Here is a 57,671-nt window from a genome sequence, read left to right as displayed (position 1 = left end):
GGCAATAAACCTGCTTGTCGTTGCTGGTTATAATCTTTAACTAATTTTAAGGCGACACCAGAAAGTAAAATGATTGCGATTAAATTAGTCATTGCCATTAATCCCATTGAGAGATCGGCCATTTTCCAAACAAGAGGCATATCCGCTAAAGCGCCAAACATCACCATGGCTAACGCTGCTGAACGTAACAGAAATAGCCCTGTTGTGTGATTACGTCCAAGGAAAATCATATTACTCTCAGCATAAGCATAATTAGCAATAATGGAGGTAAAAGCGAAGAAGAAAATTGCAATCGCGATAAAGGTACTCCCCCAACCCCCTACACTAGATGACAAAGCCAATTGCGTTAATTGAATACCGTTAATACCTTCTGGATAACTATCTAATACCCCCGATGATAAAATGATCACCGCAGTGGCACTACAAATAACCAAGGTATCCATAAAAACACCTAACATTTGAATATAACCTTGGGATGCAGGATGTGGTGGATAAGGTGTTGCTGAAGCCGCAGCATTAGGTGCTGATCCCATACCTGCTTCATTAGAAAAGAGGCCACGCTGAATACCTTGTGTCATCGCTTGACTAATACCATAAGCAATTGCACCTGCAGCCGCTTCTTGTAATCCAAACGCACTTTTAAAAATTAAAATAAAAACTTCGGGTAAGCGCTCAATATGATCTGCAACAACCCAAAATGCTAATAATAAATAAGCTGTTGCCATAATAGGAACAACTAACTCAGCAACACGAGCAACCCAACGCAGGCCACCAAAAATAATAAATCCGCTCGTTAATACTAAAAAGAGCCCCACATAAAATGGATCAAAATTAAAAGCAGAAGCTGTAGCTTGAGCAATCGAATTCGCTTGGACAGCATTAAAAACCAAGCCAAAAGCGATAATCAAGAAAATGGCGAAAAGAACCCCCATCCAGCGCATTTTCAGTCCTTTCGTCATATAATAAGCAGGACCACCTCGGTAATTACCATCATCATCTTTGGTTTTATAAAGTTGTGCTAATGTACTTTCTATTAATGATGTTGCCATACCAATTAAAGCAACTACCCACATCCAAAAAATAGCGCCAGGCCCCCCCGCTGTTAAAGCAATCGCAACTCCTGTCAAGTTACCAGTACCTACACGCGCAGCTAAACTGGTGCATAATGCCTGGAAGGAAGAGATCCCTGATTTATCTGACTTATGGCTATTTTTCAAAATAGAGAACATATGACTAAAATGTCGGATTTGTATAAATCCGGTACGGATAGTAAAGTAAATACCTACTCCGAGAAGTAAGTAGATAAGAACATATCCCCATAAAATGTTATTCGCAAAGTTTATTAGCCCTGTCAAATTAATCCCCTTATATAATAACGTATATAACCTATCCTTACATCGCTATTGAAATAAAAAAGTAAGCAGATACCGTGTAATTGAGTCAATTACTGATCCGAATCTGTCTTAAAGTAATATCAAAAATTACTGTGTTAAAAGCGAACTAAATGTAACACAATATTGTGTTATATGTATATTTTTTGTTTATTTTTTTACATGTTATTATTTTAATTTAATTATCTCATTAACGAAAACAAACAATATTGAAAAATAAAAAAACCATACATATCATTAAGATAAATAATCATTTCTTTATTTTATTAACTCAAAAAGTAAATTGGGCACATTAGTCATCAAGTTAATCAGTCATTTTAGAAAAAGAATAAATAGATTAAAAAAACATCAGTTAATAATCTTTTCTATTTATCTAAAGTAAGATTTAAATGAACTATTAAAGTCATTAGTTAATGATGTTTTTTAATATTCGATTTAACATTTAAGAATTAAAGATTTTCATAACTATTAACAATAAATATTTTATATTGCCATATCAATAAAACACTTTAATATTAATAAGATATTAAGGTAAGATAAAAAATGAACTTTACATTCTTATTTTATCATACTTCTCTAATGTATTAATTCTAAAATGGTTTGTTATCTTTCATTTTTAAGAATACTGCTGATTTGTTTCTCTTCCCTTTTTTATTCACTTACTATTCATTATATAGCTCTATTTTTTGAAAATTAATTAAAGATTTAATAATACTTTATTTCATATTAATAAAAAAATGTAGAATCACGTAAATTTACCTATTAACCATTTAGTTAATTTTATTTATACTATGTTTTTCCCTGGTGTTGTATTAATTTTAGCCCTGTTTCCCCAACAGGGCATTTTTTTATCTCAATATTTCAGTGTATTATCATAACTCATTGTCAAATAATACAAAATTAAAACATATGAAATATCTAATTGATAAATTAACATTATTTAATTTATTTATTTTCAATGCAAAATTCCCATTAATTTTCATTGATCTAAATCAAATTAAATATTCATATTATTTACTCTTTTCATAGATAAACTGCTTTTTCTCTATTTAAAAATCCATTTGATCAGGGGTGAACGTGCGTATTTTATCATTAGCCTTATTTGAATTACTATAAAGTGGTATAACAATTAATGAGGAATAAAATTTTGTTGTTATATTTAATTGTCTTGATTAAAAATCACCCCAAATAAAACACGTCATTTTTACTACACATTAATGACTAATATCTTTATTTGCTTGCATTAATAAGCACGCTATTTTACCTTACTTATATTGTTATAGAGGGAAAGATAATGAGTTATAACCTTTCAGAATTAACACAAGAAGAAAAAGATAAGCTAAATGTAAGCTTAGCCGCTTCAGGCGTCGCTTTTAAAGAACGCTATAACATGCCCGTTGTAGCAGATGCCGTTTTAAGAGAACAACCTCAAGCTTTTCAAGCCTTCTTTCAAGAGAGGCTGGTATTTTATCGTGCAAGAAGCCAACACTATTCTCGTTTACCTTATGAACCATCGGTAAAAAAATAGTCAAATACTTCTCGTTATTTTGATAATGGTAAAAAAAGAGATAAACCAAGGTTTATCTCTTTTTTCAATAGATTAATAACAACTCACTATCACCTATCTATTATTTAGGGGAAACATAAGTAATAGTATTATCATCACAATTGACTTGAACATTGTAACGAAGATCTGTTCTCGCCCCTCTTACATTCAATACCATCTGATAGTTATTATTCATCTTGATAATTTCATTAGCATTAATACTTGCAACGGGTTTTGGCCCTAATGCCTTTTTATCATCTTGCCAACGAGGTAAGCGATTTTGTAAATAATCATTTTTTACTCTTGTAACAAGTTGATTATTATCTAAATTAACGCAACTCGAAAAAGGAGCAGAACGTACAATATCTTTATTAACATTTTCGATACTTTCTGCAGATGCTCCAAAAGAAATAGCAAGCAAAAAACCTGCTCCAAGTATCCCTGTTTGACCAATAAACTTGCTTAATTTCATATAACCCCCCGAAAATATCCCTTAAAACAGGATGTGTATTCATTAAGCATAGCACATGGTTAATCACACAATTGTGACATTTGTTAAAAAATTGTTTTATTCATTCTCTTCATCAAATACGATAGAAACTGATTCACGGGTTGTATGCTTCTCTCTTAATTCTTGAGCAACCAACTGAATTGCTTCTCCGCTACTCATACCCTCAGCCATTAGAGATTGAATTTTTTCCACTGCTTTTTGCTGCTCTTCATGTGTTAATGTAGGCATTCCTAGAAACATAATGTTACTCTTATCTTTATTAACGTCATTAACGTCTATTTTGTATTTACATGAATGTAATCTTTTTGATTACAATTTATTGTACGAATGATACAACATACTTTGTTTACATGGTCATAAGATGGATATGCAATTACAACAACGCGAATTAACTTATACCCCTGATCTGGCACTGCGGGTATTTTCTCCTATTGCGTCATTGCCTTGGTCTAGTTTACTTCATTCTGGTTTTGCCGAACATCCTCATAATCGTTTTGATATTGTTGTCTCCGATCCTGCTGTGACTTTAGAAACTCGCAAACAAACGACAACGATTAAAGAAAAAAACGGCACGGTAAAACGTTCTAAAAAAGATCCTTTCACTCTCATTCAGTCTGCGTTAGAACAATTTGATTTTCACCCAGAACATAATGAGTCATTGCCTTTTTTAGGAGGTGCTTTAGGTATCTGGAGTTATGATTTAGGTCGTCATCTTGAGAACTTACCTGAAATCGCGAAAAATGAACTTAATTTTGCAGATATGGCAATTGGTATTTATGATTGGGCCCTTATTGTCGATCACCACTTAAAAAAAGCCACTTTAATTAGTTATCACAATATTGATGAGCGCTTACAGTGGTTAGAAAGCCAAACTTCCACATCCCTTGATTCGCAATTCACCTTAACAACAGATTGGCAATCAAACATCAGTAATGATGAATATAACGAAAAAATTGCTAAAATTCATCAATACTTACTTTCGGGTGACTGCTATCAAGTTAATTTAGCTCAACGTTTTTGTGCAAACTATACTGGTAGTGAATGGAATGCATTCTTAACATTAAATCGAGCTAATAAAGCACCATTCTCTTCTTTTATGTGCTTACCCAACAATTTTGTAATTAGTGTTTCACCTGAGCGTTTTATTCATTTAGTTGATAATAAAATAGAAACTCGCCCAATAAAGGGAACACTACCTCGTAAGGCATTACCAGAAGAAGATGATAAACAAGCACAATTATTAGCAAATTCGCGTAAAGATCGCGCAGAAAACTTAATGATTGTAGACTTAATGCGTAATGATATTGGCAAAGTTGCAGTAACAGGCTCAGTAAAAGTACCTGAGTTATTTGTTGTTGAGCGTTTCCCAGCAGTACATCATTTAGTCAGTACGATTACGGCACAACTACCTTCTCATTTAACAGCAACTGATTTATTAAGAGCAGCTTTTCCTGGTGGTTCTATCACTGGAGCCCCAAAAATCAGAGCAATGGAGATCATCGAAGAACTTGAACCTCATCGTCGCCATGGATATTGTGGTGCAATTGGCTATATCAGTTTTTGTGGCACAATGGACACCAATATCAGCATTCGCACTTTATTAACTGAAAAAAATAAAATTTACTGCTGGGCTGGCGGTGGTATTGTTGCTGATAGCGTTGCTGAAAAAGAGTACCAAGAAACATTCGATAAACTTGGGCAAATATTAACTGTTTTAAGAGAGTCTGCTATTGATGACACCCATTGATACTTTTATCAATCGTTTTCAACTTACATTACCTGATGATAAGGTAAATCAGTCTCTTCATACCCAAAAATCGGCAGCCGTTTTGCTGCCGATTATCAATAAACCTAATCCAACATTATTATTAACAGAACGTGCATCAACGTTACGCTCTCATGCAGGACAAGTTGCTTTACCTGGCGGTAAACGTGATCCTGAAGATAGCAACCTTATTGCAACTGCACTAAGAGAAGCACATGAAGAAGTGGCTATTCCACCCAATGCCGTATCCGTTATTGGTCAATTAGCCCCCTTTGCAAAGTTCTAGCGGATATTTAGTTACTCCTATTGTGGGTGTTATTCCTGCGGGTTTACCTTTACGTAATAATCCAGCTGAAGTCGCCTCTATCTTTGAAATGCCACTAAGCCATGTACTTAATGCTCAACATTATCAACAATTAAATTTCCATCGTGCTGGTGAAAATCATCGTATCTACTTTTATCCCTATAATGGATATCTTGTTTGGGGATTAACCGCCGCTATTTTACATAGGCTCGCTCTACATATCACTTAACTCGCTATTTTATATTCAGCTTGTGCTTTTTATCAGCGCCTTCACAACTCTACTTAGCTATTTTAAAAAAATGTTGTAAACTACATCATTAACGGGACGATATAACTGTAAAAACGATCCCTTTACTATAAATAACTATATTTTATTCTTTTTAACCCTCTCTCTTATTATTAAGGAGTCTGACGTGATTAGCGTTTTCGACATGTTTAAAGTGGGCATCGGACCATCTAGCTCTCACACCGTAGGGCCAATGAAAGCGGGTAAAGAATTTGTCGATGATTTAGTCAGCCAGGAATTGATTGCGTCTGTCACTCGCGTAGCTGTTGATGTTTACGGCTCCTTGTCTTTGACAGGCAAAGGCCACCATACTGATATCGCAATTATTATGGGGTTAGCAGGTAATTCACCCGCTACTGTCGATATTGACAGCATTCCCGGTTTTATTCGTGAAGTTGAAGAAACAGGCAAGCTATCATTAGCAAATGGCTTAAAAGTAGTTGATTTTCCAGCAGAAAGTATGCATTTTAGCAATGACAATCTGTCATTACATGAAAATGGTATGACAATCCATGCTTTTGTTGACGACAAAGAAGTCTATAGAAAAACGTACTACTCTATTGGTGGTGGTTTTATCGTTGATGAAGAAAACTTTGGTAAATCAACATTAAATAGCAAGCCAGTCTCATATCCTTATGCTAGCGCAGAAGAGTTATTAAAGCACTGTAAAGAAACGGGTTTATCCATTTCCAGCTTAATGATGAAAAATGAGCTGGATCTACATACTCAAGCAGAAATTAATGCTTATTTCGCTGATGTTTATAAAACCATGCAAGAATGTATTGAGCACGGTTTAAATACAGAAGGCGTATTACCGGGGCCATTACGTGTACCTCGTCGTGCAGCTGCATTAAATCGCTTATTAACATCGAGCAACAGCCTGTCAAACGATCCAATGAAAGTGGTTGATCTGATTAATATGTTTGCACTGGCAGTTAATGAAGAAAACGCAGCAGGTGGACGCGTTGTAACAGCACCAACAAATGGCGCATGTGGCATCGTTCCTGCTGTATTAGCTTACTACGATCGTTGTATTGAGCCCGTCACACAAGAGATCTACTTACGTTATTTCTTAGCATCCGGTGCAATTGGTATTCTTTACAAAATGAACGCTTCTATTTCAGGTGCTGAAGTCGGTTGCCAAGGCGAAGTTGGTGTAGCTTGTTCAATGGCTGCTGCGGGTCTTGCTGAATTATTAGGTGGAAGCCCAGAACAAGTCTGTGTTGCTGCCGAAATCGGCATGGAGCACAACCTTGGTTTAACTTGTGACCCAGTTGCAGGCCAAGTTCAAGTTCCTTGTATCGAACGTAATGCAATTGCTTCAGTTAAAGCTGTTAATGCCGCACGTATGGCTATCCGTCGTACCAGTGAACCTCGTGTTTCTCTCGATAAAGTCATTGAAACTATGTATGAAACAGGTAAAGACATGAATGCTAAATACCGCGAAACATCACGCGGTGGTCTAGCAATCAAAGTGCAGTGTGACTAATTAACGCTATCTAGACGAAAAGCCATTCATTTTGAATGGCTTTTTTTATTTTAGCTATTTTATTTTAATCACCGCTTAACTCTTAGATAACTAAAGATAATAATCATAAAATACACATTTAAAATTAAGTAATATATTTTTTATAACTTAAATATTTCTTATTTTTCTATATTAAATACAAGTATTAATATACGTATTAAATATAGGTTCATTTAGTATTCATTTAATTTTATAGAAAATTGAGCTTATAATTTTCAGGTGTATTCATTTTTATAAAAAATTAATATCTTATTATAATGATAATTAAAACCCATTGTTTATTATATGGTTATTTATTCATCACATTGAAATTTATCATTTTTTTAACATATGGTAATTATTTATAATATATTTTAAGTCTCCATACACAATAATGATAATTATTATCAATATCATCTTTAAAATATAATAAATAATATGTTGCCTTTCGAAAATAATATGTTATCTTCTGCACCAAGTCATTGGGGAGTAGCCTGTCTTAAAATAAAAAATCTTATTTTAAGAAATCTGTATCAACATACTCGCTTATTTTTATCTAGCGTGGTACAGATGCCGTAATACGGTTGGCAAGACCATAGACACATGATTGTACTTCTTTGGTTGGGGGTCAATTGTGTGTATATGGAAATACCCCAACCGAGGCTTTATTATGAGTTTCTACGCTACTATCATTCTCGCCCTAGCCCTTTCTATGGACGCATTTGCTGTCGCTGTCTGTAAAGGTGCCACATTACACAAACCCCGTTTTCGCGAAGCGCTCCGCACTGGATTTATATTTGGTATTATTGAAGCCAGCACACCCGTTATTGGTTGGGCATTAGGTTTATATACTAGCCAATATATTATTCAATGGGATCACTGGGTTGCCTTTGGATTACTGTTTGTTCTTGGTAGCCGGATGATTTACCAGAGCTTAAAACGTGGTGATGACTGTCCTTGTGAAGAAGATGCTCCACAACGTCATGGCTCACTATCTTTAATCGCAACAGGTATTGCAACAAGCCTTGATGCAATGGCAATTGGTGTCGGTTTAGCATTCCTTCAAGTCAATATTGTTCATACCGCAATGACAATTGGTATGATGACCATGATCATGGCAACTCTGGGTATGTTAATTGGCCGTTATATTGGGCCAGTACTTGGAAAAAAAGCAGAAATTATTGGCGGGATTGTATTAATTGCTATCGGCTTTAATATTGTATTTGAACACTTAGAATTATTTATGTACGCTAAATAATCGCTAATAAATCATATTAAAAAGCTTAGGTTTGAAGTATCACGACCTAAGCTTTTTTATTAACTTAACAAAATACTTTTATTTCACGTTATTAAGCATGACGTTGATAGACACGAATTAAAAAGTCTGTTTCACATTCAAAGTCTTTACTTTCCGCTAATGCCTGTTTTACTTCTTCACTTGCACGCCATGCAAACGGTGTCATTTGTAATAAATCAAAAGCCTGCTTACCGTTTAAATTCATCATATAAGCAACTTGATGTTCAGACACTTTATTAAATCCATCGAATTGTTCTTCTTTTAATGGATGAAGATGTACTTCTGAATAAATCAGTGATTTTAACTGATAGAGATGACGCGGCGCTGGCGTAACAGTAATAATATAACCATTGTGCACAATAACTCTTGCTAATTCATCACTATTACAAGGGGCGTAAATACGCACAACCGCATTTAAAGAAGCATCACAAAAAGGTAAACGTTGACTTGAGGCTACACAAAAATGAATTGATGAATAACGTTTAGCTGCATATTTAATCGCAACCTTTGAAACATCTAAGCCATACACTTGTGGGTTATGTAATTTTAAGTTTTGATAAAACTGATGAGTATAATAACCTTCACCACACCCAATATCCAATATAACACTGTTATCTTCAGGCAATAATCTTTGTATTAATTCAGCCACTTTATCTCGCATTGGCTGGTAAAAACCTGCATCTAAAAACGTACGGCGTGCGTTTATCATTTCAGCACTATCACCGGGCTCTTTTGAGCGTTTAAATTGCACTGGCAATAAATTGACATACCCTTCTTTAGCACAATCAAATTGATGATTATTTTCACAGATCCAACTGTGGGCTTGAAGAGAGAGAGCCTGATAACATAATGGACATTGATAAGACATAGTAATATTTTTGTATAACTCAGAGTAGAATAGGGAGAGATAATAACATACCTCTCCTAATCTTGCGGAAAACCTGACTATTTATTTTTAATTTTAAGTCATGCTTTTTATACTAAGTAGCTTAATAATTACAACTTATAGACGGTTCAAGTACGTTTTAGTTTTTCAGTATTCGCGATAAATAACGCAATAACTAACAACAATATTGCACCTGATTGTATTAGCGTATCAACCGAATTTTTATGCTCTACAATAATTAAACGCACTATTGCCGTTATTCCAATATAAATAAAATATCTAAGGGGGAAATGCCCGCCAGATAAAAAATACTTAACAATAAGCGCAATAAACTCAAAATAAAGAAAGTAGATCAAAATACCTTCTAATAATTGATAAGACGACTCTTCTGCGCCTAAATTAAATAATAATGAAGCAATTACATACGTTTCTTTGATAAGAAAACTGACTAATACAATCGCTAAAATAAGTAATCCAATATTAAGCACCCACTGTAATATAGTGGCAATGCATTTCAGTAATTCTTCGCTTGATTTTTTCATATAAACTATAACCTAGTGGGATCATTCCGTGATATGTAAAAATAATAAAAGGTCAATTAGACAATTTTAATGGATTTACACATTCATCACACCATTTTTTTATCTTTTAGAGCCAAAAAACCAAGAATAATGATGCGGTAATCGCAATATTTACTTTAAAATTTCAACTTGTAAGCTGATTTACCTATACTTAACTTCAGGGCTAATATATTAAAAAGGCACACTATGGCTAACAAATACCTCGTTGCAATTGATTTATTAGAAGATAGCAGAATTCAGCGCATGATCGAAGATATTCACTTCCTAGCTAGAAAACCAGAAAATTATTTCCATTTCATTACAGTGATGCCCAACTTGCGCTCTTTAGAAACTTATGGGCTTAATTGTGATAGCCCGTCTGTTATTGAAAAAAAGCAACAAGCTTTAGTTTTATTAACAGAAAAATTAGAACAATGTGTGACACAGCAATTTAACTTACCCAAAGAACAATACCAATGCCATGCCGTTATTGGTACACCTAATTATAATATTCTAGAATTAGCAGAAAAAATTGATGCGGATACCATTATTATAGGTTCAAGCTCACGTAACCAACGCAATATATTACTGGGTTCGACAGCGGATTATATTGTAAACAACACGTCACGTTCAGTAATGGTTATTCGTAAGTAAAATTACTAATAGACTTTCCTTTTGGCAATAAAATTAGGTTATTTATTGCCAATAAATATTCTGCTATTCTTTTCGTTATAAATAGCACTAAATGCACCTTAATTTTTTCGTTTTAAATAGTTAACTTGCTAGAATACAGATCAAAAAACAAAAAATTCATCTCTTTTTTATCGCAATTTCTGCTTTTACCCTAAATTTAATTTCAATAAATTTTTTCATTCTCTATCTTCTAATATCTTAAATGAGATACTTATGAATCAAGATCTAAAACAGAAAATCTGTACATTTGAAGAAGGCTCTCCTGATGAAAATCCATGGGTAAATGGAAAACCAACACCTAGTGTAATAAAGATTGAGCCATATAATAAACTATGGGTAATATTATATAATCAACAAAAAGAAAATATTATCCAAAAATTAAAAGGTAAATGTTTAGCTATTGAGCATATTGGGTCAACAGCAGTACCTGAATTAAGTGCAAAACCGATCATTGATATTGACTTAATTGTTGCTGATCCTGCCGATGAACCAAGCTATATTCCTGAGTTAAATCAGTTAGGCTATAAACTTACAGTAAGAGAGCCTTCGTGGTATCAACATCGTATGCTAAAACTAGAAACACCTAATGTGAATCTACATGTCTTTGCACCTAATTGCCCAGAACACCTTAGACATATTTTATTTAGAGATTGGTTAATTAACCATAAAGAAGATAGAGAATTATATATAGATGCAAAACTCAGCGCCAAAGAAGATGTTGAAAATGTACATCAATATAATCAGAAAAAAGATCACATTGTAAAAGCCATTTATCAGCGAATTTTTAATTCACTTTGAGTAACTTATCCTCCTTTTTATTTCGTATCCTCATACTATTTCTAAAATGAGGATAAAAATTTTACTATTAATTTTTATTCAAAAGATAACGATTGTCCTGTATTGAAATCTTTAGCGTTAAGATATTTTCGCCCTAATACCCCCGTACAATGACATCCATACACATCAATATTTTTATCTATAGCTTTTTTAGCACGTTGTAATGCTGATGGTGTTGCACAACGCAAATGTAGGCCCCCCACAATTGCTTGAATTTGATGATTTCCTGTTATTTTTTTCGCATGTTCAACTATAGATTCAATACCCGAATGGCTACAACCAGTAATAATTACTAGACCTTTTTTTCCTTGCCAAACAAGAAAACTATCATCAAGAACGAAATCATCTTCTTCTCCTGATCCATGAATAATAACACCATAGCGTTTATTCACCTGACGTTGCGTCACTTGTCCCGAATAGATAAAATTTTCCTCAATAGCTAAGGGTGCTTGTGTTAATTCAAAAGAAAACTGTGCTTCGAGTTTTGCACGATCAAATAAAGGCGCTAACCGTTTAAATTTAATATTTTTATTACCTAGAAAAAAGGCTGAATAGCGAACAGAAAATAAATGAGGATGAGCGATAATACGCGGTTTATGAGTAAAAAAATTTGCTTGCAAGTGTGTAAGCCCACCAAAATGATCATAATGTCCATGGGACACAACAATCGTTTTCAATGTGGTTAAATCAATACCCATTTTTTTTGCATTTGAAATAAAGGTAAGGTCTTTTCCAGTATCAAAGAGAATTTTCGCTTGGCACTCATCATCTTCTAACAATAATGATAAGCCAGAATAGTGATTAAGCGCTGGATTGACTGATTTATTTTCTAGTAATGCAGTAATGGTTAACATGAGTTTTGATGAGTATCGTTATTAGAAGATGGCTTATAGTAGTTAAAAAAAGGAAGTGTTCCAAATATAAAAACCATTAATTTGTGTGACCCTCACTATTTCGTTACACAACCGCTGTTATATTAAAATCAAATATAACAGCGGTATAGTTATAAATTGCAGTGAATCTTATGCAACTATACAGTCAGCTAAGTCTTATCTCACCACCATAACAGAGCGTTTAGCGTAGCGTGTAATATCAGCAGCGGTTGAACCGATATGATAAGAATCATCTTCTGGATTATGGGAGCCAATTACGATTAAATCTGCGTTTACTTCATCTGCAACCTGCAATATGGCATCACGTGGTGTTCCTATGCAAATATGTGTTTGCATTCTATCGTCCGGTAAATCAAAACGCTCAATTATTTTTGTAAGCTCTTTTTCTGCTGACGCTTTTAAGCATCCTTGATCTAATTGATCACCATTCATAACAAGTCGATAATAAGAAGATTGTGGAAGTTTTGGGAGGACATACAAAAAATGAACATAAGGATCTTCATTTTTTGCAATATCTTCCACTAACGGAATTGCTTTGTTCATCAGGTTATCTTCATCAATATCAATGGGAACCAAAATATTCTTATACATACCGCCTCCTTTTATTTTAATTGTAGGATAGTGTATTTTTAAAAAATTACCGGATATAGTTAACATATTTTAAAAATATTTTATTGCAAAAAAATAATATCTAATTTTCATTCAAAACAATAGTAAAAACTAAATCAATAAAAAATGAAAATAAATATAAAATTTATTTTTAATAATTTTTTATTTTAATAAACTATTAATTATTTTGTTAGCAATAGCATTTTATTTTTGATAAAAAAGCCTTATTAAATAAATAAGGCTTTTTACTTTTACTCTATTGCTATAATATTACTTTTGAGTGAGATTTTTCTGTTTGTTCTTTTTAACATATTGATAGCCTATTGCTAGTGCAATAAACCACAATGGTGTCACACTTAACGCTTGGCGAGTATCATGTTCGAAAGCTAATAACACTGTCATAAAAGCAAAGAAAGCAAGGCATAGCCATGACATCAGAATACCTAATGGCATTTTATAAATAGATTTTTCATGTAACTGTGGCCGTTTTTTACGATACGCTAAATAAGAGCATAAAATCATACTCCAAATAAACATAAATAATAACGCCGACACTGTTGTTACCAAGGTAAATACATGCATAACATCGGGAATAAAGTAGATTAATATAATTCCACATGACAGACATAAACTAGTAAATAACAGCCCATTGGCAGGTACAGCCCGTTTAGATAATTGGCTAAACTGCTTTGGTGCTTCGCCCTCTTTTGATAAACCGAATAACATACGACTTGTGGAAAATATTCCACTATTAGCAGAAGAGGCTGCAGCCGTTAATACGACAAAGTTTACTAAACTTGCTGCTGCGGGTATCCCTATCATGACAAATAGCTCAACAAATGGGCTTTTATCAGCCAAAATTGAGCGCCATGGTGTCACCGACATAATAATTGCTAAGGCCAATACGTAAAAAGTAATAATACGAATAGGAATAGCATTAATCGCTTTCGGCAATGATTTTTCTGGATTACGTGTTTCAGCCGCAGCGGTTCCTACTAATTCTATTCCGACAAAAGCAAAAATAGCGATTTGGAAGCCCGCAAAAAAACCACTTAGCCCTTTAGGAAACATTCCTCCATCATTCCAGATATTCTCTAATGCCGCGGTATGTCCCGCGGGAGATTCAAATCCAATACTGATAAGAACAATCCCCACAATGATCAAAGAAACAATCGCTGTTATTTTTATCATGGAGAACCAAAATTCCATTTCACCAAACAGTTTTACTGTCGCTAAGTTCAAAATAAGCAGTGTCAGCACACAAATAAAGGATGTTCCCCATTCAGGAAAATTAGGCGCCCAATAACTAATATAAGACGTTATGGCAACAATATCGGCAATACCTGTAATAACCCAACAAAACCAATAAGTCCAACCGACAAAAAAACCAGCCCACGGTCCTAATAAATCACCAGCAAAATCACTAAATGACTTATATTCTAAATTTGATAATAACAGCTCGCCCATAGCTCTCATCACAAAGAACAAGACAAAGCCAATTATCATATACACAAAAATAATTGATGGCCCAGCTAACGAAATGGTTTTCCCTGATCCCATAAATAGACCAGTACCGATAGCTCCACCAATAGCAATTAATTGAATATGACGATTTGTTAATCCGCGCTGTAGAGTGGCATTTTTCACTCTAACAGGAGGAGAAATTTCTGTTTGATCTTCCATACAATACCTGAAGTGTTTTCATATTTTTGATGTTGTTTTCACCGCTATTTTATTTTTTGACGCGGTAATATGTTTGCGAAATTATTGTGACACAAATCTCAGTATAAGTAATGAAAAGATCACTTTTAGTAAAATGAATGATGCTTTGATAACCAGATAAGATCCTTTCTTTAATTTAATCGGCGATATTTTATCCATTTGAAAAAAAATCGAAATAAGCACTTGACCATCACATTTTAGAGGAGAATAATCAGCGCATCGGGTTGTTAGCTCAGTCGGTAGAGCAGTTGACTCTTAATCAATTGGTCGGGAGTTCGAGCCTCCCACAACCCACCAAATTTAAGCTGATAAATCAGACATTTATGCCACTTAGTAATAAGTGGCTTTTTTATATCTGGAAGAAAGTGGCGACAAAATGGCGCATTTATCTTAAGCCGAAAACTTAAAATAATACGCCAATTAATAAAAACAGCATCTACTTATATTTCATCCCATTTTTATAATTAATGGAATTAATTAAAATAGAGAATTACTCTAACTTAATCAGACAATTTAATACAAACCACTAGAAAGTCTATTTTATCTCTTTTTTATCTTCAAATTCCCCACCAAAATCATCAATTAAAACATAGTTAATGGTATTTATTTTACTATCCTCTAGATTGATTTTCTGTTTGGAAAATGGCGCTATCATAGGAATAAGAATATTAGGATTATTTTCGCCAAATGCGGATTTAATGGTGACATAAAAAGGTGTCGGATTTTCAATTGTTAACTGTTTATCTGATTTTGTAAAAATAAGAGCTCGACTAACATCAGAAATCACCATTATTAAATCATCAGGGCGATAGAATACTTTTACTTGTAATCTGACGACAACATTAATTAAACCTTCATCATATTTTTTGTTCGCTGGCTTAGGCATGATTTCATATAAATTAAGCCAGTAAAGTGTCTCTTTCGCTTTATCTGTATTAGTAAATTTATTAATCACTCGTACCCGTTGTGATTCACTCGGTTTTAATTGTAATACTGGTGGTAATGATAAAGCGGAAACATCAGTTATGGTTTCTGGGGTATTTTCTGGGTTACCATCATCTACCCATGTTTGAACCACCACAGGAAGTTCACCATCATTTTTTATATTTAAGGATGCTTCTCTATCTGAGTGATAAAGGATCACTCTAGAACCTTCTAAGGCTAAATTCGCTTTGGCGATAAACGAAAAACACAGTAACAAAATAAAAATACCGCTCTTTTTCATATTTATTGCACCTGTATAATCACTTGTAATGTCGCATTAAATTTACCAGCAGTTATTTTCTCTCTCGGTAACGCTTCTAATGAGGCATATAATGTTTTAGTTAAATCGGTAATACCATTATTAAATGAGACTGAACTAGCATCATCATAAATAGGATACCAACCATAACTATCACCTTGCCCTTCATTCGCTAATGTTGATAATAAGTTTAATGGCACACCTGATGGACGATATATTCTTACACCAACCCCTTTTGCCATACTTGAGTCAGTACCATAACCATCTGTCACTAAATGAGTAATTGCGGCACCATTAGGTACTGTTAATCCTAATTCAATTGCTTTGTTAACATTTGCAGGTCTAGGTAAAAATCCCATTGCGGTTTGTCCCGCTCCAGTCCCACTGGAAATATTACTCAAACCATCGCTAGCGGGCGGTGCTGATTGACAATAAAAATCAATCGTAATAGGTAAAGTGACTTTTTTGCCACTTGCTAACTCATTAATAGTAACCAATGGAAATAAAACATAAGGCGTAACGTTTCGCACAAAACAAGTAGACGCATTACGTATATAAATTCGGCGAGACATATTTACAGCAGCAGGCCAATAAGCATAAAAACCATGATAATTTGTAGCGTGATCTGCACCATCTTTTAATAAATAAGAGAAATTAGAGCTTTGAAAAGCGATATAACCTGCCGGTTGATTAATAAAAGTAATTAACCCACTACTTGATTGTGCTGGTGGCATATCACTTGTTCTTTCATAGTTAATCTTAAATAACTCCACTTCCATATTAGAGAAATTTTTTGCTTTTACTAAGATCCATCCTTGGCTATCTCTTTCTAAATTATCTAAAGCACGAGATTTCCAATAGCGACTATAATATTCGCCTGTAATGGTATTTTTAATGCGAATACCCAATCCTCTTGCCAGACTAATATAGGTATCATTTAAACCTAATGTTGGATTAACTAGATTTCTACCACCATAATTATAGTCACCATTAGTTGAGTAAAACTCTCTTAATTTACCCTCTTCATCGGCTGTGCAACGAAATAATATCTGTTCTGGATCATAAACCTCATAACCCGCCTCAAAAAAAGAGACAAAACCACTCGCCACTAATGTACCCGGAATTTGAAACTGATCATTATTAACATTAATAACTTTAGGGGTACTTCCCATTGATCCCGAATCATCTCTCGCACCTTGCCAACTTTTCGCTGAACCTTTGCCCGGCTCGGTATAATACACACTATTAGGATTAGTCGTCGTAGTTGTTATTTTATAACATGTTGCCAAGGCTAAAGAAGGGAATAGCATCAAGGCTAAAGAAGGGAATAGCATCAAGGCTAATAAAATAGAGGAGTAATGAGAAAATAAACAGTGATTTAATTTCATAAGCATTGACCTGATAATAAAATGAGTTTATCTGCTTCTTTTTCTTCTGGTATTGAGTAATCAATTTGGCAACTATCTTCATCTTTACCGACAGTCAGTGTCCCTTTCCTATTTTCAACCCTGACATAAATCTGGTTACTTTGCCCTACCATACCAACAATGTGCTTATCTTTATCGAAAACATTTTCGCCTAATGTCAATTCACTTTCTGGCTTAATCGAAATCAATACAGGATATCCGACTTGGGTTTTAAAAACGATTTTGGTGCTTGAACCTGAATACGGTGCTATTTGCTTCGTACTTTCCAATAGCTCAATATTATTATTTCTAATATTTTTCCCATCCAAGCTAACATTGTTATATTGATAAGGGACAAGAGAAGGCACAATAGCATAACCAAAAGGATCAATGCGGGCGCCCATACCATTACTCACACTCGCACCACTTGCACCTTTTGCTTCCACTAAAGCAAAAGAATCACTAATACGAGGACCTAATGTTATCCCTCCACTGTGTGCAACTAACGCACCTTGAATACCTACGCTACCTTGCGTGTAATGTTTACCATTAGAGATACTGCCTGATAGCGTGGTAAAAGGAAGCTGTTTAATTAAATGTAAACCACTGCCTATCGCTCTATTTTGTGTGTCATAATCCGCATTTACACTATAAGAAAGCGTTTTATCTTCACCTAAAAGTCCTGATAAATTCGTTTGATAACTCGAATCATCGCTAGAATGACTAGAAGATAGTGATAGCATGGGTGAATAATCAGAGCGTCCTAATGGCATAGAAACAGATAACATAACCATATCCTCAGATATCGGATCGGTTGTTATTGGTGTAAAAGTATTATTTGCCGTCATTTGTCCCGTTTTTTGGCGACTATAAGCAAGGCTATAAGCAATATCTTTATAGGTATTTGAATAACCGATTTGATACTGGGCATCATGTCCTTTATTACCATAATAGTTACTGATAGAGCCCGAAATATAAAGCTGCCCCCACTTATCAAGAGACTGATTAACACTAAGTGTAAACTGGCTTTCTTGGTTATAGCTGCTGGAATTCCATTCCATGTCATTACTTGCACTTTTTCTCAACCCCAATACATCATTATATTCGCGAAAATTCTCTGTTGAATATTTATAACCTGCGAGTGTAATAACAGTATTTGTTGGGCTAAAAGTACGGCTATAACTAATGCCTAATCGTCCACCTTGATAATTTTTACCGTCCACTTCAGCGTTTGAAAATGCTGAATTAAAACCGATTGCACCTAATTTTGTAGCAATAACAGAGCCGACAAATATGGCTTGATATTGGTGTCCTACACGTACCCCCCGTATTTAGCGTTACCATATTGTTCACACCATATTGCAAAGCAATATCTGAAAAATAGCTATTTTCTGCAGCAAAGTTATTCACTTCACCCGCAGTAAAGTTATATTTAAGGCGCCCAGCTCTTACAGATTCAGGTAATGCGGTAAATGGCACTGTAAAAGAAGAAATTTTGCCATTACTTTCGTAAATTTCGACAAACAAATCTCCTTCATAACTAGTTGGATAAAGATCATTTATTTCAAATTGCCCAGGTGACACAGTCGTTTGATAAATTTCAGTACCATTTTGTTTTATCACTATACGGGCGGTTGTCGTCGCAATACCACGAATAACAGGTGCATAACCTTTTTGAGAATCTGGCAACATTCTTTCATCAGACATTAATTGAATACCTTTAAATGCCAGACTTGAAAATTGTGCGCCTGTTGTATAAATATCACCGACAACTAACATCGACTTTAATGTCAGTAACGGTTTTTGTAGATAAGTTCTAATCCAATTAAATTCACTATTACTTCCCGACTTTGATGAATTATAAGAGTAAGACGCTTGTTGACGAAATTGCCAGGTTCCTAAATTTATGCCCATGTTGACACTACCAAAACCATAGTCTGAGCTTTGTCCGTTCGATTTATTCTTATAGTAATTACCAGAATAATTAGAGAACAACATGGTATTGCCCGCATCTAAATCATCTTCATTGACATAACCTTGTGGCCTTCGTTTTAATAAGATTTGAGGCACTGCAATCATGATTCTAAAATTAGAAGCATCAAATGAATCTATAATATTTTTATTAATTTGGTTTAATACTAAACATTGATTATTATCTTGACTAAGTTCATCATCCAGCAAGATCCCCATATCATCAATCTGTTGTTGATTAAAACAAGGCGTCACTTTACCGTTATCATTTAATTGAAAATGCACTATTTTTCTTTCAAAAAAGCGATTATTAATGTAGATATCAACATCATAATTGCCAGGCTCCACATAATTACTATCATGAAGCTGATTAATGTTGATATTACTTTTGCTACCTAGTAATAAAGAAGGATCAAATTCATAATCATCGGCCAATGCAGAAGGCATTGATTGAATAAATAGAGAAAATGAGCCGATTAAGAATACGACTTTTATTCTCTTATTTAATTGTGCTGTGTTTTTTTCTATAGATTTCATTTCAATTCCATTTTTTTAATGAATTAAATCTGTCGCACTATTTTGCCCACCTAGATCATTAATGTATTTATAGGTCATTTTATCGGGTGAAAATGAAATCGTTCTGCCATTTTTAGCGACTAATACTTCCGTTGATAACGGAGAAACCATAGTTGGTTTAAATATAAATTTTTGACCCGAAGTATTCGTGGCCTCAAGTTGCGCAAATGACACAAAAAAAGGTGAATCGTTTTTAACTTTTATAGTTCCATTATTCTCTTTTGAGAATGATATTTGTTTCTCGATATTATTTAGCTGTGAGACAATCTCAGTTGGACGATAAAATATTTTTAATCGATGATGCACAATAACCGTAAAGCTATTTCCTTCTTTTATATCTTTATTCAAATCTTTAGGTGGAATTTGTGCCACATTTAAAAAGAAAATAGATTCTTTATCTTGTGGTAGACCTTCGCCAGTATAAATTAATCGCGCGTCTCTCCCTGTTTTAGGATCGATACGAAAAACGGGGGGTTGAATAACAAAAGGGGCATCTGCATTATCTGGGGTTGAATTAGGATTATTTTTATCTGCCCAGATTTGCATAATGTAAGGAATTTCATCGTTATTCATAAACTTTAAAACTTCAAAACGTGAATCCGATGAATAAACAATACGTGTTTTTAGCATGGTGACACTAGAATACGACGCAGTGCTATAACTTAAGAAAAATACGATAATTAGCATTATTATTTTTTTCATTACTTATCTCCCTCTTATATAAATAAAAAATGCCTCCTTTATATAAAGGAGACATATAAACATTATTGATAAGAGATAGAGTACTGCACACTACCCTCTACTTTACCTGCTGTTGCAACATCATCTGCATAATAACGTACAGCATAATCATAAGATGCTGATTTTTCGTTTGCTTTTAACACTAAGCCTTCGTTACCTACACCAGTTAAATCAATTTTTGTACCGGTTTTCGCAGGGTCAATAATTTCTAAACTAACATTGTTATTTGCTGCTGTATTACCAATACGACCTTCTGTTGTCAGATTATTAGCAATAAATATAGTTTTAATATTTGTATCTGTTGGTTTAGAACCAGTACAACCACTCACTGCAATAGTAAATGGTGTCTGACCTGCTGTTTTACCCGCAGTATCTAATGCGGTTACGGGCACGGTTGGTAATAAAACAACAGGAAGTGCTGAATTACCATTAACCGTTACAGTACAAGTTTCATCAGAAACTTCGCCTTGAAAACGGATAGTGTTATCAGAAGCCGCATAAACTGTAGATGAAAAAATACCTGCGATCATCGCAGTAAGAAGCATTTTATTCATAATAAAGCTCTCTCTTGTTATATATTTAAATAAGTTGTTTTTGGGGTTAAATAAACGAAAAGGCTCACACGAAATAAAATGTTATCAATAACATTATTTCATGTTTATTACGTACTAATATTTAAGTATTTGCAATTATCATCTCATTTACTCGTAAAACGCAACTACATTTAACACGTATAAAGCGTAATATTTATATATTTTTCGATTTTAAGCATATTCTTATAGTCTAAATATGACTATTTCGCATTTTTAACAAAAAAAACATCTATTTATTAGGATTAATATTAAAAAAAATATTAACTTACTTAAAATTGATATTTATCATTTTTAATAAAAAAAGCTCAATAAATTCATTATTTTTTAAAATTTAAAATAAAATCATCCGTATTATTTTAGCATTATCTATATCACCTGTTTCTTTCAGTAATATTTAAATTAGATTAATAAATTAACATTTATTTAATTGATAAAGTTTATTTACAGCAAATGCATTCGCTATATTATAATTAATATAACCACAGATTGTTTAACTTATATTTATTAACCTATTAATGAAAAACAAGGGAAGCATTTTAAATAATAGTATCTTTCACTTAATTATTATATTTTTATATAACTATATATATTCATTTAATCTAAACGTAAAACATTCTCAAACTTATTCAGGTTCTCTTTACTAAAAATAATAGAAATAAAAAGTATGTTGCTTACTTTTTTTAATGATATTTCATAATCTCCTACTGGGAGAAAAATAATTTCTCCTGCGCGATATTGTGGATCACCTGGCTCTAAATCACCGCCAGTTGTATCCTCTCCTGCACCAATAAAAACTTCACCTGATGGACAGTTTATATTTATTCTTACATCTGGATCTTCAATTTTATCGCATAGATTAATAGTGTAAAAACCATCATTACCTAAACCAATAAATGCAATATTGCCTTTATTCATCTCATCTAACTCATCATCAGGTATGCTCCACCAATCTGCTGTATCTGATTTTCTATGTTGGATCGCTTGTAAATCAAAAATAGCCAGAGTTGCCGTATCAGTCATAAAAGAAAATGCGTTTGACATATTAATGCTCCAAAAAACAGTTTTGATCGTACCAAAATATTTTTCTTCCCTTTATATATTGGCTAATTATATAGGATTTTATCTATACTATTTGGCAAACCAATTACTTATACTAGACTCATATTTTATGCACTACTTATACTCTAAATAATTTGCAACAACTTGAAGATATGCAAACAAATACTCTAAATAATCCAAGTTACAGCTAGGCGACAATGCTGTGGCTTGAAATATGACGAATATATGCATGGACGATCTTATGAAATTACAACGACTCCTTATCCCTCTTTCCCTTTATGCGATTTCCTCATCGCCAGCAATCGCTGCTTCTGCTCAATGTACAAATACTGAAAAGCAAACCAATATTGCCAATAGTGACATTATATTGCTCAGCTCTTATAACGGCCCAGTTAAATCCGTCACGATGACCAGCACGATACCCCATGACGGACGTTTTAAAGCACTAAAAGGTGAAATCCACTTTGATGAATGTGGAAAGTTATTGAAAAATAGCACATCAATGCAAGAGTACTTTGAAGGCAATGTAGAAACTAATTTAATAAGAACATTGCCTAATAACCCTTCTGTTATCCGATATCAATTTCAGATAAAGAATGCCTATGGCTCACACTCTATCTACATGCAAGAAACCTATCATCAAGATAAACAGAACCGGTTCAACAAAAGAGTAATCCAATATTACGGAAATGATGGCACTTTATTAGATACAGTCACTAGCCAATTCGACTATAAAGATGGGCGTATTATTAAAGAAACAAGCGAATCGTCTGATCCTACAACTAAGCCTATCACAACAGAGTACATCTATAGCCCTCAAGGAAAACTACAATCCGTAATAGAGGACGGCAAAATAAATGTAGAATACCAGTATGATCTCGACGGAAAAGTTGTTACTCAATCAAACTATATCAAAGGCATTAATGGAGAAGATAAAGCCTTTATCACCACCTGCCTTGAATGGGACAAATTTGCTAACTGTTCAAAAGAGGAACTTGAAAGTACGATTACATTTAATGATAAAGTCATTAATTTCAGTAAAGCCATGCTTCATAACGAGTTTATTTATTACGAATAATGTTTACATTATATCTTTTGTATCTAATTTAAATTAACAATAAAGGCCACCTCATTAAATAAGGTAGCCTTTGATTTATCTAATTTTATTATGTATTACGATATTGAGTCTCAGCTTCTTCAAAGCGTTGTTGATTCTCTTTGTTTGGTTCTTTCCCCATTAAACTAATGACAACAATAGCAATAGAAGCAAAAATAAAGCCGGGAATAATTTCATATAACCCAAACCATTTATATTGCATCCACACTAACACGGTTAAAGCCCCTATCAACATTCCGGCAAATGCACCATTACGAGTCATACGTTTCCACATTACAGAAATGAGGATCACAGGACCAAAAGCGGCACCAAAACCTGCCCACGCATTACTTACTAGATCAAGCACCTTATTGTTTGGGTCACGCGCTAAGAAAATTGCGATGATCGCAACTAATAACACCATGCCACGCCCTACCCAAACTAGCTCTTTTTGGCTCGCACTTTTACGAATAAATGGTTTGTATAAATCTTCAGTTAATGCACTTGCGCAGACTAATAATTGACAGCTTAATGTACTCATGACCGCTGCTAGAATTGCAGACAAAAGAATACCAGCAATCCATGGATTAAAGAGCAGCGAAGCCAGCTCCATAAAAATACGTTCATTTTTAGCTGTTACAGCACCCGCTTGTGCTGGATTCATTTCAAAGTAAGCAATACCAAAGAATCCAACCGCAACCGTGCCGCCCAAACAGAGGGTCATCCACGTCATACCGATACGACGTGCTTTACGAATTGTTTGATTTGAATCTGCTGCCATAAAACGCGCTAAGATATGAGGTTGCCCAAAGTAACCTAATCCCCACGCCAATAAAGAGATAATGGCAATAAAATCAAGACCTTTGAACATATCAAGATAAGACGGATCTTTTGCTTTAATAATGGCAATAGAAGTATCAATGCCGCCGACTGAGAAAATTACAATAATAGGTGTCAGGATCAGAGCAAAAATCATTAACGTTGCTTGGACTGTATCTGTCCAACTTACTGCAAGAAAGCCACCTAAAAAGGTATATGCGATAGTTGCAATCGCACCATAAATCATAGCTTCGTGGTAAGGGATATGGAACGTAGATTCAAACAGCATTCCACCAGCAACCACGCCTGAAGCACAATAGATAGTAAAGAAGGTAAGAATAACTAACGCTGAAATAATACGTAGCATTTTACTTTTATCATCAAAACGTGATGTCAAATAATCGGGTAACGTCAATGCATTATTGTTTTTTTCAGTTTGCAAACGCAAACGCCCCGCAACTAAACGCCAGTTTAGCCATGCTCCTAAACAGAGGCCAATAGCTATCCAACTTTCTGAAATACCAGCGAAAAATACTACGCCAGGTAATCCCATTAATAACCAACCACTCATATCTGAAGCACCCGCTGACAGCGCAGTGACTACACTGCCCAATCGCCGACCGCCAAGAATATAATCATCAAAGTTTTTTGTTGAACGATAAGCAAGGTAGCCAATAAAAAGCATACCCAAGATATAGATCGTAAATGTAATTAGCATTGGCGAAGTTAGAGCCATAATTGCAGCTCTCCATAAATCTGTTTCCGATCATCGGTATGCTTTTGACTTGTACAGGAACGTTGCACTTAGTTGCACATTAATGATCTTTTCAGTTTGTAATTAAAATAATTTCTTACAGCAACAGATAAAGCATTCACATCAATCCTAGAATAGGTTAACTGCATTTAACAAGAAATTAACGTTTAAATGTTTAAATTTTGTATATGACCTCACACTATTTATCTTAATTCGAGGGTTCATTATAAATACAAACATCAATAAAATAAATATAATTTATTGATTTATATATGAATATATATAAAAGGATAAATTAAACTATTTTTAATCATGTACAAAACCTGACTACTTTCACATTATTTATAAATAAATTGTTAACAATGTTGCACAAAGTTGCAACATGAATGATATTAATAAAAATAACGGGTAACTGTACTTGTGAATTAGAAATAGAATATGAGGAGCACTGCATGAGTAGCACAACAATGGGTGTTAGACTTGACGAAGAAACCCGCAATAGATTAAAAAAAGCTGCGCAGAAATTAGATAGAACATCACATTGGTTAATTAAACAGGCTATTTTCAATTATCTAGAACAAGTTGAAAATGATCAGGTTAGTCTTGGTAACTCAACATTTGCAGAGCAAGACATTGATGAAAGCACTGAAATACCAACCGCTCATTATCAGCCCTTCTTAGAGTTTGCTGAACATATTCACCCGCAGTCTGTTTTACGCTCAGCAATTACTTCTGCATATCGCACACCTGAAACACAAGCTGTACCTATGCTATTGCAGCAAGCGACATTACCTGAAAATGAGGCTCAAGCAACACACAAATTAGCCTATTCCATTGCCGAAAAACTACGTAACCAGAAAAATGGTGTTGGACGCTCCGGGTTGGTTCAAGGTCTATTACAGGAATTTTCACTTTCTTCACAAGAAGGTGTTGCCCTAATGTGTTTAGCTGAAGCTTTATTGCGTATTCCAGATAAAGCCACGCGTGATGCCCTTATTCGTGACAAAATTAGTCATGGTAATTGGCGCTCACACTTAGGACAAAGTCAATCGATGTTTGTGAATGCAGCGACATGGGGCTTATTATTCACGGGTAAATTAGTTTCTACTCATAATGAAGAAAAACTCTCTAACTCTTTAAATCGCATCTTGACCAAAAGTGGTGAGCCATTAGTGCGCAAAGGCGTTGATATGGCCATGCGTTTAATGGGTGAGCAATTTGTGACAGGTGAAACTATTTCTCAAGCACTTGCAAATGCACGCAAACTTGAAGAAAAAGGCTTTAGCTACTCTTATGACATGTTAGGAGAAGCGGCATTAACAGAAAAAGACGTGCAAGATTATTTAGTTTCTTATCAGCAAGCCATCCACGCAATTGGTAAAGCATCTAATGGTAGAGGTATTTATGAAGGCCCTGGAATATCTATCAAGCTTTCAGCATTACATCCTCGTTATAGCCGTGCTCAATATGAGCGAGTGATGTCAGAGCTTTACCCTCGCCTACTCTCATTAACATTACAAGCAAAGCAATACGATATCGGGATTAATATTGATGCAGAAGAAGCGGATAGACTAGAAATTTCACTCGACCTACTTGAAAAACTCTGCTTTGAACCTGAATTAGCAGGCTGGAATGGAATTGGTTTTGTTATTCAAGCTTACCAAAAACGTTGTCCATTAGTTATTGATTATGTCATTGATTTGGCACGCCGTAGTCGTCGTCGTTTAATGATCCGTTTAGTAAAAGGCGCCTATTGGGATAGCGAAGTCAAACGCGCTCAAATTGATGGTCTTGAAGACTATCCTGTCTATACTCGCAAAGTGTATACCGATGTCTCTTATCTTGCTTGTGCGAAAAAACTACTCGCATCACCTAATTTTATTTACCCACAATTCGCCACGCATAATGCGCACACACTATCAGCAATTTATCATTTAGCGGGTCAAAACTATTACTCTGGACAATATGAATTCCAGTGTTTACACGGTATGGGAGAGCCGCTTTATGCACAAGTTGTAGGAAAAATAGCAGACGATAAATTAGGTCGTCCTTGTCGTATTTATGCACCTGTAGGAACACATGAAACATTACTTGCCTATTTAGTCCGTCGCCTACTTGAAAATGGTGCCAATACCTCCTTTGTAAACCGAATTGCAGATACCACAATTTCTCTTGATGAATTAGTGGCTGATCCAGTTAAAGAAGTGAATAGAATGGCTCAAGTCGAAGGCCAAGTTGGACTTTCACATCCTAAAATTCCGCTTCCTAATCAACTGTATGGTGATGAGCGTAAAAACTCACCCGGTATTGATATGTCAAACGAACATCGCTTGGCATCGCTTTCTAGTGCTTTATTAACATCAGCAACTGAAAATATACATTGTGAACCTTTATTAGGTGATACGTTTAACTCTTCAGAAAAAACACCAGAACCTCAATCTGTATTAAACCCAGCCAATCATACGGATATTGTAGGTACAGTAAGAGAAGCGACCGAAGCAGAGGCAGATTTTGCTTTAACCATTGCTCAAGAAAAAGGCGAGATCTGGTTTGCAACACCACCAGCAGAAAGAGCCTCGTTCTTGATCCGTACAGCGGAATTAATGGAACAGCAAATGGGGCCACTTATGGGAATATTAGTGCGTGAAGCGGGTAAAACTTACAGCAATGCCATTGCGGAAGTTCGTGAAGCCATTGATTTTCTTTATTACTATGCAGCACAAGTGACTCAGGATTTTGATAACAATACACATCGACCTTTAGGGCCTATGGTTTGTATCAGCCCGTGGAATTTCCCATTAGCCATATTCAGTGGACAAATTGCCGCAGCTTTAGCCGCTGGTAATACGGTTCTTGCAAAACCCGCAGAGCAGACACCTTTAATTGCATCAAAAGCCGTTGAGCTTTTCCATCAAGCAGGAGTTCCTTCTTTTGCTCTACAACTGCTACCAGGGCAAGGTGAAACCATTGGTGCTCGTTTAGTGGCTAATGAGCGTGTTCGTGGCGTGATGTTTACAGGCTCGACAGATGTTGCACATATTTTACAAAAAACCTTAGCGGGTCGATTAGATAGCGAAGGTCACCCAGTGCCTTTAATTGCAGAAACGGGTGGCTTAAATGCCATGATTGTGGATTCATCTGCATTAACAGAACAAGTGGTGACTGATGTTATGGCATCTGCTTACGATAGCGCGGGGCAACGTTGCTCAGCTTTACGTCTGTTATGTATTCAAGAAGAAGTGGCCGATCATACTATCGAGATGCTTAAAGGTGCGATGGCGCAAGCTACAATTGGTGATCCAAGTTTGCTATCCACCGATATTGGTCCTGTTATCGATAAAGAAGCAAAATCAGCCATAGAGAAACATATTCAATCTATGCGCACAACAGGCTACGATATTTATCAAGCTTCACACAATAACCTGCCAAAACACATTGAAAATAACAGTACCTTTGTTCAACCGACTTTAATTGAGTTAGATAAAGTCAGTTCATTGAAGAAAGAAATCTTTGGTCCTGTATTACATGTTGTGCGTTATGCAAGCCAAGATTTACCTGCTTTGCTAGAAGAGATTAATGCGACAGGTTATGGCTTAACAATGTGCGTTCATACGCGTATTGATGAAACTATTGCTTATGTTGCATCACATGCCAAAGTGGGGAATTTATACGTAAACCGTAATATGGTTGGTGCGGTTGTCGGTGTTCAACCCTTTGGTGGTGAAGGATTATCCGGTACAGGCCCGAAAGCTGGTGGCCCTGTTTATCTGTACCGCTTATTATCCAAACGCCCTGAAAATGCAGCAACGCAAACACTAGCGCGTCAAGATGAAACATTCCCGCTTGATACTTCTATGCGTAATTTACAAACTTACCATAAGTATATGGAATGGTTATCAAACAAAACAGATAAATCACACTATGAAGCCTTAGAAAAATATGCCCTTGCATCCCAAGCAGGCACATTACGTGTATTGCCGGGTCCTACTGGTGAGCGTAACACCTATCAATTAGTTCCTTGCGGTCATGTGTTGTGTATTTCCGATAATGAGCAAGATGTATTCACTCAAATTGCAGCTGTTCTTGCTTCTGGTTGTCATGCCGTTGTCGTTAATAGTCTATTCTCACAAAAAACATATCGTGAATTGCCTGATATTGTCAGAAAAGCCATTACATTGACGGAAAACTGGCATGATGAGTCACTGAAAATAAATGCTGTGATTTACCATGGTGATGGCGATCAATTACGTGAAACTTGCCAGAAAATTGCTCAACGTAAAGGAGCTATAATTTCTGTTCAAGGGTTTTCTCGTGGTGAGACGGGTCTCTTGTTAGAACGTTTATTACATGAAAGAGCCGTAAGCATTAATACAGCAGCAGCGGGAGGCAATGCAAGCTTAATGACGATTAGTTAATTCCCCCTTCTCTTTCTCTCCTTGTCTTTGAGACCACCTTTAAAGTTTGTTTTCTTAGAGGTGGTTTTTTCTTTTGTTACTCTATTATTTCTAAAGAGATAGTCAAAAGTGTTATTTTTTTGGAAGAACAACAGAAAGGTAAATAAAGTATGATTAGATTATAAACAACAAAGAAAGGAGTAGGCTAGGCTACTCCTTTTAAGGTCTCTCTTGAGCGCAATTAGTGACTGCTATTCATCGATGGTGGCTCTTGACACCAATCGAGATATTGCTCGTACTTACGTAGCGCAATATTGTAGTTACTAAATGCAGAGGGAGTGAGCTTTTTACTCAGGTCTGACTGAATTTTCTCTGTCGTAAATTCTTGACGAGGAAAATTAGTTGAAGTCAGTAATTCATCGAGCCGACGTAAACGAACCACATACTCACGAACAGTACTGTGGCTCATCTCCGTTTGTTCAAACAAATACTGCTTAAAAGACATAATGTCAAAGTAGTCAGTTTCACTATTACAGTAAATCTCACTACAAAAACGGCATAGCGCAGAGAATTTCTCTTGTAACGTTTCCCACGTTTCATCATCAATTAAATCCGTCATTTCAGAAATGGCTTCTTTATTGATAACTTGGCGATTGAATACGAGAGAGATCCGATCCAACGCCTTGTGGCAATGTAGACAATGAGTCTGGCTGTGTTTATAGTCTTTAATGTAACGGCTTAGCGGCCGTTTCTTTTGTGTTGAAACAGACATAATAGATAAAGCCCTGTGTTGTAGTCTTAATAAACAAAAACAAAAATAAGCAAAACTCCTATTTCTCTGGGTTTAAGCGTGCTCGCAACCTTTTTATGGCTTGGCTGTGTAGCTGGCTCACGCGGGATTCCCCGACATTAAGCACTGCGCCTATTTCTTTCAAATTAAGTTCTTCCTGATAATACAGAGTAAGAACCATTTTTTCCCTTTCGGGAAGCAATTCTATCGCGTCTATGACTCTTTGGCGAATATCACTTTCTAACAACATCTGTAATGGATTGTCATCATGATCTTCGTCTTGAGACGGTTCACAGCTTTCACCGTAAATTTCATGCCATTCGTCATAAGAGAACAATTGGCTGTTATTCGTATCCAATAGGATCTGCCGGTATTCTGCTAACTCAATCTGCAAATGATCAGCAACTTCCTGTTCTAATGGTGGTCGTCCTAGATCCTGCTCTAATTGATGAATAGAATGAGTAACTTCTCTTGCATTACGACGCACACTGCGTGGCGCCCAGTCTCGACTGCGTAGCTCATCTAACATTGAGCCACGGATACGTTGAACAGCATAAGTGGTAAAGGCAGCACCTTGCATTGAGTCATAACGCTCAACGGCGTTTAATAACCCAATCCCACCCGCTTGCAAAAGATCATCCAATTCAACACTCGCAGGTAACTTGACCTGTAATCGTAATGCTTCATGGCGAACCAACGGGACATATCGCTCCCAGAGGCTATTTTTGTCCATCACGCCTTCGGCGGTATACAAATCACTCACAACAAAAGACACCTTTGGATAAAAGACCGGAAACCATTATCTGGCGAAATAAATTTAGCAATCGGCTGAACAGTGAAGCAAAAGCGCCTCTTTTTCACCTATGCCAAATTTTCAGCAAAAATCGGGTTTTCATTGATAATTAATTTGTCATTGCATTACGAGAACTACTTTACCTTACAAGAGGAGCGACTAATCCTTAGAAAAACCGTTAATTAAATTGATAATTTAGCTCATTAAAAGAAATCGATGCATTGAATCTGCATTCTGTTCATAAAAAAATAACATATAAATCATAGTATTTTATTTTGTGAGATTTTAGCTTCTAATTAGCAAGTTGAAATACTCATAAATGATTAATTAAAAAAACGATTGTTTTGATGATAAAACACCCACTACAAAATAATGTAATGGGTGTCATTTGAGGGTTATTTAAGATTGAAATTAACGAAGCAGTGATAATACGTTTTGAGGCATTTGGTTTGCTTGCGCAAGCACAGAGGTGCCTGCTTGTTGCAGGATTTGACCTTTACTCATATTAGACACTTCTGTCGCATAATCGGCATCTTCTATACGGCTACGTGATGCGGTCAGATTATTAACCGTGTTGCCTAAGTTAGCAATGGTAGAATCTAATCGGTTTTGCACGGCACCCATGGCACTGCGTAGGCTATCAACTTGAGATAATGCTTTATCTAGTGTTGATAATGGTTGTTCATTAGCTATATCTAAACCTGCTACCGCTGTTGTAGTAACATTCACTGTTGCTTTAGCACCTGCAGCACCAGGAGTTACAGTTGCATCAAAGTAACCTTCAACACCTTTTGCATCAACAGTTTGTACGATAAGTTTTGATTTATCGTCTTTACCATCGGCACCTTTTGCATAATAGATATTATAGCTTTTAATTGTGCCTTTTGTAACTTTGTCATCTAGCGCTTGAGTATCTAACTGTTGTATTTCTTGTTTAGAACTAACAGTCACTTCTGCTTCTATTGCTTTAGAACCGAGTTTGCTTTTTGCTGATAAATCCAATTTATCAATACCCAATGTAGTCGCATCCGTTTTTTTCAGATCAACACTGATTTGTTCTTTATCATGCGCGCCCACTTGTAAATTTAAAGTGCTATCTTCACTTAACACTTTTACGCCATTAAATTGAGTCTGCGCTGAAATACGATTAATTTCCGCAGTACGTTGATTCACTTCTTCCTGAATAGATTTAATATCAGAATCTGAATTAGAACCATTTTTTGCTTGGACGGTTAATTCACGAATACGTTGCAGGTTATTATTAATCTCATTCAAGGCCCCTTCTGTAGTTTGCGCAATCGAAATACCATCATTCGCATTACGTGCAGCTTGAGTTAAACCTTTAACATTAGCCGTAAAGCGGTTTGCAATCGCTTGACCCGCTGCGTCATCCTTGGCGCTATTAATGCGTAAGCCAGAAGATAAACGTTGAATTGCATTACCTAATGCACTTTGTGAACGATTTAAATTATTTTGAGTGACCAGTGACAAATAATTGGTATTAATGACTTGTGCCATACAATATTCCTTCGACTTGATTTTAAAATACTTTTAAATGAATAGGGTTGTTATTACGTCGCTGTAATAACGTTGCCTAAACACTATCGTCATCAAATTTGAGGGATTTACGATTTTTGGCGTCGCAAAAATAGCAAAAAAAAGCCAGTCAGTTAATTTATAAGAAGTAATTAATTGCAGAAAAAAGTAAAAGAAATTGAGAGAAAAAATAAAACTAAAAAAGAGTAGAGTTAAATATAAAATAAAACGACAAAAAAAGGCCCTCTTACGAGGACCTTTTGAATATAGAAAGGTATCTTTTGTGTCAGTGTACGAATTAACGTAACAGAGACAGAACAGTTTGTGGTACTTGGTTTGCTTGAGCAAGTACAGAAGTACCCGCTTGTTGCAGAATTTGACCACGGCTCATGTTAGACACTTCTGTTGCATAGTCAGCATCTAAGATACGGCTACGTGAAGCAGATAAGTTGTTAACAGTGTTGTTCAGGTTGTTGATAGTAGATTCGAAACGGTTTTGAATCGCACCTAATTTAGAACGGCTTTCATCAATTGTGTTGATAGCTTTGTCTAAAGTTGCTAAAGCGTCATCTTTAACGTCTAAAGTTTTAATTTCTTTAGCATCAGCTTCAACAAATGCTGTTTTCGAAGCGCCAGCTTTCAGTGCTAATTTGCCAGCACCATCTTTTTCTAAATCAGCTTTGTTAACAACAAATTTCTCGTCAGCGTCGTTAGTAATGATAACTTTATCTGCATCTGCAGTACCATCTACATTATATGCAAGAGCAGATTTAACAGTGTTACCAGTACCATCGCCAAAAGCAGAGCCAGTAGCTAAAGTATCGGCTGTAACAGCACCACCAGCTTTAATTTCACCTTTTGTAACTTTAGTTTCAGTAAACAGTTTGTCACTTGAAACACCTAACGTATCGTTATCAACTTTATCTAAGTTAAATTTGATAGTTTCGTTATCGTTAGTACCAACCTGAATAGTCATTTCAGCTTTTTCGCCGCTCAGTACTTTAACGCCGTTAAACTGAGTTTGTTCAGAAATACGGTTGATTTCACCAAGACGCTCTTTAACTTCTTCCTGAATTGAAGTGATGTCTGAGTTAGAGTTAGTACCATTTTTAGCTTGAACTGTTAACTCACGGATACGCTGTAAGTTGTTGTTGATTTCGTTCAGCGCGCCTTCAGTCGTTTGAGCGATAGAGATACCATCGTTCGCATTACGTGAAGCTTGAGTTAAACCATTTACGTTTGAAGTGAAACGGTTAGCAATCGCTTGACCCGCTGCATCGTCTTTTGCGCTGTTGATACGCAGACCAGAAGACAGACGCTCGATTGCACTTCCTAAAGCTCCCTGAGATTTGTTCAGGTTGTTTTGAGTTACCAGAGATAGATAGTTGGTATTAATGACTTGTGCCATAGCTAGATTCCTTTAAAATCAAGTCGATAAAATAAAAGTTTGCCTATTCATTTTCGGTGTTAATCACCGGCAACAAGTTTATCGGCACCCCACATACAACCTTTAACTTTTCCTACAAATATTTCTGTGTTTTTTTATAGAATCAACATCAAGTCAATGATAAACAAAGAAATTAATTTATTATTTTTTTATTTATTTTTTATCAATTTTTGTCTCAATCCTTTTTCTACCCTTCTAAATTCGACTTTGGTCACCAATGGCAATAAATGGCTTCTATATGGCAGCCTGTTTACGTCATCAAAAATACCAAATAGACGTAAACTTTTCGCCGATTCTACCGATAACGCTTTTTGAGGATTATTTTACGAACACAGAAAGGAGACCGGTATGGCTGGTATTGCTTCACTAGGCGTGGGCTCAGGGATGCCTCTTAGCCAAACATTGGCACAATTAGAGGCGTCGGAAAATAAACGCCTTGAACCCCTAGATAAACAGATGAAAAGCTACGAGGCGAAAATTACCGCTTACGGTAAAATACGCGGACAGCTTGATAAATTACAAAAAGCGTCTGAAGATTTAAAAAAATTCGATAAAATTGTTGCTACAAAAGTCGATGATGAGTTTGATGCTTTTAAAGTCACTACCGATGGTAAAGCCAGCGTGGGTAACTACACTGTTTCTGTTACCCAGTTAGCACAAGCTCAAACATTACAATCAACTAAAGTCTCTGATGTGAAAGAAACTTTAGGTGAAACCTTGGGTGAAGGTAATAAACGCACCTTAGTGATTACCCAAAAAGGTGAAAAAGAGCCATTACGTATTGAATTAGAAGATAAACAAACATCTATTCTCGAACTGCGTGATGCAATCAATAAAAAAGAAGGTAACGTCTCCGCCACGATTGTTAAGGCTAAAGATGGTGAAAACTATTTAGTCCTAACTTCTCGTAAAGAAGGCACAGACTCTAAAATGGAAATCACTGTTGAAGGTGATAATAAACTTAATGAGTTTTTAACAACTTCTTCTGCAAAAGGAATGAAAGAAATCGTTGAAGCAAAAAATGCAGATTTAACGATTAACGGAATTAAAATTGAACGCCAAACCAATGAGATAAAAGATGCCCCTGAAGGGATTGTTTTAAATTTAAAGAAAACGACTGACAGTAATAAAGATAATATTGATAAGCCTGAAATTATTAATGTTGCTCGTGATATTGAGCCGATGAAAAAAGCCATTAAGGCTTGGACAGACGCTTATAACGAGTTAAACAGCACCTACAAATCACTCACTAAATATACGCAAGTAGAAAAAGGTGAAGCGGCATCTAAAGATAATGGTGTATTACTCGGTGATAGCACCAGCCGTATGATTATGTCGGAGCTAAAAAGCTTTGTTACAAGCTCGCAAAGCACTTCAGAGTTAGATACCCTGAATAAAATGGGTATTAAATTTAAGGTTGATGGTTCTTTAGATATTGATAGCAAAAAACTCGATGAAGCGTTAAAAGAGAAACCTGCCAACGTGAAAGAGTTTTTTATGGGTGACGGTAAAGAAACAGGCTTTGGTACTCAAACCTATAATTACCTAAAGAAAACCCTGCAATCTAATGATGGTACTTTAGACATTGCCACTGATGGCGTGAAAAAACGCAAAAAAACATTAGATAGCCAAATTAAAAACACCGAACGTAATATTGCGGCGACGATGGAACGTTATAAAAACCAGTTCCAACAGTTAGATAAAATGGTCAACTCCATGACTAACTCCAGTGCCTCAATCGGCCGTCTATTAATGTAATTTTTAAAAGTAGGATAATATGTATCAACAATCAGCCAGTAAAATGTATGCTCAAATCGACGTTGAAAGCGAGATTTTAAATGCCACGCCTTACCAGCTGATCCAGATCCTATTTAATGGGGCGCTAAGCGCCCTTCGCCGTGCATTAATATTAATGGAACAAGGAAATATCGCCGGTAAAGGCGAAAATATCTCTAAAGCCATTAATATTATTGGTAACGGATTAAAACAAGGTCTGGATAAAGAAAAAGGTGGTGAGCTTGCAGAAAATCTGGAGCTCCTTTATGACTATATGGTTAATCAGCTACTCGATGCTAACTTAAAAAATAACCCAGAAAAAATTCATGAAGTCATCAAGCTCTTAACTGAAATTTCTGATGCTTGGCAACAAATTGGCACACAGATTAATTCTTATTAAATTAGAGTGGACAACAATATGGATATTATGGCGGCTTACGAGCATGTTTTAAAATCAAGTGAGCAAATGTTAACGCTTGCCAAAGATCAGCAATGGGATAAGCTGATAGAAATGGAAATGGATTATTTAAAAAGCGTAGAAAAAATCACTAAGATGGTAAAACCTGCTGACGGTGAGCTGAGACTACAACAACGACTCACGGATATGCTAAAGAAAATCTTAGAGAACGAAAACGAGACGCGAAATTTATTACGGGCTCGTCTAGATGAGCTTGGCATATTAATAAGACAGACTGAACAAGAGCAGAGGGTACAGAATAGCTATGGTCAGTTTACAGAACATAGTTATTATCCTGATCTCAATCTTAAATAACTCTCCTCTGCGCCAAAAGCGGTTTTATTAGCTAATGGCGTCTTTACTTAGAAAAACTATCGCTTGTTATTCAGCTTAACTTGTTATCGGTAACGTTCTTTTTTTTCATTTATCAACTTACCCCCTTTCCTTTTTTTATGTTTTATTAGAGTAAAAATCGCCCACTAAACAGTGAGCGATACATTAATACATTATTGTGTGATCAATAAAATCTTATTTAATCACATCATAAAGTTGCAGATTAGATAAATAATCTGCAGTTAAACCTGCTGATGGATTATATTGTACGCCAAAGATCTCAGAGAATGCTTTACCCTCTTTACCTAGTGAAACCTTACGTTCATCTTTACCTGTGCTTTCATGGATAGAATAGGTTTTACGGCGCATGGCTATATATTTATCTGCATCATTAGCAATATCGGTGTGATAATCCGTAATTTGTGTATCCGTTAAGGCCAATTTATTAGCTAAATCACAACCCCAGCGGGTTAAACAGACTTCGGCAAAATGGCGAACCACTATACCCGGTGCATATAATGCATTTTCACCTTCACTACCATCAATAGACGCATTGCCCACTAATGTGGCATGGCGCCCTGAAATAGGGAAAATATGCATTTTAGTATCAGCAACAACAGTTGGGATCACGCAAGTAAATCCTTTAGAGCGCTCATCTCTTGCATAAAATCCGACATATTCTTTGACGTTTTTACCCAGTGACACTTTTTCAGGTTGAAAATTCAGTGGACCTGGAACGGGATCAATAGCAAAAATATTCACGGGGATATCTTTTAATTGAGGATCTGCCAACATCGCATTTGCTAGCATATGGCAAGTAATTCCTCCACGACTCCACCCCACTAAGTTAACTTGCGTTGGAATAATGCCATCTTTACGGAAGATACGAATAATTTGCTGTTGGAGTTGCTGTTGAGTGACATGGCGATCGCCATAGTCATATTTACGCCATAAAAAAGAGCCTGTGACTTTGACATCTTCAATAGGTATGCCCGCTTTTTTCAGTTGGTTATACTGCTGTTCTGTTAATTTTTCACGTTGCCAATCAAAGTGACCTTTCATTAAACAAAGTGCGTGATTAACATTTTCTTCCCAACCACTGCCAAATAACGAGCCTTTAATATCAGAGTAATTAGGGCTTTCAACCCATAAATCATCTTCTTGTAGATTACCACTACCCGGACCATCAACAATAAACCACTGTGCAAATTCTCGTCCTTGGTTGTTTTGCGCTAAAGTGGAGACTAATTCACCTTGCCAGAAGGTCGGATTATTATTATCAAATGAGTTTGAGCCAGTGCCACATAAATAAACGGTTAATACTGTCATAATTAAATTTCCTTTTATTAATAACTAAAAATCAAAATAATGATTTTTATTTCCTTGTATTGAGCTATTCCTTAGCCCACCAGCACATTAACCATAAGCCTTTTTTTATTCAATGAGTAAAAATAAATTAGTAAAGCTGAGATCACATAATGGAACTTTATTTAGGTAAAAGAAATGAAAAAACTCTATCAGATCAATGTAATTAAATTTTATAAGTGGATACCTTACTTTTTTATTAATTCTATTAGTTAATCAGTTCATAAAAAAGCGCATTAAATAACCAAGTTTTAAATTTAAAATAAAAAAAATCCCACATTAAATGAATGTAGGATTTCTATTAGGTTGATAGAATTTTTTATAAACGATTAAAAGCCACAACTCTCACCGCAGGAATATCAGCTTGTGCTCCTTCAGCAACTTCCTGACATGCTTTATCTAACGCAATATGGGGTGTGATCCCACTTTCTGTTTCTACAATTTTATGTCCGGCGTAGGTATCACCATTTCTGGAACGCACTTTATACGCAATAAACCAATATTCCATATCATCACCGTTTACGTTATTAATCATGTAATTACCATAGCCGTTTATGACCCGCTTTAATGTGATAATAATCAATAATTTTTAGTTTAATAAAATCGTTTTATAAAAAGATGAACTTCATCGTAAGAAATTTAAGCGTACTCTTTCATTTCTGATTGCACTCATTTTTTATTTTTACTGTTTTTTCAAAGTGATCTAATTTATTCAGAATAATTATCAAGGTTTACCATAGAGTAATAAATTAAGTAACTTATTTAACCATTTGATTTTGATCTTTTTTGAAATATAAGAAGGGATAAAATAGCGAGTTGCTTTGATATAGATGTGAAAAAGCACACATCAATAAAATGATGTGTCTATTTTCTCTGTACAAATCGGGGCGCTCATCATCATAAATAGCAAACAATAGTATAAATATTCGAACGTTTAATCACATTCAAAAGCTTATATCATCTATTTAATGATATTGAACCATATGCCCCATTCTGTTTTGATTAGGTACGTCTTTATTGCTATACAAAAGAAAAGCAATCATTAACAAATGATGAGGCACTACACCTGCATTGACATTATTTCTTGATAAGCAGCAACGAGCTTATTACGCACTTGTATGCCCATTTGTAATGAGATACTGGATTTTTGCATATCTACCATCACATCGTTTAACTCGACTCCAGGTGTACCTAAGGTAAACGCTTGCACTTTGTTGGTTGCATTCACTCGGGTTTCATTAATTTTACCCACAGCTTGAACAAGCTGAGTAGCAAACCCTGCTTGTACTGGCTGGGGTTTTGCAATATTGGATGCTTGCAAAGTCTGGATTTGCATTTTATCCAGAACACTTTCAATAGCTGGAATTGACATATAAACCTCTGCGTTAATCATCTAATTCAATTACTGAATCAATGTCATAGTAAGGAAGTGCACCAACACGCTTACCGAGTTATACCCTAACACAGGGGCTTCATTCCAAAGCGAGTAATTAACGCAAAAGTTAAGGGCTAATTACGCCATTAAATGAAACGCAAAAGGCCAATAATGAGACACCTGAGAGTAGGTTTATTTATTTGCGTAAGGGGAGTCTGTTTTGTTACGCCACGCTTTTAGTATTCATCCCGAACTACAAGGCAAGGATTGTCTATGAATGCCGAAAAAACCGACGTTGTGAACCAGAAAAAGGGTTTTAACGCCATTATTAACCGGATAAAAGCCGATCCGAAAATTCCGCTCATTATTGCGGGCTCGGCGGCGATTGCCATTTTTGTTGCTGCATTTTTATGGTTACAAAGCCCTGATTATAAAGTGCTTTATAGTAATCTTAGCGATAAAGACGGTGGCGAAATTGTCACACAGTTAACACAAATGAACGTACCTTATCGCTTGTCACAAAATGGCTCAGCGATCATGGTGCCTGACAATCAGGTTCATGAATTACGCCTGAAACTCGCGCAAGCGGGACTTCCTAAAGGCGGTGCTGCCGGTTTTGAACTGTTAGATAAAGAAAAGTTCGGGATCAGCCAATTTAGTGAACAAATTAACTATCAACGTGCACTTGAAGGTGAGCTTGCTCGCACTATCGAGACATTAGGTCCTGTACAAAATGCTCGTGTTCATTTAGCACTGCCAAAACCATCTCTTTTTGTTCGTGAACAGAAATCCCCTTCTGCATCCGTTACGGTGGGTCTTTTACAGGGTAGAGCGCTGGATGAAGGTCAAATTAATGCCATCGTGCATATCGTTGCGAGCAGTGTTGCAGGTATGCCTGACAGCAGTGTGACTATCGTTGACCAAAGTGGCAAATTATTGACACAACCAGATGCATTAGGTCGTGATCTTAACTCTATCCAACTGAAATATGTTCAAGAGCTAGAAAGCCGTTATCAGCAACGTATTGAAACGTTATTAGGTCCAATTGTGGGTCGTGGAAACGTTCATGCACAGGTGACAGCTCAAGTTGACTTCTCTCATACAGAAGAAACAGCGGAAGAGTACAAACCAAATCAGCCACCAAATCAAGCCGCCGTGCGTTCAAAACAATTGAGCCAAAGTGAGCAAAATGGTGGCATGTTAGCGGGCGGTGTCCCCGGTGCATTATCTAATCAACCTGTTGCTCCACCACAAGCGCCGATTGAAACGCCAAAGGTACAAGAAGGTGAAAAAACAGAGGGTACCAATGCAACGGGTACTAATCGCTCATTAACGCGCAATCCAAACAGCAATAGCCGTTTAGATGAAACAACCAACTATGAAGTTGATCGCCGAATTCGCCATATCAAACGCCCTGTCGGTAATGTCGAACGTCTTTCTGTTGCTGTTATTGTGAACTACAAAACAGTTGAAAATAAGAAAGAAGCTGCTGAAGGCGAAGAGCCTGTTGTTGAAACTAAACTTGTTCCGCTAACTGATGAGCAAATCCAGCAAATTGAAGGACTTGTTCGTGAAGCGATGGGCTATTCCCAAGAACGTGGTGACTCTTTAAGTGTCGTAAACTCACAGTTCAACGATATTGAAGAGAAAGTGATCACGGTTCCTGTATGGGAAAATCCTGAAATTCTTGCGAAAGCATTAGATTTAGGTCGCTGGTTATTACTTATCATCATCGCATGGATCTTATGGCGCAAACTGGTGAAACCACAGATTGAAAAACGCCGTGAAGCTGAAGCTGCTGCACAGAAAGCCGTGCTGAAAACCAAGCTACAAGTTAAAGATGATGTAGATGAAGCAGAATTAGATGACGAAGCAAGACGTAAACAAGCACGTAAACGTGTCAGTGCCGAATTGCAAAGCCAACGTATCCGTGAAATGGCAGAGAAAGATCCTCGTGTCGTTGCAATGGTAATTCGTGAATGGATGAGTAAAGAGCAATGAGTAATAACTTAACTGGAACCGAAAAAAGCGCCGTTATGTTACTAACACTCGGTGAAGACCGGGCGGCGGAAGTATTTAAACATCTAAGTACACGTGAAGTTCAACAGCTGAGTATTGCAATGTCATCAATGCGCCATATCTCAAATCAGCAATTGATTGATGTTATGGCAAGCTTTGAAGAAGACGCTGTTCAATATGCAGCGTTGAATGTGAATGCGAACGATTATTTACGCTCAGTTCTTGTTAAAGCCTTGGGTGAAGAACGTGCAAATAATCTATTAGATGAGATCTCAGAAACTCGCGAAACAACAACGGGTATCGAGACACTTAACTTTATGGAGCCACAAATGGCTGCCGATATTATCCGCGACGAACATCCGCAGATTATCGCAACCATCTTGGTTCACCTCAAACGGGGCCAAGCAGCAGATATTCTTGCCCTGTTTGATGAGAAATTACGTAATGACGTGATGTTACGTATCGCAACATTTGGTGGTGTTCAACCGTCAGCATTAGCAGAGTTAACTGAAGTACTGAATAACCTGCTTGATGGTCAAAACCTCAAACGCAGTAAAATGGGTGGTGTTCGTACTGCTGCTGAAATCATCAACTTGATGAAGAGTCAGCAAGAAGAGAATGTCATTACTGCGGTTCGCGATTACGACGGCGAATTGGCACAAAAAATTATCGACGAAATGTTCCTGTTCGAAAACCTTATCGATATCGACAACCGTTCTATCCAGCGCATTCTGCAGGAAGTGGAATCCGACTCCTTGGTTGTGGCATTGAAAGGATGCGATCAAGAGCTGCGCGATCACTTCCTCAACAATATGTCGCAACGTGCTGCTGAAATCATGCGTGATGATTTGAATTCTCGCGGCCCTGTTCGTATGTCTCAAGTGGAAGCAGAGCAGAAAGCAATTCTGCTTGTGGTACGCAAATTAGCAGAGACTGGAGAGGTTGTTCTTCATGGAGGAGACGATACCTATGTCTGATAAACATACTGATACTAACTGGAAGCCTTGGGTTCCCAAAGAACTCACTGATTGGGCATTAACTGTCGAGGAAACGGCAGAAGACGAAAAGGAAGTCGAAAAACAGGAAAAAGAAGTCGTTCAGCAACAGAAAGTTCTTGAGCAAATTAATATGCTTGATGACATGAAAGAAAAGGCTCAGAAATTGGGCCACGCTGAAGGCTTTGAGGCAGGGAAAAACCAGGGTTATCAGGAAGGCTATCAGGCTGGATTACAATCAGGTATTGAAGAAGGTATTCGCCAAGGCATTGCTCAACAATCACCATTAATTAATGAGTGGCAAGGGTTGTTAGCTGAATTTAGGCACTCTTTAAATGGGTTAGACAGTGTTATTGCTTCGCGTTTAATGCAAATCGCCCTCACTGCGGCAAAAGAAGTTCTCGGTCAGCCTGCGGTTTGTGATGGTTCTGCATTACTGGCGCAAATAACTTTAATGTTGCAACAAGAACAAATGTTCTCAAGCAATCCACAGTTACGAGTGAATCCAAAACATATTCCACAAATTGAAAAAGAACTGGGTGATTCCCTTTCTGCTCATGGTTGGAAAGTGGTTGCCGATAACAGTATTCATGTGGGTGGATGCCGTGTTGTAACAAATGATGGCGATCTTGATGCCACGATTGCAACTCGTTGGCATGAGCTTTGCCGTCTTGCTGCACCGGAGGCGTTGTAATGACAGCAAGATTGGGGCGTTGGTTAGAAAAACTCAGTGAAGCAGAAGCGCGTTTAAATAAAATTCCGCGTGTACGTCAATATGGTCGTTTAACCAGAGCTACAGGTTTAGTCATGGAAGCTAAGGGGCTTGTTATGCCTCTTGGCTCTACATGTTTAATAGAACGTACTATCGGTAAAACGGTTGAAGAAGTCGAAAGCGAAGTGGTTGGGTTTAATGGTAGCCAGATGTTGTTAATGCCTTTACAAGAAGTGGAGGGATTAACACCAGGTGCTCGTGTTTATGCACAAGCCACACCCGGTGGTGAAAATGAAGGTCGCCAATTACCACTAGGTGATGCGTTATTAGGACGTGTTTTAGATGGTTCTGGTTACCCTTTAGATGGTTTACCACCACCGGATACAGGTTATCGTGCCCCACTCATTACGCCACCGATCAACCCACTACAACGTACCCCTATTACTGATGTACTGGATGTGGGCGTGCGTGCAATCAATTCACTGTTGACCGTAGGTCGTGGTCAGCGTATGGGACTTTTTGCAGGCTCTGGTGTGGGTAAAAGTGTGCTATTAGGCATGATGGCACGTTTTACTCAAGCGGATGTCATTGTTGTTGGCTTAATCGGTGAACGTGGTCGTGAAGTTAAAGACTTTATCGAGAATATCCTTGGTACTGAAGGCCTAGCTCGTTCTGTTGTTGTTGCCGCCCCCGCAGACGTATCACCACTGCTTCGTATGCAAGGGGCTTCTTATGCCACACGTATTGCTGAAGATTTTCGCGATAGAGGTAAACATGTCCTGTTAATTATGGACTCACTCACCCGTTACAGTATGGCACAACGTGAAATTGCTCTTGCTGTTGGTGAGCCACCTGCAACCAAAGGTTATCCACCTTCGGTCTTTGCTAAATTGCCCGCACTGGTCGAACGTGCAGGAAATGGCGTTGATGGTGGCGGTTCTATCACGGCTTTCTATACTGTTTTAACAGAAGGTGATGACCAGCAAGATCCTATTGCAGATTCTGCACGTGCGATTTTAGATGGCCACATTGTGCTTTCGCGTTCTCTTGCAGAATCTGGGCACTACCCTGCTATCGATATCGAAGCTTCTATTAGCCGTGCAATGACGTCACTGATTGATAAAACACATTATCGTCGCGTACAAATGTTTAAACAGCTTTTATCTAATTATCAACGTAACCGCGATTTAATTAACGTAGGTGCTTATGCGGCGGGTAGTGATCCTATGCTTGATAAAGCCATTGCTCTTTATCCATCTCTCGCGAAGTTCTTACAACAAGATATCCAAGAGCAATGCAGTTATCAAAGTGCATGTGAGCAACTTAATCAACTGATCACAATAAACTAATTCTGAACATAATCAGAGAAAGTAAAGAGGGTTCCAATGCGGGAGCAGTCACCTTTAGTGACACTGAGAGAACTGGCACAGACAGCGGCTGAACAAGCCGCTATTCAACTGGCTCAGGTCCGGCAGAGTCATCAACAAATGGAACAACAACTCAATATGTTGATTGGGTATCAGGATGAATACCGTGTACGTCTAAATGAAACGTTAAATTTAGGGGGGATGTCGTCAGCATCGTGGCAAAACTACCAACAATTTCTCAAAACGCTCGAATTGACTATCGAACAACATAAACAGCAACTTCAACATTGGCAGGCGCAACTCGATCTTGCAACTGAACAATGGAGAGAAAAACAGCAACGACTCAATGCATTTGAGACTTTGGAGCAACGCGCTGAAGATAGCCGTAAGCGACATCTTGATCGTATTGAACAGAAACAAATGGATGAGTACGCACAGCGTAGTACTTTACGGAGAACAACTTGATGGAGATAACGCTTCTGACCATGGATGTCGCTGCAGCCTCTCCGGGAACGACATCTGCTTCAAATAGTCAACCCGGTGATAATGCCCCGACATTTGCTCAGCTTTTGGGCTCTCAACCTCAAAATGCGCAGAGTGATAAAAAAACAGCCAATATCACAAATCATTCAACAAAAGAAAATAAGGCGCATTCACACTCTGATGAAGACAAAACAAAAGAAGACGGTAGTCATCTTGCGTCTGCCACTACAGAACCTAGTGTGATAGAAGATTCATCTCTTGAGAAATCTCAATTGGCTCTTACTTTGCCAGATAATGAACAATTTGCGGCTATTGTTGAAAATAAAAATCCTTCTTTATTAATGTCAGCAGAAGAGCTTGCTGCCGAACTGCCGGTTCAATTAGCCGGATTACCGGGATTAAAACGCCTACCCCTTCCTTCAGAACAACTGACTCAAGCATTACAACAGCATCAATCAGTTAAAGGTGATGAAGGCTTAGCCTCGTTAGCGCGTACTCTTTCAAAAGATAGCGATATGTCGGAATTCAACCTTGCCGACAAGCTCAATCTATCAAAATCAGATGAAAAGTCCTTGTTAACCCAGCTACGACCAGAAGCAACAGCACTAGCAACAGAAAGTACACTTGTTGGTGCTAATCAGACAGAAAAACCTTCTGCGAAAAAAGGAGATAGCGTCGCAACACTTTTAACGCCAACAGCCGAAAAAGTGAATGCATTGCTAAACAGCGACAAGCAAGTTACAAATGCAAAATTAGCGGATAATGTTGCTCAGCAAATAGTAACAAGTAATCGCGTTGTAGAAAGCGATCTTCACAGTACACTTTCTACCTCTTCTTCTTTGGCTTCACAAGGCATTACGGGCCATGCTCACTCATCAACACAACCACAAATGCAATTTTCACCGATGGCAACACAGGTACTCAATGCACAAGTGGGAACACAAGAGTGGCAACAGCAACTCAATCAACAAATTGTGATGTTTAGCCGTAATGGCTTACAAAAGGCAGAGCTACGCTTACACCCTGAAGAGCTAGGTTCATTACATATCCGCATGAAAATAGAAGATGGGCAAGCACAGCTACACCTAGCTTCACAAAACGGCCAAGTTCGTTCTGTATTAGAAAATGCCATGCATCAATTGCGTCAAGCGCTCTCTGAAAATGGGATCCAGCTCACGCAGAGTCAGGTGTCTAGCGACACTAATGACAGTTGGCAACAACAAAATATGTCAGATTCCTCTCAATTTAGTGGAGATGGTGCCGATAATCATCAAGGAAGCGAGGGTAATTCACTGCAATTAGCCTCTGAAACGACACTACAAAAGATAACGCTTACGCCTCAAGAATTAGCATCTGCTCGTGGTGGTGTTGATATTTTCGCCTAATACAAATGTATTGGGAGGACACACTATGTCAATAAACGTAAGAGTTAATGGTTTTTTCCCTATCTGTTTCTGCAATTAAAAAACAGAAATAGCGGGATAATTAAGGTTGATTTAGATGGATATGGAAGTCCACAACAGTGAACACGTATCCACTACAAAACAGGAATTTAACTGTCCATGTCTAATTACAGCAATGAACGTAAAAGCTATAGCTTAATTCTGATCATCGTACTATTGGTGATCGCCATTATTGCAGCGGCATTCGGTGGATATAGTTGGTGGGCATTGAAGCATGCTAAATCAGGTTCAGCGGGCACAAGTCAGCAAAAAGTTATACCAGCACCCGTTTTTATGTCATTAGAACCCTTTACGGTAAATCTAATTGATGACGAAGAACACTTAGACAGAGTGCTCTACATAGGGATCACATTAAGATTACATAATGAAGACACTCGTAAGCGTCTACATGATTATTTACCTGAAGTTCGTAGCCGCTTGTTATTACTGCTTTCTCGTCAACAGGCTAATAAGCTCGCGACAGACAATGGAAAACTCCAGCTAATGACGGATGTAAAAGAAACACTGAGACCGACTCTCGTACCGGGAGAATCAGAACAGATCCTCTCCGATGTACTGTTTACCACGTTTATTCTGCGATAATCATTATGAGCGATAATATCCTTTCACAGGCAGAGATTGATGCTCTGCTGAATGATGACACATCAGGTGACGACGCCAAAAAAAGCGCGAACAGGGAACCTGCGATAGCGAAGGATCCGAATGAACCGGATATTCAGCCTTATGACCCCAACACGCAACGTCGTGTGGTTCGAGAACGTTTACAGTCGTTAGAGATTATTAACGAACGCTTTGCGCGTCAATTTCGTATGGGGCTGTTTAACATGCTTCGTCGGAGTCCTGACATTACTGTTGGTGGCATTAAAATTCACCCATATCACGACTTTGCTCGTAATTTACCTGTGCCAACGAACCTTAACTTGGTGCATTTAAAGCCTTTACGAGGAACAGCATTATTTACTTTTGAACCCAATCTGGTTTATATCGCGGTAGATAACCTGTTTGGTGGTGATGGCCGTTTTCCAATCCCTGTGGAAGGGCGTGAATTTACCAACACAGAGCAGCGGATCATCAACAAAATGTTGAAATTGGCACTTGATGCCTACCGTGATGCTTGGGATTCCATATTTAAAATTCAGGTGGAATATGTTCGTTCTGAAATGCAGGTGAAATTTACCAATATCACCTCATCACCGAATGACATTGTTGTTACGACACCTTTTCAGGTAGAAATTGGTTCCATGGTTGGGGAATTTAGTATTTGTATTCCATTTGCCATGATTGAGCCATTACGTGAACGACTGATCAATCCACCAATTGAAAATGTTCGTCAAGAAGATGGGGTTTGGTTAGATAGTTTAGTCAACCAAGTTCAGCATTCAGAGCTTGAACTGGTCGCAAACTTTACTGACATCCCACTGCGCTTATCAAAAGTGTTAACACTTAAAGAAGGGGATGTTATCCCGATTGATAAACCAGAAAGATTGATTGCACATGTTGATGGTGTGCCCGTATTAACAAGCCAATACGGTACAGTAAATGGGCAATATGCCCTTCGTGTTGAACACCTAATTAACCCTGTTTTAAACGCTCTGGATGAGAAACAAACCAATGAGTGATGCAAATCGCCCAACTGATAATTCACAATCGGCTGAGGATATGTGGGCTGATGCAATGGAACAGCAAACTGGTAAAAGCCAGGATAATAGTTCCGATCTATTTGAACATCTTTTACCTGAAGACGACACACTGAACCATCTATCTGACATTAATTTGATTATGGATATTCCTGTCAAATTAACAGTAGAGTTAGGTCGCACCAAAATGACCATTAAAAAATTACTTAGCCTGTCACAAGGTTCTGTCGTTTCACTGGATGGTTTAGCTGGTGAGCCTCTTGATATTCTTATCAATGGCTATTTAATCGCTCAAGGTGAAGTTGTGGTTGTTTCTGATAAATATGGTATTCGCATTACCGATATCATTACACCATCAGAACGTATGCGTCGCCTGAGCCGTTAATCTATGGAACAGCTTCCTTCCTTTTCCAGCCAAGGTGCGGTAAATACTACCGCACCCGCTACAGCACAAACAGTTCAAACACCTACACAACCGTTGCCTGTAGGTCAAAGCCTTGCTCAAGTTAGCACGGCACTTGCAGGCATCATCGTTCTTATTATTGTTGCTATGTGGTTATTTCGCCGTTTTGGCTTTAGCCGAAGTTCATTTAAAGGAACAACAGCACAACTTAGCGTCAAAGCAAGTTGTTCATTAGGTGCGAAAGAACGTGTGGTGGTGGTTGAAATAGAACAGGAATGGCTCGTATTAGGGGTAACTGCATCGCAGGTAAATCTGCTGCATAAATTACCCGTTCCTGATAAAGCCTCGCAGGAAGCGACCTCATCACCAACATCACCCTTGTTTACTCAAATATTACAAAAAACGCTAAAGCGAGATAAAGGCAACTCATAATGCATCAGTGTGTCACTTTTTTTAACGCATTAAAGCGTTGGCGTCTCTTCGCTAGTGTGCTGGTTTTACTCTTGTTACCTACCAGTGCGTTTGCCCAATTTCCGGGTATTATTACACAGCCTTTACCGGGTGGAGGTCAAAGTTGGTCACTGCCAGTACAAACCTTAATCTTCATTACAGCATTAGGCTTTATTCCTGCTGTTTTGCTGATGATGACAAGTTTTACCCGTATTATTATTGTCCTTGGATTATTACGTAATGCTTTAGGTACACCTTCTGCCCCGCCAAACCAAGTAGTTCTTGGTTTAGCATTATTTATGACATTTTTCATTATGGCACCCGTTTTTGATAAAATTTATCAAGATGCCTATATGCCATTTACTGAAGATCAAATTACCTTTGAGCAAGCCTTAGAAAATGGTTCAAAACCTCTACGTCAGTTTATGATGCAACAAACTCGTGAAACTGACTTGGCTCTGTTTGCTCGTCTTGCCGATGCACCTGCATTTGAAACTCGCGAAAGTGTACCTATGCGTATTTTGGTACCTGCATATATTACCAGTGAACTAAAAACCGCTTTTCAAATCGGTTTTATGATTTTTATTCCTTTTCTTATTATCGACTTAGTTGTCGCCAGTGTGTTGATGGCGCTAGGTATGATGATGGTGCCACCAGCCACAGTTTCATTGCCATTTAAACTGATGCTTTTTGTTTTAGTCGATGGCTGGCAATTAATACTAGGCTCGCTTGCACAAAGCTTTTTTAATTAGCGCAGAGGTAACCCCATGACACCAGAATCCGTCTTAGCACTAGGTACTGAAGCGATGAAAATCGCTTTATCACTAGCAGGCCCTCTTTTATTGTCCGCTCTGGTAACGGGTCTTGTGATCAGTATGCTTCAAGCTGCAACACAAATAAACGAAATGACATTATCGTTTATTCCCAAAATTCTTGCTGTATTAGTCGCTATTTTAGTTGCGGGTCCTTGGATGTTAAGTTTACTTGTCGATTATATGCATAACCTATTTACAGGCATTCCAGGGATGATTGGTTAATAGCAATGATAACCCTGACCAGTGAAATGCTTAGCGGCTACATTAGTGATTTTTTCTGGCCATTTGTGCGAATACTCGCGCTTTTTAGCACCGCACCGCTATTTAGTGAAAAACAAACACCTAAAAAATTTCGTATTGCACTCGCCTTTTTAATTACTGCATTAGTCGCACCGGGCTTACCGCAAAGTCATGTGCCTTTATTCTCGCTAATTGCCTTTTGGGTACTGCTGCAACAAATTTTGATTGGCACCATTCTCGGGTTGTCGATGCAACTGGCGTTTGCTTCTGTTCGCCATGCCGGTGAAGTGATTGGTTTACAGATGGGGCTTTCATTCGCTACCTTCGTTGATCCATCAGGTGGCCCTAACATGCCGATTCTGGCACGTATTTTTAATATGCTAACAATGCTATTATTTATGGTCTTCGACGGTCATTTATGGCTATTATCTATATTAGTTGATACATTCTATGTCGTTCCTATTGGAAATCAGACCTTTAACTCATTAGGCATACTAACTTTAGTTCAAAGTGGTGGAACTCTATTTATCAACGGTATGATGTTAGCCATGCCATTAATCACTCTACTTTTAGTGCTCAACCTTTCATTAGGTATTTTAAACCGTATGACACCACAGCTTTCTGTTTTTGTGGTCGGTTTCCCACTAACATTAACCATTGGTATGCTAGCGCTATCAATGATCATGCCCGCTCTTCCTGTCTTTACTGAGCGTGTCTTTAGCGATACATTTAATCGCATCACCTTAATACTACAGCAGTTGGTTTCTTGACATAAGACTGATTAAAAATACATACGATGGGCCTTTTCAATAATAAAATTGACAAAAGGCTCTTTTATTAAACATTAATATTATTATTGACAACACATTCATACTTGAATTAATGATAATATTTATTTCATATAAAGCCATATATTAAATTTTCATAGAGAATAATAATTCGCTATAAAATAATTTATTTATTATTTATTTAATTAAAAAGAATGAAAATAAAAGCCATACCTATTTCTATATTTTTTTATTTTCATACTCTCGTATAACATGACAATAAAAATCCTCCCAGTTTTTATCTAGCGTTTGTAATATGAAATATAATGTTTCAATATTAACACTCGTCTCTGCATTTTCATATCTTGATATTTGTTGCTGACTGACATTCAATAGTAGCCCTAATTGTTCACCTGACAATGATTTATTTATACGCGCTTTTTTTATATACTTTCCGATTATTTTACGTAATGGTTCGTTACAATGCTTTCTCATATTAATAACCTATTCTTTTATATATCATTGAATAAAATTTATAGAAAATAAAAATATAATCATTCTAATTTAGAAAACCTAACATTTCTAAATTTTCACTTAAAATACAATTTTATATATTTATAAGTATTTATTATTAGAAAAATAAATTTTTTACAATATAAATTTATAAATATTCACTGTAAATACGCTATTATCAATCAATAACTCAACGCTTGATAGGATACATCTATTAATCTGTCAAAATAGATCGTTATACACTATTAAAAATAGTTAAAAAAACTTATTTATCAAATAGATAATTAAATACAGAAGAGAAAATTATCCTTTTTTCATAAATATTAGCTTTACTTAATCTTTAATGACTTATTTTTAAACAAAACTTAAAGAATAATAACTAATTTTATATCGAATTAATGAATAAAATATATATCAAGAATAAAATAAAAATAATATCCATTGACTTATCCGAATGAATTATAATTGATCATCCTTAAAAGAACGTCTTTATTAGATATTCTTTTTCCTTTTTAAATCAATAATGTAAATTAAAAAAAGAAAATCATATTATGACGAGTGATAAATTAACTTATATAGTTTATACACACAACAACTCCTGTTAGGATTTATCCCAATTAAAGTTTAATAACGATATTACTTTCAAAGTTGGAATGTTAAAACAAAAAAACAAATAACATACGTAAAATAAGCTGATAAGAAATCGAGTTTATTCTGCAAGGAATATCCACACAAAAAGGCAGGATATAAAATTAGATGTGGTAAAATCACATTAGATAACTGGATAAAGCAAAGGAATTTAAAAAACAATGACGAGGTACATCTCATATTTTGTCGTTTATAAATAAAATAATTACTATGTTATCTAGACTTACTGTTAATATCATTTCAATGAGAAAGGCCTTGATGCTAATTTATTATGAAAAGTAGTTTCACAATATTTCATTGTTGCCAAAAATATTGGTGTCAAGCTAATTATGATTGATACCTTTATAAAAAATATAAAACGGCTTTATCATGGTTTTGAAGTTTCATCAGCAAAACACTTTATTTCTAATATTAAAAAAATGAACTTATCAATTGTATTCAATAAACAATAAAAAAAACTCCCCTGATAAATCAATATCAGGGGAGATATCAAAATGTCGCGAAACAGTACGATAAAAATTAGCGATACATCTTGAACATCGACATCTCTTTCATGTCGTTAAAAACTTTATAAGAAGCCTGTAAGACAGACTCTTCTTGATAATAATCAGAAATTGCTTGTGTCCAATCTAAGTCACGCAACTCGCTTAAACGTTTTGCATTTCTTAAAGAGGTATCTGCCCCCAAATCATCTAAATTATCAAGCTCTTGAAGTTGTAAACCTAATTTGGCTTCTACACTAGAAATGTTATTTAAAGTTGCACGGTTAACACGGTTTGCAGCATCAATTTTATCTAATGCTGCATCACGATCTGCTTGTGGTTTACCTGTTAAAGGTTCACGTAACGCTGTAATAGCATTATCAAGTGCATTAAAAATATCAGGCTCTGTCCCTTTACCACCTGAAGATTGTAATGTTTCAATTCCAGTGAAGTTGGTCGTCATTTCAATATTGCTATCTACTTTTTGGGTAATTTGCTTGTCGCCACCTTGATAGGTGATTTTACCCGTTGCATCAGCAACAAAAGGCGGTTTATCTGATTGGAAACCGGCAAAAATATAACGACCCACACCATCTTTTGTATTACCAATACCCACTAATTGATCTTTTAAACCTTGTAATTGATCAGCAAGAGATGAACGGTCTTCATCACTAAGCGTGGCGTCATTACCCGCAGCAACCAGTGTTTCTTGAATTTTGGTGGTGATATTCACCATTTGACTCGCTAAACTCATTTGCAATGACATGCTGTTTTTTGCAAATCCGCGCGCTGTTGCATACTGTTGGTTACGTGATTCAGATTGTTTCACCATTACCGCTTGAGAAGCCGCCATGGGATCATCTGAAGGCTTTTCAACGCGACGACCACTTGAAATTTTATTTCCTTCAGTCATCCATTTGCTTTGCGAGCCAGTGATATTATCCACACGCTGACTAAAAATTTGATTTGAACTTAAACGCACCGTGTTATTCCTTATTCTGATGAAGGGTTACTTAGAAAACTTGCATAATCGCATCAAACATACTGTTTGCAGTTTGAATAACTTTCGCATTTGCCATGTAGTATTCTTGAATGCGATACATCTCACCGTACTCTTCATCCAAGTTCACACCAGAAACAGACTGCTGTTGTTCGACAATACTTTTAGTGATAGAAACCTGAGCATCAAAATCAACTTGCGCGGTATTCACTTTATTACCCACCATACTGATCAGTGAGCCATAACCACCTGCAATCGTTGTTTTACCATCAATCACTTTTTGGTCTGGTAAATCAAACAATTTTTTCATGTTTTCGTTATCACTTGGTGCCGTTGTTCCATCCGCGTTTAGCGAGCCAGCTGCCGCTATCTTGCTTGGATCAGTCACTGCAACTTCCATACCAGCAATAACATTACCGACAGATTGAACAATAATAGAATCTTCTTTTTGTGCTGTACCATTGATTTTGATACTCATGCCTTCGAATTCTAATTCGCCCGTTGCGCTTACTTTTGCATTAACTTTACGACCGCCCGGCTCTACCGTAACATCCCACTTACTACCATCATATTTAACAGTATAATCAGCCGCTTTCACTGCTTTGGTATCGGTATATTTGACATCAAAGGTAGCGTCACCTTTATTCTTACCGTTAGGCATAACATGAGCGCCACCAAGTTCGAAGAACTTCTCACCGTTTTTACCATCTAAATCAAAGCCTTGCTCATGTTGCTTATTAAATTGATCACCCAACACTAACGCTAATTGATTTAACTGGTTACGGCTTGGATCTAACACTTCTTCACGGCTACGATACGCGCCGCCAAGTTCGCCACCTTTAATGCGTTTTGCATCCACTTCGCGAACTTCATCAATGCCATTACTATAACCAAGAACAAGACGTTCACTATTTTTATTAGATGGAATAGCAGAAACTTCATAAGAGCGAGTACCAGATACTAATGGCAGACCATTAGCAAACGTGACGTTAACAAAACCACCATCTTGTTGAGTCACTTGAACATCAACCAGTGTGTTTAACTCTTGAATTAAACGATCACGTTGGTCTAATAAGTCGTTAGGATCAGCGCCATTGAAGCCTTTAGAACGACTAATTTCGTTATTTAGTTTTGCGATCTGTTTTGTATATTCATTGATATTTTTAGAGGTATTTGTCACCTGACTATTAATATCTTTTTCTAAATCACGCAATGATTGGTCTGCTTTAGCAAACATATTCACCATGGCTTCCGCTTTACCAATTACCGTTGTACGCGCAGGGTTGTCTTCGGCATTATTGGTTACGTTTGGTAAGCTAGTAAAAAATTCGTCAATCGCACTGGAAACGTCATTTCCTTTATCTGCTAACAAATCATTGATTTGTGAGATATTTTTGGTATAGCTATTAAGTGCGCTTTGTTTTGACATTGCACGGTTCATTTGACCAGCAAGAAATTCGTTATACTCACGATGAATACGGCTAACATTAACACCATTACCGATATAACCATTACCGGTCATTGTGCCGCTGTTTTCATTAAAAACAGTCATTTGACGGTTGTACCATTTTACATTTTGGTTAGCGATGTTATTACTCACAGTGCTCATCGCAGCTTGTGCCGCATTAAGTCCGCTCATCGCTGTATTAATTAAACTGTTGGACATTTGTCTATCCTTTTACGTTTAGTCATCACCCGTATGCACGGAGCATAGCTGGCAAGTTGGAATGAATGCTCTGGTCTTTATTATCGGTACTTCCCCTCTAAACTTGAGGGGAAAGCATTAAAATAGATCGCTTAAATCGTGAGTATAAGTTTTAGCAACTTGCTCACCGCTTCCTTTTAATTGACCAATGATTGAAACCAGTTTTTTCGCATAACCTGGATCGGTGGCATAACCCGCTTCTTGGATGCGATAAGCAGCTTGTTCTGGGGTTTGAGCTTGAGGTACTTTTGCGTAACGAGGACTTTCAGTAATCAATCGGAGATAATCTTGAATGGCTTCAACATAAGAGCCATAAACGCGGAAATTATCCCGCATTTTAATTGACTTACCGTCAATTACTTCAGTTGTCATGATATTTGTGACAGGCCCTTTCCAGCGACTTCCTGCTTTAATACCAAACAGGTTATAACTTGGTTTACCATCACCCGTTAGGATCTCACGTTTTCCCCAGCCTGATTCAAGCGCGGCTTGAGCAACAACTAAAAGATGGTGTACACCCGTGCCTTCTGTCGCTTGTTTAGCAGGCCCTAACAATTTTGATGCAAAAGAAGCACTGCTTTCAGATAACCCTTTAAGCTTACCAATCGTACTTTCAATTGCATTTTGATAAGGCTGCATTGCACGATAAATTTGCCCCAAAGATTGTGTTGGCATGGATTGAAAAATATCACTGCCATCTAATGGCATTGGTGTTTTACCCGCCATTTCACTTGGGTCCATCGTGACTTTGGCAGAAAGTTGTTTTTCTATCATGTCAGCAAAGCCCAAGCCTTTTTGTGATAGGTCTTGAGCGATTTGTTGATCATAAAGTGAGGTGCACATCTTGGTACTTTCTGAATTAAACATGCTCTCTTGAGGTATTGCATCGCGCATGCTCTTTAACATCATTTGAACAAAAACACCTTCAAGTTGTTGCGCCACTTGGCGCAACCCTTGCTGATCAGCATTTTGTCCAACCTGATATTTAAGTTTATTCAATGCATTGCTGTCATATGCCGGAGTAGAAACGTTCGGCATTGAAGAAAGCAGAGATAAATCTTTCATCAGATAATCTCCAATCTCGCACGTAAGCAACCCGCGCTTTCCATTGCCTGCAATATCGACATTAAATCAGTTGGTGTTGCACCTAATGCATTTAATGTACGAACCACTTCGTTTAGGCTTGCGCTTGCATTCACTTGCTGTAATGAGACACCTTGTTCACTCATATTCACGCTAGTATTCCGTGTTACAACAGTGCTACCACCCGCAAATGGAGTATTAGGTTGGCTTACATTGACTTGGCTATTAACCGTAACGGAAAGGTTGCCTTGTGCAATCGCACAACTTCCTAATGTCACATCACGATTCATCACAACTGAACCCGTTCTGGCATTAATGATCACTTTCGCATCAGCAACAACACGTTTAATTTCAAGGTTCTGAACTTCAGCCAAGAAACGGACTTGTTCGCTTTTACCAATAGGAACACGTAATTGAACGGTACGAGCATCTAAAGGAATAGCCGTTCCCACACCACGTAATTTATTAACGGTATCAGAGATATGTTGTGCCAATGTGAAGTTTTCTTCATTTAGTTGTAGATTTAGCAGACCTGTTTGGCCAAATTGCGAAGGCAACTCACGTTCAATGATAGCGCCACTACTAATGCGCCCACCCGCTAGCTGGTTAACTTTAACACTATTACCCCCCGCAGATGCGCCTGCTCCTCCGACAACAATATTGCCTTGTGCTAAAGCATAAATCTGATTATCAACACCTTTTAATGGTGTCATCAGCAACGTACCACCACGTAAGCTTTTGGCATTACCTAAGGATGAAACAACGACGTCGATTGATTGCCCTGTACGACCAAAAGGCGGTAATTTTGCTGTTACCATCACCGCAGCAACGTTTTTCAATTGCATATTGGTGCCGGGTGGTACTGTGATCCCCAATTGTGAGAGCATGTTATTCAGACTTTGTGTGGTAAACGGGGTTTGCATTGTTTGGTCACCCGTTCCATCTAATCCCACGACCAAACCATAACCAATCAGCGCATTTTCTCTTACCCCTTCAACAGAGGTGAGATCTCTGATCCGTTCGGCATGAGCGGAAAAACCGACACATGTCATCACGATAAAGAAAAGGCTCATCGCTATTTTTTTCATCTGGATCCTACTCATTAAAAAGGTGATACATTTAAGAAGAAGCGTTGTAGCCATCCCATAGATTGAGCTTCATTGATATAACCGTCTCCGATATATTCAATACGAGCATCAGCAACTTGGGTTGAATTTACGGTATTGGAACCACTAATTGTTCTTGGATTCACCACACCTGAAAAACGGATAAATTCAGTACCTTGATTGATAGCAATTTGCTTTTCACCAATAACGTGCAGGTTACCATTGGCAAGAAGCTGATCGACGGTAACAGTAATGGTGCCTTTAAAGGTATTGTTCGCATTTGCGCCACCTTTACCGCCAAAGTCACTGTTTCCTTCCATTCCCATATCAGCGCGATTATTACCAAACAACCCTTCTAAGAATCTTGGGGTGATCGAAGCAAGGAACCCAGCTTTACCATTACGGCTTGCATTAGCAGATGAGTTTTTGCTTGCACTGACATTTTCTTGCAA

54 protein-coding genes, 1 tRNA gene, 1 pseudogene and 1 riboswitch (2 of these 57 running past the window's edge) are annotated in these 57,671 nt (G+C 37.0%); of the genes and pseudogenes, 27 read left to right on the top strand and 29 right to left on the bottom strand.

Translation table 11 applies throughout. From position 1 onward, the window contains the following. On the bottom strand, window positions 1–1,355 hold the 5' portion of the coding sequence (locus CUB63_RS01515; RefSeq protein ID WP_109847310.1) for an alanine/glycine:cation symporter family protein. The gene continues 118 nt to the left of window position 1, outside the view; only the first 1,355 of its 1,473 coding nucleotides appear in the window; its start codon is at window positions 1,353–1,355; its stop codon lies beyond the left edge, outside the window. 1,330 nt (window positions 1,356–2,685) lie between these two features. Between CUB63_RS01515 and CUB63_RS01510 the strand changes: the two genes are divergently transcribed. Further along, entirely contained in the window at window positions 2,686–2,919 is a 234-nt protein-coding gene (locus CUB63_RS01510; protein WP_006533094.1) for a DNA polymerase III subunit theta, read from the top strand. Window positions 2,920–3,019: 100 nt separating this feature from the next. Here CUB63_RS01510 and yebF read toward each other — a convergent pair whose 3' ends face one another. Together yebF and CUB63_RS01500 are read right to left on the bottom strand one after the other, a co-directional pair. After that, a complete protein-coding gene (gene yebF, locus CUB63_RS01505; RefSeq protein ID WP_072064224.1) occupies window positions 3,020–3,409 on the bottom strand; it encodes a protein YebF in 390 nt (129 codons plus the stop codon). Window positions 3,410–3,505: 96 nt separating this feature from the next. Continuing rightward, window positions 3,506–3,688 (bottom strand): YoaH family protein, encoded by a 183-nt coding sequence (locus CUB63_RS01500; RefSeq protein ID WP_109847309.1) that lies wholly within the window; start codon window positions 3,686–3,688, stop codon window positions 3,506–3,508. Window positions 3,689–3,809: 121 nt separating this feature from the next. On the opposite strand from CUB63_RS01500, the gene pabB reads away from it, so the two are divergent. The 4 genes and pseudogenes from pabB to mntP all read left to right on the top strand — a co-directional run bounded on the left by pabB (window position 3,810) and on the right by mntP (window position 8,568). Continuing rightward, window positions 3,810–5,195, top strand: a complete 1,386-nt coding sequence (gene pabB / locus CUB63_RS01495) for an aminodeoxychorismate synthase component 1 (RefSeq protein ID WP_109847308.1) — start codon at window positions 3,810–3,812, stop codon at window positions 5,193–5,195. Next, window positions 5,182–5,746 (top strand): annotated as a pseudogene (locus CUB63_RS01490) (CoA pyrophosphatase). Before pabB ends, CUB63_RS01490 begins: the two are co-directional and overlap by 14 nt. 184 nt (window positions 5,747–5,930) lie before the next feature. Beyond that, the gene (locus tag CUB63_RS01485; protein WP_109847307.1) at window positions 5,931–7,292 is read left to right on the top strand and encodes an L-serine ammonia-lyase; all 1,362 of its coding nucleotides are present in this window, start codon (window positions 5,931–5,933) and stop codon (window positions 7,290–7,292) included. A gap of 490 nt (window positions 7,293–7,782) precedes the next feature. Further along, window positions 7,783–7,896, top strand: a riboswitch (yybP-ykoY riboswitch). An 84-nt stretch (window positions 7,897–7,980) separates the two neighbouring features. Then, window positions 7,981–8,568 carry a manganese efflux pump MntP gene (mntP, locus tag CUB63_RS01480; RefSeq protein WP_006533102.1) on the top strand — a complete coding sequence of 196 codons (588 nt, stop codon included), beginning with the start codon at window positions 7,981–7,983 and terminating at the stop codon, window positions 8,566–8,568. A 91-nt stretch (window positions 8,569–8,659) separates the two neighbouring features. Here the strand turns inward: mntP and rlmA are convergent, their stop codons facing one another. Next, entirely contained in the window at window positions 8,660–9,475 is an 816-nt protein-coding gene (gene rlmA, locus CUB63_RS01475) for a 23S rRNA (guanine(745)-N(1))-methyltransferase (RefSeq protein WP_006533103.1), read from the bottom strand. Window positions 9,476–9,621: 146 nt separating this feature from the next. Next, entirely contained in the window at window positions 9,622–10,035 is a 414-nt protein-coding gene (psiE, locus tag CUB63_RS01470; RefSeq protein ID WP_109395708.1) for a phosphate-starvation-inducible protein PsiE, read from the bottom strand. 225 nt (window positions 10,036–10,260) lie between these two features. Between psiE and CUB63_RS01465 the strand changes: the two genes are divergently transcribed. After that, the gene (locus CUB63_RS01465) at window positions 10,261–10,707 is read left to right on the top strand and encodes a universal stress protein (RefSeq protein ID WP_006533105.1); all 447 of its coding nucleotides are present in this window, start codon (window positions 10,261–10,263) and stop codon (window positions 10,705–10,707) included. A gap of 252 nt (window positions 10,708–10,959) precedes the next feature. Continuing rightward, window positions 10,960–11,544: a GrpB family protein gene (locus CUB63_RS01460; RefSeq protein WP_006533106.1), complete on the top strand. Its 585-nt coding sequence runs from the start codon at window positions 10,960–10,962 to the stop codon at window positions 11,542–11,544. A 74-nt stretch (window positions 11,545–11,618) separates the two neighbouring features. On the opposite strand, the gene CUB63_RS01455 is transcribed toward CUB63_RS01460, so the two are convergent. The 3 genes from CUB63_RS01455 to cycA all read right to left on the bottom strand — a co-directional run bounded on the left by CUB63_RS01455 (window position 11,619) and on the right by cycA (window position 14,768). Beyond that, a complete protein-coding gene (locus tag CUB63_RS01455; RefSeq protein ID WP_006533107.1) occupies window positions 11,619–12,437 on the bottom strand; it encodes an MBL fold metallo-hydrolase in 819 nt (272 codons plus the stop codon). A 195-nt stretch (window positions 12,438–12,632) separates the two neighbouring features. Further along, window positions 12,633–13,067, bottom strand: coding sequence for a universal stress protein (locus CUB63_RS01450; protein WP_072063016.1), 435 nt, complete (start codon window positions 13,065–13,067; stop codon window positions 12,633–12,635). Between the two features lie 288 nt (window positions 13,068–13,355). Next, window positions 13,356–14,768, bottom strand: a complete 1,413-nt coding sequence (cycA, locus tag CUB63_RS01445) for a D-serine/D-alanine/glycine transporter (protein WP_109847306.1) — start codon at window positions 14,766–14,768, stop codon at window positions 13,356–13,358. A gap of 260 nt (window positions 14,769–15,028) precedes the next feature. Between cycA and CUB63_RS01440 the strand changes: the two genes are divergently transcribed. After that, window positions 15,029–15,104 (top strand) — tRNA-Lys (locus CUB63_RS01440). Between the two features lie 238 nt (window positions 15,105–15,342). On the opposite strand, the gene CUB63_RS01435 is transcribed toward CUB63_RS01440, so the two are convergent. The 7 genes from CUB63_RS01435 to CUB63_RS01405 all read right to left on the bottom strand — a co-directional run bounded on the left by CUB63_RS01435 (window position 15,343) and on the right by CUB63_RS01405 (window position 22,378). Beyond that, a complete protein-coding gene (locus tag CUB63_RS01435; protein ID WP_109847305.1) occupies window positions 15,343–16,032 on the bottom strand; it encodes a fimbrial biogenesis chaperone in 690 nt (229 codons plus the stop codon). 2 nt (window positions 16,033–16,034) lie between these two features. After that, on the bottom strand, window positions 16,035–17,438 hold the full coding sequence (locus tag CUB63_RS01430; RefSeq protein WP_232240035.1) for a fimbrial protein: 1,404 nt from the start codon (window positions 17,436–17,438) through the stop codon (window positions 16,035–16,037). Next, entirely contained in the window at window positions 17,435–18,733 is a 1,299-nt protein-coding gene (locus CUB63_RS17840; protein WP_269669712.1) for a fimbria/pilus outer membrane usher protein, read from the bottom strand. Before CUB63_RS17840 ends, CUB63_RS01430 begins: the two co-directional genes overlap by 4 nt. Continuing rightward, complete coding sequence (locus CUB63_RS17835; protein WP_109847303.1) at window positions 18,702–19,964, bottom strand: fimbria/pilus outer membrane usher protein; 1,263 nt, start codon at window positions 19,962–19,964, stop codon at window positions 18,702–18,704. The genes CUB63_RS17840 and CUB63_RS17835 overlap by 32 nt, the downstream gene beginning before the upstream one ends. A gap of 15 nt (window positions 19,965–19,979) precedes the next feature. Beyond that, on the bottom strand, window positions 19,980–20,705 hold the full coding sequence (locus tag CUB63_RS01415) for a fimbrial biogenesis chaperone (protein WP_109847302.1): 726 nt from the start codon (window positions 20,703–20,705) through the stop codon (window positions 19,980–19,982). 62 nt (window positions 20,706–20,767) lie between these two features. Beyond that, window positions 20,768–21,298, bottom strand: coding sequence for a fimbrial protein (locus CUB63_RS01410; protein WP_109847301.1), 531 nt, complete (start codon window positions 21,296–21,298; stop codon window positions 20,768–20,770). Window positions 21,299–21,931: 633 nt separating this feature from the next. Then, window positions 21,932–22,378, bottom strand: a complete 447-nt coding sequence (locus CUB63_RS01405; RefSeq protein ID WP_109847300.1) for a DUF6386 family protein — start codon at window positions 22,376–22,378, stop codon at window positions 21,932–21,934. Window positions 22,379–22,637: 259 nt separating this feature from the next. On the opposite strand from CUB63_RS01405, the gene CUB63_RS01400 reads away from it, so the two are divergent. Next, window positions 22,638–23,474, top strand: coding sequence for a hypothetical protein (locus tag CUB63_RS01400; RefSeq protein WP_157955966.1), 837 nt, complete (start codon window positions 22,638–22,640; stop codon window positions 23,472–23,474). Window positions 23,475–23,562: 88 nt separating this feature from the next. Here the strand turns inward: CUB63_RS01400 and putP are convergent, their stop codons facing one another. Next, entirely contained in the window at window positions 23,563–25,047 is a 1,485-nt protein-coding gene (putP, locus tag CUB63_RS01395; protein WP_109847298.1) for a sodium/proline symporter PutP, read from the bottom strand. A 470-nt stretch (window positions 25,048–25,517) separates the two neighbouring features. On the opposite strand from putP, the gene putA reads away from it, so the two are divergent. Continuing rightward, window positions 25,518–29,480 carry a trifunctional transcriptional regulator/proline dehydrogenase/L-glutamate gamma-semialdehyde dehydrogenase gene (putA, locus tag CUB63_RS01390; RefSeq protein ID WP_109847297.1) on the top strand — a complete coding sequence of 1,321 codons (3,963 nt, stop codon included), beginning with the start codon at window positions 25,518–25,520 and terminating at the stop codon, window positions 29,478–29,480. Between the two features lie 220 nt (window positions 29,481–29,700). Here the strand turns inward: putA and fliZ are convergent, their stop codons facing one another. The 4 genes from fliZ to CUB63_RS01370 all read right to left on the bottom strand — a co-directional run bounded on the left by fliZ (window position 29,701) and on the right by CUB63_RS01370 (window position 33,986). Continuing rightward, the gene (gene fliZ, locus CUB63_RS01385) at window positions 29,701–30,231 is read right to left on the bottom strand and encodes a flagella biosynthesis regulatory protein FliZ (protein ID WP_006533125.1); all 531 of its coding nucleotides are present in this window, start codon (window positions 30,229–30,231) and stop codon (window positions 29,701–29,703) included. Window positions 30,232–30,289: 58 nt separating this feature from the next. Next, entirely contained in the window at window positions 30,290–31,012 is a 723-nt protein-coding gene (locus tag CUB63_RS01380; RefSeq protein ID WP_036912728.1) for an RNA polymerase sigma factor FliA, read from the bottom strand. A gap of 441 nt (window positions 31,013–31,453) precedes the next feature. Continuing rightward, window positions 31,454–32,560, bottom strand: a complete 1,107-nt coding sequence (locus tag CUB63_RS01375) for a FliC/FljB family flagellin (RefSeq protein WP_109847296.1) — start codon at window positions 32,558–32,560, stop codon at window positions 31,454–31,456. Between the two features lie 316 nt (window positions 32,561–32,876). After that, window positions 32,877–33,986, bottom strand: coding sequence for a FliC/FljB family flagellin (locus CUB63_RS01370; protein ID WP_109847295.1), 1,110 nt, complete (start codon window positions 33,984–33,986; stop codon window positions 32,877–32,879). Window positions 33,987–34,373: 387 nt separating this feature from the next. On the opposite strand from CUB63_RS01370, the gene fliD reads away from it, so the two are divergent. From fliD to fliT, 3 genes are read left to right on the top strand one after another with little or no spacing between them, the layout of a single operon-like run. After that, window positions 34,374–35,783 carry a flagellar filament capping protein FliD gene (gene fliD / locus CUB63_RS01365; protein ID WP_109847294.1) on the top strand — a complete coding sequence of 470 codons (1,410 nt, stop codon included), beginning with the start codon at window positions 34,374–34,376 and terminating at the stop codon, window positions 35,781–35,783. Window positions 35,784–35,802: 19 nt separating this feature from the next. Next, the gene (gene fliS, locus CUB63_RS01360; protein ID WP_023581844.1) at window positions 35,803–36,201 is read left to right on the top strand and encodes a flagellar export chaperone FliS; all 399 of its coding nucleotides are present in this window, start codon (window positions 35,803–35,805) and stop codon (window positions 36,199–36,201) included. Between the two features lie 18 nt (window positions 36,202–36,219). Further along, window positions 36,220–36,573 carry a flagellar protein FliT gene (gene fliT, locus CUB63_RS01355; protein ID WP_006533138.1) on the top strand — a complete coding sequence of 118 codons (354 nt, stop codon included), beginning with the start codon at window positions 36,220–36,222 and terminating at the stop codon, window positions 36,571–36,573. 213 nt (window positions 36,574–36,786) lie between these two features. Here fliT and CUB63_RS01350 read toward each other — a convergent pair whose 3' ends face one another. From CUB63_RS01350 to fliE, 3 genes are all read right to left on the bottom strand, one after another. Next, window positions 36,787–37,920 (bottom strand): hypothetical protein, encoded by a 1,134-nt coding sequence (locus CUB63_RS01350; protein WP_109847293.1) that lies wholly within the window; start codon window positions 37,918–37,920, stop codon window positions 36,787–36,789. Window positions 37,921–38,275: 355 nt separating this feature from the next. After that, window positions 38,276–38,491 (bottom strand): hypothetical protein, encoded by a 216-nt coding sequence (locus CUB63_RS01345; protein ID WP_006533140.1) that lies wholly within the window; start codon window positions 38,489–38,491, stop codon window positions 38,276–38,278. 525 nt (window positions 38,492–39,016) lie between these two features. After that, window positions 39,017–39,328 (bottom strand): flagellar hook-basal body complex protein FliE, encoded by a 312-nt coding sequence (fliE, locus tag CUB63_RS01340; RefSeq protein ID WP_072063097.1) that lies wholly within the window; start codon window positions 39,326–39,328, stop codon window positions 39,017–39,019. A gap of 276 nt (window positions 39,329–39,604) precedes the next feature. Here fliE and fliF point away from each other — a divergent pair, with 276 nt between their 5' ends. The 13 genes from fliF to fliR all read left to right on the top strand — a co-directional run bounded on the left by fliF (window position 39,605) and on the right by fliR (window position 50,685). After that, a complete protein-coding gene (fliF, locus tag CUB63_RS01335; RefSeq protein ID WP_109847292.1) occupies window positions 39,605–41,332 on the top strand; it encodes a flagellar basal-body MS-ring/collar protein FliF in 1,728 nt (575 codons plus the stop codon). Beyond that, window positions 41,329–42,327 carry a flagellar motor switch protein FliG gene (gene fliG, locus CUB63_RS01330; protein WP_006533145.1) on the top strand — a complete coding sequence of 333 codons (999 nt, stop codon included), beginning with the start codon at window positions 41,329–41,331 and terminating at the stop codon, window positions 42,325–42,327. The genes fliF and fliG overlap by 4 nt, the downstream gene beginning before the upstream one ends. After that, on the top strand, window positions 42,320–43,039 hold the full coding sequence (gene fliH / locus CUB63_RS01325) for a flagellar assembly protein FliH (RefSeq protein WP_072063099.1): 720 nt from the start codon (window positions 42,320–42,322) through the stop codon (window positions 43,037–43,039). The genes fliG and fliH overlap by 8 nt, the downstream gene beginning before the upstream one ends. After that, complete coding sequence (gene fliI, locus CUB63_RS01320; protein WP_006533148.1) at window positions 43,039–44,406, top strand: flagellar protein export ATPase FliI; 1,368 nt, start codon at window positions 43,039–43,041, stop codon at window positions 44,404–44,406. Before fliH ends, fliI begins: the two co-directional genes overlap by 1 nt. A gap of 36 nt (window positions 44,407–44,442) precedes the next feature. Beyond that, window positions 44,443–44,889: a flagellar export protein FliJ gene (gene fliJ, locus CUB63_RS01315; protein WP_006533149.1), complete on the top strand. Its 447-nt coding sequence runs from the start codon at window positions 44,443–44,445 to the stop codon at window positions 44,887–44,889. Next, window positions 44,889–46,292: a flagellar hook-length control protein FliK gene (locus CUB63_RS01310; protein ID WP_109847291.1), complete on the top strand. Its 1,404-nt coding sequence runs from the start codon at window positions 44,889–44,891 to the stop codon at window positions 46,290–46,292. The genes fliJ and CUB63_RS01310 overlap by 1 nt, the downstream gene beginning before the upstream one ends. A gap of 177 nt (window positions 46,293–46,469) precedes the next feature. Next, window positions 46,470–46,952, top strand: a complete 483-nt coding sequence (gene fliL, locus CUB63_RS01305; protein WP_006533151.1) for a flagellar basal body-associated protein FliL — start codon at window positions 46,470–46,472, stop codon at window positions 46,950–46,952. A 5-nt stretch (window positions 46,953–46,957) separates the two neighbouring features. Further along, entirely contained in the window at window positions 46,958–47,989 is a 1,032-nt protein-coding gene (gene fliM / locus CUB63_RS01300; protein WP_109847290.1) for a flagellar motor switch protein FliM, read from the top strand. Further along, the gene (fliN, locus tag CUB63_RS01295) at window positions 47,982–48,392 is read left to right on the top strand and encodes a flagellar motor switch protein FliN (protein WP_006533153.1); all 411 of its coding nucleotides are present in this window, start codon (window positions 47,982–47,984) and stop codon (window positions 48,390–48,392) included. Before fliM ends, fliN begins: the two co-directional genes overlap by 8 nt. Before the next feature lie 3 nt (window positions 48,393–48,395). Beyond that, entirely contained in the window at window positions 48,396–48,842 is a 447-nt protein-coding gene (gene fliO, locus CUB63_RS01290) for a flagellar biosynthetic protein FliO (protein WP_109847289.1), read from the top strand. Then, window positions 48,842–49,612: a flagellar type III secretion system pore protein FliP gene (gene fliP, locus CUB63_RS01285; RefSeq protein ID WP_006533155.1), complete on the top strand. Its 771-nt coding sequence runs from the start codon at window positions 48,842–48,844 to the stop codon at window positions 49,610–49,612. The genes fliO and fliP overlap by 1 nt, the downstream gene beginning before the upstream one ends. Window positions 49,613–49,627: 15 nt before the next feature. Beyond that, on the top strand, window positions 49,628–49,897 hold the full coding sequence (gene fliQ / locus CUB63_RS01280) for a flagellar biosynthesis protein FliQ (RefSeq protein WP_006533156.1): 270 nt from the start codon (window positions 49,628–49,630) through the stop codon (window positions 49,895–49,897). Window positions 49,898–49,902: 5 nt separating this feature from the next. Then, complete coding sequence (gene fliR / locus CUB63_RS01275) at window positions 49,903–50,685, top strand: flagellar biosynthetic protein FliR (RefSeq protein WP_109847288.1); 783 nt, start codon at window positions 49,903–49,905, stop codon at window positions 50,683–50,685. Between the two features lie 237 nt (window positions 50,686–50,922). On the opposite strand, the gene CUB63_RS01270 is transcribed toward fliR, so the two are convergent. Then, complete coding sequence (locus tag CUB63_RS01270) at window positions 50,923–51,177, bottom strand: helix-turn-helix domain-containing protein (RefSeq protein WP_109847287.1); 255 nt, start codon at window positions 51,175–51,177, stop codon at window positions 50,923–50,925. Window positions 51,178–52,139: 962 nt separating this feature from the next. Between CUB63_RS01270 and CUB63_RS17925 the strand changes: the two genes are divergently transcribed. Further along, the gene (locus tag CUB63_RS17925; protein ID WP_420902340.1) at window positions 52,140–52,295 is read left to right on the top strand and encodes a (5-formylfuran-3-yl)methyl phosphate synthase; all 156 of its coding nucleotides are present in this window, start codon (window positions 52,140–52,142) and stop codon (window positions 52,293–52,295) included. A 67-nt stretch (window positions 52,296–52,362) separates the two neighbouring features. Here the strand turns inward: CUB63_RS17925 and flgL are convergent, their stop codons facing one another. From flgL to CUB63_RS01240, 5 genes are all read right to left on the bottom strand, one after another. Beyond that, on the bottom strand, window positions 52,363–53,307 hold the full coding sequence (gene flgL / locus CUB63_RS01260; protein ID WP_072063106.1) for a flagellar hook-associated protein FlgL: 945 nt from the start codon (window positions 53,305–53,307) through the stop codon (window positions 52,363–52,365). Between the two features lie 31 nt (window positions 53,308–53,338). Continuing rightward, window positions 53,339–54,991: a flagellar hook-associated protein FlgK gene (gene flgK, locus CUB63_RS01255; protein WP_109400750.1), complete on the bottom strand. Its 1,653-nt coding sequence runs from the start codon at window positions 54,989–54,991 to the stop codon at window positions 53,339–53,341. 117 nt (window positions 54,992–55,108) lie between these two features. Beyond that, complete coding sequence (gene flgJ, locus CUB63_RS01250) at window positions 55,109–56,095, bottom strand: flagellar assembly peptidoglycan hydrolase FlgJ (protein WP_109847285.1); 987 nt, start codon at window positions 56,093–56,095, stop codon at window positions 55,109–55,111. Then, window positions 56,095–57,201: a flagellar basal body P-ring protein FlgI gene (locus tag CUB63_RS01245; RefSeq protein ID WP_109847284.1), complete on the bottom strand. Its 1,107-nt coding sequence runs from the start codon at window positions 57,199–57,201 to the stop codon at window positions 56,095–56,097. The genes flgJ and CUB63_RS01245 overlap by 1 nt, the downstream gene beginning before the upstream one ends. A gap of 14 nt (window positions 57,202–57,215) precedes the next feature. After that, window positions 57,216–57,671: the 3' portion of a flagellar basal body L-ring protein FlgH gene (locus CUB63_RS01240; protein ID WP_006533166.1), read on the bottom strand. The gene runs 288 nt beyond the window's last position; 456 of the gene's 744 nt are visible here — the last part of the coding sequence; the start codon falls outside the window, past its right edge; its stop codon occupies window positions 57,216–57,218.

The sequence above is a fragment of the Proteus penneri genome (assembly GCF_003144535.1).
GTDB classification, from domain to species: domain Bacteria; phylum Pseudomonadota; class Gammaproteobacteria; order Enterobacterales; family Enterobacteriaceae; genus Proteus; species Proteus penneri.
The sequence above is the reverse complement of the archived record's forward strand: the minus strand, read 5'-3'. Positions and strand labels throughout refer to the sequence as shown.

Coding starts and splice junctions, on each gene's coding strand:
- CUB63_RS01410 (WP_109847301.1), bottom strand. CDS start 21,298: ATGAATAAAATGCTTCTTACTGCGATGATCGCAGGTATTTTTTCATCT.
- CUB63_RS01375 (WP_109847296.1), bottom strand. CDS start 32,560: ATGGCACAAGTCATTAATACCAATTATTTGTCACTGGTCACTCAAAAT.
- CUB63_RS01500 (WP_109847309.1), bottom strand. CDS start 3,688: ATGTTTCTAGGAATGCCTACATTAACACATGAAGAGCAGCAAAAAGCA.
- CUB63_RS01450 (WP_072063016.1), bottom strand. CDS start 13,067: ATGTATAAGAATATTTTGGTTCCCATTGATATTGATGAAGATAACCTG.
- fliZ (WP_006533125.1), bottom strand. CDS start 30,231: ATGTCTGTTTCAACACAAAAGAAACGGCCGCTAAGCCGTTACATTAAA.
- CUB63_RS01430 (WP_232240035.1), bottom strand. CDS start 17,438: ATGAAATTAAATCACTGTTTATTTTCTCATTACTCCTCTATTTTATTA.
- fliF (WP_109847292.1), top strand. CDS start 39,605: ATGAATGCCGAAAAAACCGACGTTGTGAACCAGAAAAAGGGTTTTAAC.
- mntP (WP_006533102.1), top strand. CDS start 7,981: ATGAGTTTCTACGCTACTATCATTCTCGCCCTAGCCCTTTCTATGGAC.
- psiE (WP_109395708.1), bottom strand. CDS start 10,035: ATGAAAAAATCAAGCGAAGAATTACTGAAATGCATTGCCACTATATTA.
- flgJ (WP_109847285.1), bottom strand. CDS start 56,095: ATGAAAGATTTATCTCTGCTTTCTTCAATGCCGAACGTTTCTACTCCG.
- fliS (WP_023581844.1), top strand. CDS start 35,803: ATGTATCAACAATCAGCCAGTAAAATGTATGCTCAAATCGACGTTGAA.
- CUB63_RS01405 (WP_109847300.1), bottom strand. CDS start 22,378: ATGTCAAACGCATTTTCTTTTATGACTGATACGGCAACTCTGGCTATT.
- CUB63_RS01370 (WP_109847295.1), bottom strand. CDS start 33,986: ATGGCACAAGTCATTAATACCAACTATCTATCTCTGGTAACTCAAAAC.
- CUB63_RS01245 (WP_109847284.1), bottom strand. CDS start 57,201: ATGAAAAAAATAGCGATGAGCCTTTTCTTTATCGTGATGACATGTGTC.
- fliE (WP_072063097.1), bottom strand. CDS start 39,328: ATGTCAATTCCAGCTATTGAAAGTGTTCTGGATAAAATGCAAATCCAG.
- fliQ (WP_006533156.1), top strand. CDS start 49,628: ATGACACCAGAATCCGTCTTAGCACTAGGTACTGAAGCGATGAAAATC.
- fliG (WP_006533145.1), top strand. CDS start 41,329: ATGAGTAATAACTTAACTGGAACCGAAAAAAGCGCCGTTATGTTACTA.
- fliM (WP_109847290.1), top strand. CDS start 46,958: ATGAGCGATAATATCCTTTCACAGGCAGAGATTGATGCTCTGCTGAAT.
- cycA (WP_109847306.1), bottom strand. CDS start 14,768: ATGGAAGATCAAACAGAAATTTCTCCTCCTGTTAGAGTGAAAAATGCC.
- CUB63_RS01460 (WP_006533106.1), top strand. CDS start 10,960: ATGAATCAAGATCTAAAACAGAAAATCTGTACATTTGAAGAAGGCTCT.
- CUB63_RS01435 (WP_109847305.1), bottom strand. CDS start 16,032: ATGAAAAAGAGCGGTATTTTTATTTTGTTACTGTGTTTTTCGTTTATC.
- fliD (WP_109847294.1), top strand. CDS start 34,374: ATGGCTGGTATTGCTTCACTAGGCGTGGGCTCAGGGATGCCTCTTAGC.
- CUB63_RS01465 (WP_006533105.1), top strand. CDS start 10,261: ATGGCTAACAAATACCTCGTTGCAATTGATTTATTAGAAGATAGCAGA.
- fliJ (WP_006533149.1), top strand. CDS start 44,443: ATGCGGGAGCAGTCACCTTTAGTGACACTGAGAGAACTGGCACAGACA.
- rlmA (WP_006533103.1), bottom strand. CDS start 9,475: ATGTCTTATCAATGTCCATTATGTTATCAGGCTCTCTCTCTTCAAGCC.
- yebF (WP_072064224.1), bottom strand. CDS start 3,409: ATGAAATTAAGCAAGTTTATTGGTCAAACAGGGATACTTGGAGCAGGT.
- CUB63_RS01510 (WP_006533094.1), top strand. CDS start 2,686: ATGAGTTATAACCTTTCAGAATTAACACAAGAAGAAAAAGATAAGCTA.
- CUB63_RS01350 (WP_109847293.1), bottom strand. CDS start 37,920: ATGACAGTATTAACCGTTTATTTATGTGGCACTGGCTCAAACTCATTT.
- flgK (WP_109400750.1), bottom strand. CDS start 54,991: ATGTCCAACAGTTTAATTAATACAGCGATGAGCGGACTTAATGCGGCA.
- CUB63_RS01310 (WP_109847291.1), top strand. CDS start 44,889: ATGGAGATAACGCTTCTGACCATGGATGTCGCTGCAGCCTCTCCGGGA.
- fliL (WP_006533151.1), top strand. CDS start 46,470: ATGTCTAATTACAGCAATGAACGTAAAAGCTATAGCTTAATTCTGATC.
- fliP (WP_006533155.1), top strand. CDS start 48,842: ATGCATCAGTGTGTCACTTTTTTTAACGCATTAAAGCGTTGGCGTCTC.
- fliR (WP_109847288.1), top strand. CDS start 49,903: ATGATAACCCTGACCAGTGAAATGCTTAGCGGCTACATTAGTGATTTT.
- fliN (WP_006533153.1), top strand. CDS start 47,982: ATGAGTGATGCAAATCGCCCAACTGATAATTCACAATCGGCTGAGGAT.
- putA (WP_109847297.1), top strand. CDS start 25,518: ATGAGTAGCACAACAATGGGTGTTAGACTTGACGAAGAAACCCGCAAT.
- putP (WP_109847298.1), bottom strand. CDS start 25,047: ATGGCTCTAACTTCGCCAATGCTAATTACATTTACGATCTATATCTTG.
- CUB63_RS01270 (WP_109847287.1), bottom strand. CDS start 51,177: ATGAGAAAGCATTGTAACGAACCATTACGTAAAATAATCGGAAAGTAT.
- CUB63_RS01400 (WP_157955966.1), top strand. CDS start 22,638: ATGAAATTACAACGACTCCTTATCCCTCTTTCCCTTTATGCGATTTCC.
- pabB (WP_109847308.1), top strand. CDS start 3,810: ATGGATATGCAATTACAACAACGCGAATTAACTTATACCCCTGATCTG.
- CUB63_RS01455 (WP_006533107.1), bottom strand. CDS start 12,437: ATGTTAACCATTACTGCATTACTAGAAAATAAATCAGTCAATCCAGCG.
- CUB63_RS01345 (WP_006533140.1), bottom strand. CDS start 38,491: ATGATTAATAACGTAAACGGTGATGATATGGAATATTGGTTTATTGCG.
- fliT (WP_006533138.1), top strand. CDS start 36,220: ATGGATATTATGGCGGCTTACGAGCATGTTTTAAAATCAAGTGAGCAA.
- CUB63_RS17835 (WP_109847303.1), bottom strand. CDS start 19,964: ATGAAATCTATAGAAAAAAACACAGCACAATTAAATAAGAGAATAAAA.
- fliO (WP_109847289.1), top strand. CDS start 48,396: ATGGAACAGCTTCCTTCCTTTTCCAGCCAAGGTGCGGTAAATACTACC.
- fliH (WP_072063099.1), top strand. CDS start 42,320: ATGTCTGATAAACATACTGATACTAACTGGAAGCCTTGGGTTCCCAAA.
- fliI (WP_006533148.1), top strand. CDS start 43,039: ATGACAGCAAGATTGGGGCGTTGGTTAGAAAAACTCAGTGAAGCAGAA.
- CUB63_RS01415 (WP_109847302.1), bottom strand. CDS start 20,705: ATGAAAAAAATAATAATGCTAATTATCGTATTTTTCTTAAGTTATAGC.